Raw genomic sequence first — 54,012 nt, forward strand, 5'->3', positions numbered from 1 at the left:
ATCGGGGAAAGTCCGGCCCGTAATGATAGAGCGCCGCGGCAAGCACGCCGCTGGCAAGGAGAAACGCCGCGAAGACCGGCGCGGCATAGGCGTCCATGCGCCGGACATCCACCTTGTGAATGGCAATCGCCATGCCGATGGCGAAGCTGAAGAGGATCGACTGGCGCAGCACGATGAAAACAGGAACATGCGCCGCCGTCACCGCCAAGAGGACGGCCAGCGTCAGGGCCGGATAACGCTTCACCAGAACGGCAAGCAGCGGCGACAGGAGAATGCAGACGAAGAGATCGCGCAGGAAATAGAGCGGCAGATTGATCGGCTCGCCATTGAGCGCAAAGATCAGGTTGAGGAGATCGGGCAGCCGCGCTTGGGTGACGTCAGGCAGATAGCCCTGCCCCATCCCCCGGCTCTGCATGAGATAGACCGTAAGGAAAAACGCGCCGTTCCAGATGAACAAAGGCAGGAGAATGCTCCGCGCCTTACGCTCTAGGGTTTTCCCGTAATCGAGTGCCCCCTTGCGCATCAGGAGATAGCCGGAGATGGCGCTGAGACAAGGCACGCCGACGCGAAAAACGCTCTCCGCCAGGAAGACGCGCAAATAATCGAGAATGCCATTATCGCCGTTGAACGGCGCCGTATCAGGTCCATAGGGCACATGCACCAGCACGATGCCGCAGATGAGCGTGATCCGGATCAGATCGATCCTCGCGGATATGTTCGCGTCCATCGTCATGGCGGCCTTCTGTTTTGGCTGCGCCCCCCAAAACAGCGCGTCTGACGAAATGAATGTGAGTCGTTATCCCGGTCTTATTGCACTGCACCAATTTCGCGGCACATGGCGCCGCTGTCAACCGCCAAAAAATCGTGAGGCGGAAATGTCGGGCTGAGACGGGGTATCACCCTCGCCAAAACCATTGTCGGCGGCGAAATCCGCCACCGTTCCATCGATCTCTTTGAGGAACTGGAGCTGCTTTTCGAGTAAGGCGATGCGCTGCGTGAAGCGCTCCAGCGCGTCGCTGAAATCGTCTATTTTCGCCGAAACCCGCTCGGTTTCGCCCTCATTTTCCATGTTTTCGAGCGAAAAGGCCGCATTCATCGCCACCTCGTCATAGCGGCGCCGGAAGCCGTCGCGCTCCTGCTCGATAGCAGCGCAAACCGTGCCGAGCGCCCGCCTGACCTCCGAAAAACGGGCGATATCGGTCTGAAGGTCCCTGCCGGGGCTTCTGGTGCGGAAGCGAAACAACGCCATGTCCTTGCCCTCGCTGATCATGCCCCGCCCGATAGCCTTAAGCTTGGTTGCCATAGGCGGCACTGTCAAGGACTTGCCAACGCGCCGGAATGACCCAATACTAGGTGCACTGCACAATTTCCGGAAGGGGTGATGCATGCGTCTGTTTCACTGGGAATCCAGCCACGGGAACTTTGGCGACGATCTCAATCTCTGGCTTTGGGATTTCCTGCTTCCGGGCGTGCGCGAGGTGCATGACGAGGTGCTGCTGGTCGGCGTCGGCACCGTCCTCAACACAACATTGCTGCCGCGCAACGTCAAGAAACTGGTGATCGGCAGCGGCTACGGCTACGACATCCCTCCGGACACGTCCAATCCCGATGAATGGGACGTCCATGCCGTGCGCGGCCCCAAAACCGCCGCCAAGCTGGGGCTCGACCCGAAGCTCGGCATTGTCGACCCGGCGGTGATGGTCACCGAAATGCAGGAATTCCAAAACCTGCCGAAGAAGAACAAGGCCATCTTCATTCCTCACTGGGAATCGGCGCTCGGCGGCATCTGGGACAGCGTGTGCGAGAATGTCGGCCTCACCTATGTCGACCCGTGCGGCGAGGCGAAATCGGTCATCCGCGAGATCGCGCAGTCCGAGCTGGTCGTCGCCGAATCCATGCACGCCGCCATCCTCGCCGACGCCTTCCGCGTGCCCTGGATCGCCGTCAGCACCTCCGGCAACATCAACAGTTTCAAGTGGAACGATTGGGCGCAGTCCGTCGGCGCGCCCTATAAGCCGCGTCATATTCCCGTCTCCACCCGCGCGGAAGCGATTTTCAAGGGCGAGCGCTTCTGGGGCGTGAGCTATGAAAACCGCAGCCATGCGCAAGCCGAAGGAACGGTCCGCACACACCACGCGCCCGATGGAACCGTCCTCACCGCAGGCCGCAAACCCCTAGATTTTTCGGCGAAGAACGTCGCCAAACGCCTCCTCGCCGCCCCGTCCATGCTGGCCCTATGGCAGGCAAGCAAAGCCGAGCCGACCCTCAGCCCCGATGGCCGGCTGAACGAATGCAAGGAACGCTTCGCAGAGGCGCTGGAGGGCGTGAGGCGAACGTATTTCTAGGGCAGAGACGTCCTTCAGACTCAGCCTCTATTTCACGGTCTGCCCCGAAAACAGATACCGCAGCGCCGTCGCCCCATCCGCTTGCGCCTTCCCGCCACCCCGGCGCATGAAGCCGTCCAGCTTGTCCGCCGCCACGCCTCGCGCAATCGGCGGAATGGCGGAAGGATTGCGCGCGCAATAGCCCAGCGCCCCGAGAATCCCCCGCTGCGCCTTCACATCCAGAAACTGCCGGTGATGATATTTCCCACGCATATGGCACTCATGCCGGGCGACGGCCTGCCTCGCCTGGCCCGCAAGCAGGCCGCTTGCCAGAAGGGCCTTGTCCGCATCGGCGAGCGCCTTCAAATCCTCCGTCCGGTGCCGTCCGCTTAAGGAATCGGAGCGAACCACCGCGCCATAGCCGCAATTGTTGATGATCTGGAACCGCGCACCCAAGGCCAGCGCGCGCGTATAGAGGTCGTAATCCTCGCCGAGCCGCAGCTTTTCGTCATAGTGCAATCGATGGCGGTCGAGGAAATCCCGCCGGATGATCGGCTTGAGGAAACCCAATTCCCCGCGCTGCCGGTTGCGCTTCGAGATGTTGCGCTCGACGAATGTCGGCAGATCGAGAAAGCGCGGCTCGGGAGAAAGCCGCTCCACCGCCGAAACATGGAAGCCGCTGAGCCGCTGCTGGTCGATGAAGACGATATTGTCGGCGGCAAGGTCCCAGTCCCTCCTTGCCAGGAGATTGGAAAAGCGGCCCGGAAGAAAGAAATCATCCGCATCGAGAATGGCGATCAGCGCCGCCGATGATGACGCGATGGCCTGGTTGCGCGCGTGGGAAGGCCCCTTGTTGACGTCGAAGCGGATGATGGTGAGCCGTCCGCTGCCGTCATCGCCCGCGCGCGCCGCATCGGCGGTGCCATCCGTCGAGCCGTCGTCCACCACGACCACCTCAGTCACTTCAGGCTCGCTCAGTGCCGACGCTATCGCCGCCCCGATCGTATCGGCGGCGTTCTTCGCGGCAATGATGACGCAAACGCTGTCATCCGCTCCGTTGACTGTCGTTTTCTGCTCCGCTGTCGCAGCCATGGCAGCCTCGTCCGCAAGGTATGCCCCCGCATTCAGGATACAGGGGTTTCGATTCCTCGCAAGAGGCTTGGCTAGAGCATGATCCCGAAAAGTTGCAGACTTTTCGGATAAAGATCATGCTAATATAAACCAAAACCAGCGACCCGCTACGGCGCCTTGGGCGCGGAGGTCTTGAACGGGCGGGACGGCTCGTTCGAACTCGCCCCGTCACTCGGACGCGAATTGCGCTCCTTCGCGCTGTGCGCCTTCTCCCGCGCCACCAGGAACAGGATCGCGCCGAAATAGCCGATCTGGATGATCACGGCGCAAATCAGCGTGTCGATCACGGCCGTCCAGAGCGAATTCGACATGAAATAGGTCGTGATGCCGAAGGCGATCAACGCGCCCAGCATGCCGGCCAGAAACTTTGGAAACCTCATCTCGTTTTGCCCCCATTCTCTACCCGAGCCGGGGCCTTTCGACGCACTGCATTGTTCGCCTCCCCCCATGCGCACGCAAAGCCTGCACATGGAAACCCGCCTTCGCTCTCATTGGCCCCAGGCCGCATTTTGATGAGAAGGCTTTGAAATTGTATTAAACCGCGAAGGTTGACGCAACATATAGTTTTAAACCGGCTCTGGCACTTCAAATCCGCCGCGGAAAATAAATGTGAACGGAAGGCAAGAAAACGCCGCACCTCAAGCGGCGTCTTTCTGCGGTTTTACATTAGAAGATCGAAATTTATACCGCAAGGCAGCATAAATATAGATTCCAAAAACTTGCGATTTCAGGAGTAATTATCGATAAATATTTATGACTAATCCTTTAGTATCAGAGAATTAAATAGAATAATTCCAAATGCACATAATATTATCCTCAATTACAATATGTGACCATTAACCTCGAATATGCCCAAGCTATTGAAAGGTCTGGCTTATGCCGGTTTCACGCCAGAATTGTTATTGCTCGAATTCACAAAAATGCCCGATTACGCCGTCTCCATTCATGCTTCTCCATGTGAGCTGATGCGAACACAGTATGTTGCATCGCACAAATTCCGTGTTATCGTTTTGCGTGACCATTCGTATCCCTAAGACGGAGCAGCCCTGATGAAGCCTGCAACGAAGTTGGCCAGTTTCCCTTTTCTTCAACCGTCGAAAAAAGCGGAAAAACTCCCTGTGGGAGGCATTCTGAAACGCTCCTTCGACCTCATCGGCGCGACTGCCGGCCTGCTTTTGTTGAGCCCGCTTTTCCTCCTGCTGGCGATCCTGGTCAAATGTTCCTCCGGCGGTTCGGTCTTTTATGGCCATCGCCGGATCGGGCGAGACGGAAATCCGTTCTACTGCCTGAAATTCCGCACCATGGTGCCTGATGGAGATGCGGTCCTCGCCGCCCATTTTGCCGCCAACCCGGACGCCCTGGCCGAATGGCAGGCGACGCGCAAGCTCAGAAACGACCCGCGCGTCACCCGTGTCGGCGCCGTCCTGCGCAAGCTGAGCCTCGATGAATTGCCCCAATTGGTGAACGTCCTGCGCGGAGAAATGAGCCTTGTCGGCCCGCGTCCCGTCGTCAAGGAGGAGATCGACCGTTACGGACCGTCCGCGATCTATTATTTCAAGTCCCGGCCCGGCCTCACCGGCGTCTGGCAGATCAGCGGCCGCAACGATGTTTCCTATGACGACCGCATCGCCTTCGATAGGCAATATGTCGAAAACTGGTCGTTCCAGAAGGACATCGTCATCCTCCTCAAGACCATTCCGGCTGTGTGTGCATCGCGCGGATCCTATTGATGGCGGTGGCTTTCACGCAGGTGACGGGCATGTCCCGTGCTCTTTTCGCCCTCATGGCCTTGCTTCCCATGGCGTTTTCCGCAAATGCGGCGGAGTATAGGCTCGGCCCTATGGACAAGCTCTCCATCCGCGTCGTGGAGTGGCAGACGGCGGAGGGAACCTTTCGGGAGTGGCCGACAATCACGGGCAATTTCACGGTCGGCCCATCTGGCGGCCTCTCCCTGCCCTTCACTGGAGAATTGCAGGCTGCGGGCAAGACCACGTCCGAGATCGCCGGCGAAATCGCCAAGAGCCTCCAGCAGAAATTCGGCCTGCGCGACCGCCCCGAAGCGTCCGTTGAGATCGCCGAATTCCGCCCGGTCTTCGTCGCGGGCGAGGTGCAGACGCCCGGCAAATACCCTTACGATCCCGAACTGACGGTCCTGAAGGCGGTGAGCCTTGCGGGCGGAATGCGCCGCGCCGAGACCGGCCAGCGCTTCGAGCGCGATTTCCTCAACGCCCGCGGCAATTACGATGTGCTCGTCGCCGAGCGCCACCGGCTTCTGGCCAGGCGCGCCCGGCTGGAGGCCGAACTTGCCGACGCGAAGGAAATCAAGATTCCGAAGGAGCTGGCCGATAGTCCGGAAGCGAAGAAGCTGATCGCGGACGAGACGGCGATCATGCGTTCGCGGAAGGACGCCCTGCAACGCCAGCTCGCCGCCCTAGACGAGCTCAAGACCCTTTACCAGAACGAGATCGCCTCGCTGGAAAAGAAAATGGTGGTTCAGAACAGGCAAAAGGATCTCTTGAGCAAGGAACTGGCGTCCATCGGCAATCTCCATGACCGCGGCCTGGTCGTCAATTCGCGCGTCATGTCGCTCGAAACCTCGCTTGCCGACATGCAGAGCAAGCTTCTGGACATGGAGACCAATTCCCTGCGCGCCAAGCAGGAAATCAACAAGGCGACCCGCGACGCAGCCGATCTGGAAAACAGCCGCAGCGCCGAACTGACCACCGACATGCAGGCCACCGAGGCCGCGCTCGATGAGGCGGAATTGAAGCTCGGCATGTACCGCAATCTGATGACGGAAGCGCTGGTAAACGCCCCCGCCGCAGGTGCGCTTGCCGCCGGTAACGGCGACGCCCCGGCGCTGAAATACAGCATCGTCAGGAGCAGCGGCAGCGGCGAAACGAAGGAGCTTCCGGCGGAGGAGAGCACCCCGCTCCTGCCGGGGGATGTGATCAAGGTCGCGGTGTCGAATGAGCGGTCGTAGAGGGAGATTCCCAAGCACTGAGACACACGAGCATGATCCCGAAAAGGTGCCAACTTTTCGGATAAGATCACGCGGCAAAAACAAAAGATTAAAGCGCCGTTCTGATTCTATCAGAACGAACAGCGCTCTAGAGCATTTTGTTTTTAAATGGAAGCGTTGGTGGGACAGTAACCCCCCTCTGCCCTGCCGGGCATCTCCCCCACAAGGGGGGAGATTACGCCTTTATCGGTGCTTGGCGCCAGTCGCAAATGTTGCAGAACGCGCTCGGAGCGTCGCGTCAGCCAATCTCCCCCCTTGTAGGGGAGATGCCCGGCAGGGCAGAGGGGGGTTGCCTCGCGATTCCGTCAAAACACAATTTACTCTAGAGCGGCTTGATCGCCGGGCACAAGCAATGGGCACTGTTTCCAACATAGCGGCGAGGAGTAGTGTTGAGGCATGGATTCCTGTGACAAGCACAGGAATGACGGATTGCTTTGATGCCGCTGATAATCTTCAACCTCACAGCACGCACAACGGCTTTCATTGGAGCGCTTCCATCCCCACTTCCGTCATTCCTGTGCTTGTCACAGGAATCCATGCCTCGACTGATCCATCACTACAACGGCGCAAACGGTTCCAAGAACTTCCGTTAAAACAGGAACCGCTCTGGCCGATAAAAGAGCGGAATGGTCGATGAAAATCCCCAGATCCACCCTCATCCGCCCAGGTGAAAACGCTCTCTACGGCACCTTCGCCATTGCCGTTTCGGTGTTCATCTTCGCCTATTCGGCGCGGCTGGGGCAGATCTCCATCCTCCTCTTCTATGCCCTGTGGCTGCCGCTCGTCCTCGTCGATTACCGCCATGTAATCGGCAATTATGCGCGGTTCTGGTGGATATTGGCCTTCGCGCTCTTCGCCTGCATCTCCTTCATGTGGTCGGCGGCCCCAGCGGTGACGCTGCGCGCCGGCATTCAGTACACGACAACAGTTATCTGCGCGCTCATCGCATCGCGCATCATCGATGCCGCCACATTGACGCGCGGCGTCAGCCTCGGTGTCGGTATCGTGCTTCTTTATTCGCTGGCCTTCGGCCAATATCATTATGACCCGCTCGACGGCTCCTACAGCTTCATCGGCGCATTTTCCTCCAAGAATCAGCTCGGTTTCTTCGCCTCCCTCGGCCTTTATTTCGTCTTCGCCAGCTTTTTCGTGCTCAACACCAGCCGCCGGTGGCGGGTGGCCGCGATTCCGCTCGGCGCGCTGTCCGCCTATTCGCTGCTGGCGTCGAGTTCCGCCACGTCGGTCATCGCCACATCGGCCACCCTTCTCACCGTCATCGCCGTCAGCCTCGTCCTCAAATTCTCGCCGCGCAACCGGCGCACGTTTTTCGTCGTCGGGCTCATCATCGCCGTCGCCGTCGCGATCGTCGGGCTGAATGCGGGCGCGATGGAGGCGATCCTCGGCGCATTCGGCAAGGATACGACCCTGACCGGGCGAACCTATCTTTGGGATCAGGGCATACGCGCCGCCCACGAGGCGCCGCTTATCGGCGTCGGCTATTATGCCTATTGGGTGCAGGGCTTTTCCGAGGCGGAGCGCCTGTGGGACGAGTTCTATATCGCCAGCCGCAGCGGCTTTCATTTCCACAACACCTATATCGAAGTGATGGTGGAGCTGGGCCTCGCCGGCCTGCTGCTGATCGCCTTCGTGCTGGCCCGTCTTCTCATCGGCTCGCTCCGGCGGATTCTCACCGAAAACCATGCGCCGCAGGCGCAGCTGATGTTCGGCATCGCTGTATTGCTGCTGATCCGTTCCTTCTTCGAGATCGACTTCCTGACGCCCTATCACATCGGCGCATTCCTGTTCTACTATTCAGCCGGTCTTCTGGCGATACCGCAGCGCGAGCCGGCCATGGCAGCCAGGCGGCGCGGTGCCCAGCTGCCGAGCGCGGAGGGGACCGCATGACCAGGCAATTGCAATCGATACAGGTGCTGCGCGCCATTGCGGCCCTTGCCGTGGTATTCTTCCATCTATCCCCGGCATCATGGACGCTCGGCGCGGCGGGCGTCGATCTCTTCTTCGTCATCTCCGGCTTCATCATGGGCACGGTCGGCCTCTCCGACAGTCCGGGCAGCTTCATGCGCAAGCGCATCATCCGCATCGTGCCGCTCTATTGGGCCGTCACCTTGGCCATGTGCGCGGCCTCGCTGGTGCCGGGACTGTTCGCCAATTTCACCTTCGACCTGCCCCGGCTCGTCACCTCCCTGTTCTTCATCCCGTTCGAGGACCTACAAGGGAAAATCTGGCCTCTCGTGGTCGTCGGCTGGACGCTGAACTATGAGATGTTTTTCTACGTTCTCTTCGCCCTCGGCCTCTGGCTGCGTTTGCCCATCCTCGTGCCGGTGCTGGCCATTGCCGCGCTCGCAGCTGCCGGATTGCTCTTGCGGCCCGACGCGACCATACCGCGCTTCTATACCGACCAGCTTCTGCTGGAATTCGCCATCGGCCTTCTCCTGTCGCGCGCAATGGTCTTCAAGAACGCGCTCCTCGGCGCGGCACTGGCTATCGCCGGGGTGGTCAGCCTTTTGTCATGGGGGCTTGCCAGCGACACGCCGGAATGGCGCGTCATCTATTGGGGGCTGCCCGCCGCCGCCATCGTCGCGGGCTTTCTGGCCGTGGAGCGTGCCGGTGCATTTCCGGCGAGGGCGCTGCGCCCTCTGGAGAAGCTCGGCGATGCCTCCTACTCGCTCTACCTGACCCACGGCATCGTGCTCAGCATCGTGCGCAAATTCGTCGGACATGAGGGCGCGTCCGGCGTCCTCATCGCGCTTGCCGCATCGATCGCCGTGGCGATGCTGTCCTATTATCTGTTCGAGCGCCCGGTCGGCCAGATCCTGCGCGGCCTCACCGCCCGCCCGGCACGGACGAAGGTCGCGTAACCTCTCGACAGAACCTTACCAGTCCCAATTGCCGCTGCGTTTGTCCTTGAGCATCAGGACCAGCGCAACCGGCAGGCCCAGCACCCGCGCCGGATCGAGCTTCAGCAATTGCGACAGCAGCGCACCATTCGGCGTCCTGCCCTTCGCAAGACCGCGGGCGAGAAGATAGGCATAGACCTTGCTAAACTTGCCAAGGCGCGTGTCGATCATCCGACGGTCAGGCTCTTCCATCTGGAAATTGCGCCTGAGCTTGGTGAGAAACACGACGAGGTAGCCATAGCGGTCCGTCGTCTGCGGCAGGTTCCAGTCGAAGGCGGAGAAATAGATATTGACCCCCTCCCCGCATATGACGTTGCGCTCGGTCGAAAACACCACCGTCTCCGCCTTCGACGCGAGCGTGATCCATAGCATGTGATCCTCGCCCGCGCTCCGCAGATCCGTGTCGAAGCGCGCTTCCGGGAACTTGGCAAAGCGATAAACGACCGTCGAGGTCTGGCTCAGATATTCGGCGAGGAAGGCGCTGAAGGCGAGGCGCTGCGGCATCCGGTAAATGTTCTCGAGTCCCGGTACGGGCGCCGGCGCGGGGCTGATCTCCCCTCGCGCCCATTTGCCGAAAATCTCGCTTTCTTCGAACCAGCTTCTCGGCGTGTTGAAGCGCGTGTGGTCGCAGAAGTAAAAGTCATGATCCGGCGAGGCGGAAAGCGTCGCGAGCGCCTTGCGCAGATGGTTCGGCTTCCATTCATCGTCCGAATCGAGAAAGGCGACGAACGGCGTCTCCTCAGGATCGAGCGTTGAAAGCCCCCGGTTGCGCGCCGCGCCCGGACCGCCATTGGGCTGGCTGATGAGTTCGATCTTATGCCTGGGATCGAAGGTGACGCTCGCGATGTCCTCGGCGGGCGAAACCGGCGAGGCATCGTCCACGATCACCACCTTCAGGCTGACATCCTCGGGAATATCCTGCGCAAAGACGGAGCGCAGCGCCCGCGCCAGAATCCCCTTTTCACGCTGGTAAAACGGAATGACGACGGCAATTGCTGTCCCGGACTTCATCGGCACCTCTTTCGCTGTGCTCCCCGTTTCATGAGTATGCTCTATTCGATGTCAGCGTCCAAGCATGGAATTGCTGCATCGCACAAATTCCTGCTTTACGATTTCCCGCCTGGCTCATAAGATTCCCATCGGCGGGCGACAAACGGGAGACCTGGATGGACGCGAGCAGGACCGGCGGCAGGATCGTGAGGAATGTCGGCTGGAGCATCCTGTCGAAAGTGGTCGTCTTCTCGCTGAAATTCATCAGCGTGCCGATCCTCGCCCATCTCCTGACACCTGCGGAATTCGGCATCGTCGCGTCAGGCATGGTCGTCATCTCCTTCCTTCTCCTCATCGGCGGCGCGGGCCTCGCCTCCGGCCTCGTTCAGGCGGAAAAGGAGGATGCGGAAGCGCACGACACCGTGTTCTGGACCAATCTGGCCGTTGCCAGCACGCTCGGCCTCCTTCTTTATTTCAACGCCGCCTTCGTCGCCGGGCTTCTCGGCGCGCCGGAAGCCGCATGGCTGCTGCAGATATTCGCCTTCCTTTTCCCCATATATCTCGGCGCGGATGTCGCCTCCGCCCTCCTCTCCCGCCGCATGGCCTTCGCCAGGGACGCCTTCTGGAACGTGACGTCGGAAACGCTGGGCGCAATCGCCGCCATTGCCACCGCCATCGCCGGTTTCGGCGTCTGGGCGCTCATCCTCCAGCAATTCGTCAGCGCCGTCGTGCGCTTGATCGGGCTGATGGTCGCCAGCCGCTACCGCCCGCGCCTCCGCTTCTCTCTCCTCAAGCTCCGCGCGCTCTTTGGCTATGGCAGCCGCATTGCGGGGGCGGATTTCGCCAATTTCATCTCATTCCAGTCGCCGCTTGTCGTCATCACCAGGGCGCTCGGCCTTTCCGATGCCGGGGCCTACAGCGTCGCCAACCGCCTCTCTGATCTTCCCAACCAGATCGTGCTGTCGGGGCTGATGGGCGTGCTCTTCCCCGCCTTCTCGACCATGGCGCATGAGCCGGAGCGCCGAAGCCACGCGCTTCAGCGCAGCACGCAGATGACGAGCGTGCTCCTCGCGCCCATGCTGTTCGGCTTCTGGGCGGTGGCAGAGCCCGCCATGAGCATCGTCTTCGGCCCGCAGTGGATTTTCGCCTGGCCGGTGCTGGGCCTGCTTGCCGTCGCCAAGGGCATCATGACGCCTTGCGGCAGCTTCATTCCCTTTCTGAAAGCCACCGGTCACGCCGGCGTCCTCTGGTGGTTCGCCCTTGCCCGCGCCACCATCATCGTCGTCGGATCATGGATCGGCGCGATGCTGGCAGGGCTCACCGGCGTCTGTCTGGCGCTGTGCATCGCCAATGTCTTCATCATGATCGGCTATGCCGGCGTGGTATTCAATGTCGCAAAAATTCCGGCCCGCGCGGCCATCCACTGCGTCGTCCTGCCCCTGGGAAGCGCCATCCTCATGGCCGCGCTCGTCCGCATCCTCCTCAGCTATATGAGACCGCACATCGCCAGCGATCTCCTCCTGCTTCTTGCCGGGGCGGCGGCGGGCGGAGCGATCTATCTCGCCCTCCTCCTCGCCACCCAGCGCTCGGCAATTTCCTCGCTTCTGGCCCTGCGGCGGCGTCAAGCCTGATCAACCGTCTCACGTCGCGTAGATCCCGTTGACATAGTCCTTGCGCACCGTATCGGCCACGACATCAGGCATCGGCAGCAGGCGAAGGATTTCGGCCTTCAATATCTCACGGTCGATCGTCAGCCTCTGCCGCGCCAGCTCGAAATTGTGTTCCGCCTCCTCGCGCGACCATTGCAGCGAGTCGAGCGGCGCGCTCATCAGCCGGTAATGATAGCCCTCATAGGCCGCACAGGGCTCTTCGATGACGGGAATGGCGCCGCAAATCGCCGCTTCGAAGAACCGGTAGGTCCAGACGACACCGTTGCTCTTGAAATCGCCGCTCGGGCAAAGCACGAATTTGGAATCGAGGAGCAGATCGTAATAGGCCTCGTTCCAGGATTTGCGCGGGAAGACCCGGCCCTGGTCGGACATATAAATCTTGACGTTTTCGGTGCCGACATAGTCCGCAATCGAAATGCCCGCCTTTCGAGCGATCTTGCGCGCCAGCTGGCCGATGAATGCCGGCTTCTTCGGAACGACGGCGAGCTGTTCGAGATGCGACAGGCGAAGCCAGTCATTGATCGCGGCGCGGCGGCTTTCCGTCAGAAGCCCGGCGAAGGATACATCCGTGCCCCGCGCTTGCCGCCACCGCGCCCGGCAATGGTCGAAAATGGCGTGGGGCATGATCAATGGCCGCTCTATCGCGCCGATCCGGCTGACCGGCGTCATATGATCGAGATAAAGGCCGGAGACTTTGCCCGCGCCCGCCGTTCCGACCTTGTAGTCGAGGCCGAAAATCCGTTTCAAAAGCACAAGCTTCTTCTCGTCCTGCGGCTCGATGCATATCCGGAAGCCAGCCTCGCCGATCGCATGCGCCAGCCGCAACGTCTGTAAGAGATCGAACGGAAGATCGATCCATATATCCATTAAATTGTCATTGCCTGCATCCATCTTAGCCCCCTTCATTATTTAAGCCGCTTCCGTCCAAAGCTTCCACGGCGCCCGGCCGCTGGCCCATTCCTTCTCGAGCACCATCTTGTCACGCAGCGAGTCCATGCTCTGCCAATAGCCCCGGTGCCAATAGGCGCCGAGCTTGCGGCGCTCGATCACCCGTTCCATCGGCTCCTCCTCCCAGACGGTCTGGTCGCCGTCGATGAGGTCGAAGACTTCAGGCTCCACGACGAAGAACCCGCCATTGATGAGACCGCCATCGCCCGCCGCCTTCTCGCGGAAGGCGCGCACCTTCGAGGCATCTTCCGATAAGCCGAGCGCGCCATAGCGGCCCGGCTGGGTGACGGCCGTCAGCGTGATCCAGTTGCCGCCCTCCTCATGCGCCCTGATCGCTTCGGGTATGTCGATATCGGACACGCCGTCGCCATAGGTCAGGAGGAAGCGTTGGTTGCCGATGATCTGCCGCGCCCGCTTGAGCCGCCCGCCCGTCATCGTATCGAGGCCGGTATCGAGAACGGTGATCTTCCAGTTCTCCGAATAGCGGCGCGTCCAGACGATTTCCCCCGTGGCGAGGTCGGCGGTGAAGTCGCTGTTGATCATGGCGTAGTTCAGGAAATACGACTTGATGAAATCCGCCTTGTATCCGGCAAGCACAATGAACTCGGTGAACCCGAAATGGGAATAGATCTTCATGATATGCCAGATGATGGGGCGTCCGCCGATCTCCACCATGGGCTTTGGCCGAAGGGTGGTTTCCTCCGTAAGCCTGCTGCCATAGCCCCCTGCGAAAATGACAACTTTCATAGGGCTCCCGTCCTTTCATATTCCAATGCTTCGTCACGGGCTTCGATGGGAAACAGCGCGTCCTGCTCGCGCCGCAACGCATGGGCGCGGCTGGCGGAAGGCGTCTCCACATCGTCATAGGTGAGCGCCTGGTCGATGGGCACGTCGCGCTTCAGCCGGCAGCCTTCGGCAAGGCCCATCGGCAGCAGCTTTTCCGCCCGCGACACCTCGTAATTCTCGGCCACGCCATAGGTCATGTAGCCGCCGATGCCGTCGATGGTTTCGCCCGCTTTCAGCGGTCTTTTCGCGGCTGCCACCACATCCACCGAGGGCGCATTGCTGTTGCCGATCACCACGTCGCGGCAGAGCGCCACGCGGGCGACCGATATGCCGAACTCGAGCACCGTCAGGTGCCAGGCGGTGTAAAAACTGTAGAGCGGTCCCTTGCCGAGCTTGCCCAGATTGAGGAAGAAGGCCTGGTTGTCGTCGCACGCTTCGGCGAGCACATAAATGCCCGGGCTTGGCCGCGCGCCGACGACATAGTCGACGATGCCGCCGAGCGACCGTAGCTCATCGATATCGTAGAAATCGATGAGATCGTCGACATGGCCGTCATAGTCTCGCCCGATCATGCCGCGCCGCGATACCTTCAGTCCCAGCGCATTGGCGACGATGGCCTGCTCGGCAGTCATCTTGGTGCCATCGGCGAAGCTTGCGACCATGCTGGGCGTCTGGTTCCACTGCCGGGCATAGGCCTCCTGCGTGGTGGGGTTGCGGTAGCGGTCCTGCAAGCCCTTGATATTGCCGCAGACGAGGGGCCTGAGCCCCATCGCCTCGACATGGCGCACGAGGTTCATCGTCACGCCCGGCTGATCGCCATCGGCGCCGGAGAAGATCACCCCCGCAGCCTCCGCCTTCCGGCGTAAGAGCGGCCCGACGGTGGCATCGAGCTCGACATTGAGCGAGACGATATCCTTGCCGTTCTCGATACAGTCCATCGTGACGCGCGCGCCATATTCCACATGGCCGGTCGTCTCCACCACGATATCGATCGCCGAAGAGCGCGCGATGAGCGACGGATCGCTCGTCACCGCCCGCTTTCCGGCGGCAAGCGCATGGGCCATCGCCGTCTCGCTCGTCACCTCGACGATCTCGCCGCGCGCCACGCCCGCATCCATGAAGGCCCGGATCGCCCGCTCCACATTGCGGTTGCAGATGGCAGCCACATGCAGCACCTTCATGTGCCGCTCGACATTGATGAGCATGCCCCGGCCCATGAAGCCGGCGCCATACATGCCGACGATGACGGGACGCCCGGTCCTGAGCCGGGCCTTGATGGCAGTGTCTACAATGATCATGCGTCAACTCCCTGAACTGGCGAATCGTTCGAAGCGGACAGGCCAGGCGCGAGGAAACGGAAGCCCTCGACCCCGTGATAGGCCGGATCGAAAAAGGGCCATTCCCGGTCCTTGACCGATATCTCGATGGGTTCACGCGGCCATTCGATCGCAATGAATGGATCGTCCCACCTGAGGCCTCGCTCCTGTTCGGGCGCGTAGAAGGCGCTGACGAGATAGAAGGCCTCGGTGTCGTCGGTCAGCGTGATGAAACCGTGGGCAAAACCGCGCGGCACATACATCATCGTCCGGTTTTCGGCGGAGAGTGTCGCGCCGAACCATTTGCCTAATGTGGGAGAATGCGGGCGAAGATCGACGATGCAATCCCACAGCGCGCCGCGGATGCAGCGCACTATTTTCACCTCCGCCGAAGGCATCAGCTGGTAGTGCATGCCGCGCAGCGTGCCTGCCCTGGCGCTCAGCGATGTATTGACCTGCACGAAGCCGGTTTCCAGCCCCTCGGCGCCGAATTCCTTCTGGCAAAAAAGCCGCGCGAAGAAGCCGCGTTCATCGCCCTTCCGGTCGAGATCGATGAGCTTTGCGCCCGGCAGTTCCGTTTCACGAAATATCATTCCTGCAGTCCCCGCGATGTGTCCGGCTGATGGCTCCGAGGAAGTCTCACGGCCAATGCCGAACGCTCACATATGCCGCCACCCAAGCTGGCGGGCATACCGATTTCCGCGCGCCCAACCGCGGAACTGCTAAAGCATGATTCCGAACCGAAGGTCAGCGAAGCAAAAGTTGCAGACTTTTCGGGTAGATCATGCGCAAAAACAAAGAGTTAGAGCGTGATGCCCGCACAGGCTTAATCGCATCGCGCTCTAAGATGAATTACGCGGCGCTTGCCGTCTGCGCCGGCTCGGAAACCGGCACACGAACGGACCTGGCCGCAGGGAGATTGGCCCAACGCAAATCGGGCCGGAGCCGTCCCTGTTCCAGTGCCGCCCCCAGCACATTGAACCGGACGAAATGTGATTGACGATATCTGGGGTCGTTGAACCCGATCGATTGGAGGCCGTCCCTGATGTCCTCGATCGCTTCAGTGAGCTGGATCAGAGGCTGATGGTCAGGCGCAAGCGCCCGGAACGCCGCGAAGCTCACGCGATAGGACCGCTTGTCCGGCTGCGCATTTTCGTTGATGTCGATCTCGGTGCCCGGAATGGCCGCGCGCACCGCTTCCGCCAGCTCCCGCACCTGGTAATTCCATTCATCGCACCCGGCATTGACGGCAAGGAATCTATCTTCGCCGTCCGCCGTCCGCGAAATCGCCCATTCGATGGCGCGCGCCATGTCCTTCACATGGATGAGCGGGCGCCAGGGCGTTCCGTCGCTTAGGACGGAGATACGGCCCGTCGCCAGCGCCGACGCGACGAAATCATTGAGAACGAGGTCGAGCCGGAGACGTCCGGAAAAGCCGCAGGCGGTGGCAAAGCGCAGCGCGGTCACGGTCATCCCGCTTTTCGCGGCGATCTCCTTCAGACCGATTTCCGCCCCGACCTTCGACCGGGCATAGGCGGTCAGCGGGTTGAGCGGATCGCCTTCGCAGCGCGCGCCGCCCTCGGCATAGCCATACATGGAGCAGCTGGAAGCGAAAACGAAACTCCTGACACCGGCCTCGGCGGCCAGCTCCGCAACGCGGAGGGTCGCCTTCCGGTTGATTTCCTCCGTCACCGCCTCGAAGCGCAAGCCCATCGGGTCGTTGGAGATCGCGGCAAGATGCACGACCGCATCCACACCCCGAAACAAGGCAAGATCGAGATCGCGCACATCGCGGAATATCTGGATGTCGACCGCATGTTCCGGAAGGTTTTCCTGCGTGATGCAATGAGCAAACAGGCCGCTATCGACACCGATAACAGTCGAATGCCCAAGAACTTGACGGATATGGGAAATGAGAACAGGGCCGACATATCCCATATTTCCCGTCACCATAATATTCATTGATGCATGCCCCCATATGGCAACGGCAACCCACCCCTTCAGGACGAAAGGTTTGCTGCGGTTAAGCTTCGTGAACGGCAGAATGTGCTATTATGTTGCAGTGCAACGTAGCATATGATTTTTTAACCATCTATGGAAACGACGAATTAATAGGGACAAATTTCTTGGGTAAAAGAAATATTAAGTGAACCCAATATTGGCGGCTTCGCTGTGCTGCGAGCGCATATCAGGCGGTCTCCGTACATTGCCCACAATGACCGGTGAAAATGGTTTCTCCATAAACGGCATATAGAAGCGCGCGGCGCTTCTATATGCCGTGACATTTGTGAGAGTAAAAATGACCTATAAATCCGGACGGTTGATGGACATCGCACGCGGCGCCTATGCGCACAGCCCGCATGTCGTGCGCGCTACGCTGGGATATGCCATCGCCTTCGTGCCGACGCGGCTGAAATATGGCCGAACCTATTGGCAATGGCGCCAGATCGTCGCGCGCGCCGCGACCGACCCGGATTTCGCCGCCGCACGGCATCTGGATGCGCTTCGCAATCTGCTGGCCAAAGCGCATGACGGCAGCCCCTTCTACCGCGACCTCATCGACCGGGCCTTCGACAATAAATTCGACGCGGCTCGCATCATGCCTGAAGATATCCGCCGCCTGCCGATCCTCACCAAAGAAGACCTCGGCGCGGCCGGCGATGCCGCCCTGGCGGCGCCCAAACAGACGCTGGATCGCGCGGAAACCAGCGGCTCCAATGGCGAAAAGCCCTTTGCCTTCTATCTCGACAAGGACCGCAGCACCCGCGAGATGGCCTTCGTCTATGATGTCTGGTCCCGGACAGGCTATTCTGAGGACGAACGCAGGGCGACGATGCGCGGGGTGGATGTCGGCGTCAGGGCGGGCGATATCCATGGATGGGACCCGGCGCTTCGCGAATTGCGCCTCGCGACCTTTCCGTTGACGCACGAAAATACGGAGCTCTATCTCGATCTCATCGACAAGCGCCGCATCCGCTATCTCTACGGCTACCCCTCGGCCATCGAAATCCTCTGCCGCAATCTTCGGCACCTAGGGCGCAGACCGAAACTTCCGCTGAAGGGTATCCTGCTCATCTCCGAGCCGGTCTACGCACACCAGCGGCAAATCTATCGGGAAATTTTCGGGGATGTGCCGGTCTCCTGCTTCTACGGCATGAGCGAAAAGGTGCTGTTTGCCAATGAAGTGGCCGGGCAGCCGGACGTCTACGAATTCAATCCGCTCTACGGACTGGCCGAGCTCATCGATGCCGAGGGCAACCCGGTCACCGAGCCCGGACGCGAAGGCCGCATCATCGGCACGGGCTTCCTTTCCACCGGCATGCCCTTCATCCGCTACGATACCAAGGATTTCGCCCGGCTGGTGGAACTTCCCAGCCCCGCCAACGGCCAGCGATTGAAGGTGGAAGCCATCGCGCCGCGCCGCAAGCCCGGCATCCTGATCGCGCGGGACGGCGGCCGGATCGTCATCATGGCCCTGACATCGGAAGATCCGGAGCACTACGGCGATGTCAGGGAGTTCCAGTTCTATCAGGACACACCGGGCGAAGTGCGTTTCCGCTATGTGTTGACGCCTGACGGGGACGAAGCATGCGCCCGCAGGGTGGTGGACCGTCTCGCCAATCTCTGCGAAGGCCAGGTCAGTTTCCGGCTGGAACGGGTCGAACGGCTCGCCAGCGGCCGGGGCGGCAAACGGGCTTTCGTCGACCAGCGGCTCGATCTCTCATTTGATTGAGAATCTGCCGTCCCGGCGGGGCCGCAATTTCCCGTTAAGTATGTTTGGAATTTTCCTCCCGCCCCCAAAAAATGAAGTGTAGGCGGGACGAACGTTCAACTTTCCTAAAGTGACCCATTATAGGTTGCCGCTCATGAAAATCCTGTCCAGGCCGCAATGAACGCTTCATCCAATAGAAATTCTCCCCGTCGGCTTCTCATCGTGTTCGGCACCCGGCCGGAAGCGCTCAAATGCTTCCCCATCGCAAAGGCCGCGCTGGCGAGGGGCGACTGCGCCGTCGAAATCTGCGTCACCGCCCAGCATCGCGAGATGGTGGACCAGGTGATCGAGCTGACCGGCCTGCCTGTCAGCTACGACCTCGACATCATGCAGCCGAACCAGACCCTCTTCGACGTCACCGTGCGTGTGCTCCAGGGCATGGCCGACGTGCTTGAGCGCGCGCGGCCCGATGTGGTGATCGTTCAAGGCGACACGACGACGGCCATGGCCGCCGCGCTCGCGGCCTTTTACAAGCGCATCCCGGTCGCCCATGTCGAGGCGGGCCTGCGCAGCCATGACATCAACTCGCCCTTCCCGGAGGAGCTCAACCGGAAGATTGCCGGCAATGTCGCCGCCTGGCATTTCGCGCCGACCGAGCAGGCGCGCGCCAATCTTCTGAAGGAGAATGTCCCGGCGGAGAAAATCTTCGTCACCGGCAATACGGTGATCGATACGCTCCTGCACTTCTCCGCCGAGATCGACGCGAACGCCGCTTTGCGCGCCGATCTGGCCGGCCGCTTCCCCTTCCTCGATCCCGCAAAGAAAATGATCCTGACGACCGCCCACCGGCGCGAGAATTTCGACGGCGGCATTCATCGCATCTGCGCCGCGCTGAAGGCGCTGGCGGCGCGCCCGGATGTGCAGATCGTCTACCCCGTGCATCCCAATCCCAATGTGCGCTCGGTGGTCCGCGCCGAGCTGGGCGACACCGCGAACATCCATTTGATCGACCCGCAGGAATATCTGCCTTTTCTCTTTCTGCTGAAACAGAGCTATCTTGTGCTGACCGACAGTGGCGGCGTACAGGAAGAGGCGCCTTCGCTGGGCAAGCCGGTTCTGGTCATGCGTGAGAACACGGAACGGCCTGAAGGTGTCGAGGCGGGCACCACGCGTCTGGTCGGTACCGACACCGCAAAAATCACCGCCGCCGCCAGCCATCTGCTCGATGATCGCGCAGCGTATCTCAGCACGGCGACGCGGGTTAACCCCTATGGAGACGGCCAGGCGAGCCGCCGCATCATCGAGGAATTGTTACATGGCTGAAATCAGCAAAGTATGTGTCGTCGGCATGGGATATATCGGCCTGCCGACCTGCGCCATCCTTGCCGGTCACGGGCTCGATGTCGCCGGCGTCGACATCAACGAAACGGTTGTCGAGAAGGTCAACCGCGGCGAGATTCACATCGTCGAGCCCGATCTGGACGGCCTGATCCAAAAGGTCGTCGCCAATGGCAAGCTCAAGGCCTTCACCACGCCGCAGACCGCCGATGCCTTCATCATCGCCGTGCCGACGCCGATGACCGAAGACCACAGGCCCGACGTCACCTATGTCCACGCGGCGGCAAGAAGCGTCGCCCCGGTGCTGAAGCCGGGCGATCTCGTGGTGCTGGAATCCACCTCTCCCGTGGGCACGACGCGCACCATCACCGAACTGATGGCCGAGCTGCGCCCCGACCTCAAATTCCCGATCACCCATGGCGAGGACGCCGACATCCTCGTCGCCTATTCGCCCGAGCGGGTTTTGCCCGGCAAGGTGCTGACCGAGCTCGTCAACAATGACCGCTCCATCGGCGGCCTGTCGCGCAAATCATCGCAGCGAACCGCAGCCCTTTACTCCACCTTCGTTCAGGGCGATCTGTTCCTCACCAGCCCGGAGAGCGCCGAACTGGTGAAGCTCACCGAAAACGCCTTCCGCGACGTGAACATCGCCTTCGCCAATGAGATCGCCGCCGTCTGCCAGCATCTGTCGCTCAATGTCTGGGAGGTGATCGACCTCGCCAACAAGCATCCGCGCGTCAACATCCTGCAGCCGAGCCCTGGCGTCGGCGGCCATTGCATCGCGATCGACCCCTATTTCATCATCGATTCCGCGCCCGACGACACGCCGCTGATCGCCTCCGCCCGGCGCATCAATTCGGGCCGTCCGCACACCGTCGTGCGCGACATCAAGATGCTGCTGGATCCATCCCGTAAACAGACAATTGCCTGCCTCGGCCTCAGCTTCAAGCCCAATATCGACGACATGCGCGAGAGCCCTGCTGTCGAGGTGGTCGAGCTTCTGTCGGAGATTCCAAACCTGAAGCTCATCGCCGCCGAGCCGAACGCGCGCGCCCTGCCGCGCCAGCTCGAGGGCAAGGGCATCGAGTTCACCGACGCGCTATCGGCCATCGATCAGGCCGACATCGTCGTGCTGCTCGTCGATCACCGGCAGTTCAGCCTGATCGATCCGGAAGCGCTGAAGGACAAGAAACTGATCGACACGCGCGGCCTGTGGACATGGCGCAAGGCGCGCAAGCCCGACGCCCGCATCGAGGGCCGCAAGCATGCGGATCGAACCATGGATAAGGTTGCATGAGCACGCCTGATACCGCCTGGGATCAACATCCTATGCTGGCGGCGCGCCGGCGCGATTTCCTGTCCACACCGATCCATGCCCTCAGCATGGAGGAGACGATGGCGCTCGCCGACGAGGCAATGGCCTCGAAGCGCCCGCTGCATCACGTCGTCGTCAACGTCGCCAAGCTCGTCAACATGCGCAAGAATGCCGAGCTTTATGAGGATGTCTCCTCGGCGGATATCGTGAATGTCGACGGCAAGGGCGTGCTGTGGGGCGCGCGCCTGTGCGGCGTGGACCTGCCGGAGCGCGTGACCGGCGTCGACATCATGTTCCACCTGTTCGAATTGTGCGAGCGGCGCGGCTACAAGCCCTATCTGCTCGGCGCGGAGCAGAGCGTTCTCGACCTGGTCATCGCCCGTCTTGGCCGGGATCATCCCAGGCTCGTGGTGGCGGGCGCGCGCAACGGCTATTTCAAGCCGGAAGACGAAGCGGCCATCGTCGCCGACATCAACGCCGCGGGCGCCGATTGCATGCTGGTGGCAATGCCGACGCCGCGCAAGGAGCGGTTCATCAAGCGCTACCGCGCCGAACTCAAGGCGAATTTCATCATGGGCGTCGGCGGCGCCTTCGACGTCTATGGCGGCAAGGTCGCCCGCGCGCCCAAAATCGTCCAGGCGGCAGGGATGGAGTGGCTGTTCCGGGTCGCCCAGGAGCCGAGGCGGCTGTGGCGGCGATACTACGACACCAACACCGCCTATGTCGGGCTGCTGGCGAAAGAATTCTGGAGCCGGCGCATAACCAGAACCTCACGCAGTTCGGCACGGCGGGACGGCGAAGTTTCCTCGTGACCCGGATTTGCGTGTTATTGCCGGTTGCGGGTTGCCGCCTGTGGCAGAACGAGCTCGTGGCGCGGCTCGTTGCGGCAGGGCATGCCGTGTCTGTCCGGCACGGGGCCGCAGCTACACCGGAGCCGGTCGGGCTGCGCACCGTGCTGGCGCTGGAAGCCCGGCGCTTCGGCGCTTCGCTCGCAAGCCTATGCGCGCCTTTGCCTGTTGACGGCGACGGCCAGGCCGATCTCGTCATCGACCTCACATCCGGCTCCGCAAGCCAGGACAAGCCGGTGATGACCCTCAGATTCTGCGGCCAGAAGACCTTCCCGGCGGGCCTCGCCGCCATGGTCGCCAACGGCGGCAGGGCTGAGCTTGCCGTCGCCATCAGCGGCACGGTGGTGGCGCGCGGCCGCCCGATGATCCAGGATCGGCTGTGGCTGACACGCGCAGCCGATAATCTTCTGGCGGGGGCCGTTTCCCTCATCATGCAGGCCGTCGCAATACACCGCACGTCATCCGAAGTGCTCGGGTTGATCCCGGCAACTTCTGACGGCGGCGGCGGTTCTGGCATCAGCAAGCATGCGTTCGCATTGAGCTACCCGCGTTTTCTGGCAAGAGGCATTGCGGAACGCGCCGCCGAAAAACTCAAACGCCGCCCCTTTTATTGGCAGGTGGCCTATCGCCGGATCGACGGGCCCGGCATCGCCGAAACCGGAAAACTGGACGGACCGGAATTCACGGTCCTGCCGGATGACGGCCAGCGGTTCTATGCCGATCCCTTCCTTTTCGAAAAGGATGGCCGCGTCTATCTCCTCGTGGAGGAGTTTCCCTACGCGAGAGGCCGCGGGATCATCTCAGCCTCAGAACTGCGCGACGACGGCACATTCGAAACGCCGCAGCCGGTGCTGGAGGAGCCGCACCATCTGTCCTATCCGCAAGTCTTCGCGAAGGACGGCGAAATCTACATGATTCCCGAAAGCGCGGCGGCACGGGAGCTCGTTCTCTATCGCGCCGCGCAATTTCCCCACCGCTGGGTGCGTGACACCGTTCTTATCAGCGATATCGAAATCAACGACGCGACCCTCTTCGAGATGGACGGCACATTCTGGCTCATCGGCACACAGCGCTTCGGCTATGGCAGCGCTTCGGATACGATGGTGGCCTATTCCGCGCCCGCCCTGCGCGGACCGTGGGCCCCCCATGCGCTGAATCCCCTCGCCATCGATCATTCCGCCGCCAGGCCCGGCGGCGCCTTCATCCGGCAGGGTGACGAGGTGTTGCTGCCCGTGCAGGATGGCTCGCAGACCTATGGCGGCGGGCTCGGCCTGATGCAGTTGGAGCGGCTCGACCATGGCGCTGTCAGCTTCTCCCCGCCCCGCCCAATCCTGCCCGGCCCGGCCTGGAACCGCAAAGGCATCCACACGCTCAATCGGGCTGGCGGAATAGAGGTGATCGATAGCTGCGGCTGAGTGTTATTGCGTAGACTGCGAGCGCAGCACCGGCTTCCGATAGGCCATAATCAAAACGAACAGCAGCATCAAATCCGGCCCTTTCGAAGAAAGAGCGTTGTTGGACAATGCCGCCAGGATCGACACCGTCGAGGCGGCCCAGGCGGCCAGAGGCGCTCGATAGAGAAGCTGCAGAACATAACGGAAGAACGCCGCGGCGAAGATCAGGGCAATCGGCAGGCCGAACAGCAGCGTGAGCACAACAGGCGTGCTCTCGATAAAGGGCAGGTTCAGCTGCTCGTTGACGATCTTCAGGAGGTCGTTGACATTCATGCCGAACAGAATGTCCTTCCACTCCACCAGTTGGAACACCTCGTAGATCTTGACGCGCGCGTAATAATTCTCGTCGAAAAGCGTATTGCTGAAACGGTCGAGGAACCCTGCCGAAAAGAGCACCGCGACCAGCAGCGCGCCGGCAATCAGCGTCAGCACAAGCACGACGAGCTTGGCCTGGCGCCGGTGCGCGGGCGACAGGCGCGGCCAGGGCAGGAAAATCAGCAGAAACAGGATTTCAGCGGTCGCAAGCAGCAGCGCCGCGCGCGCGCCCGCCGCCGCCGTGCCGACATAAAGGATGAAGATGCAGAGCACACGCACCCAGAGCCGCCAGCGCGTCAGCGCCACGAAGCCGATGGCGGTCGCGCATTGCGCGCCCAGCGCCAGCGGATGAGGCGCGAGACCCGTCGGACGGAACTGCAATTCCGTGTTGCTATAGGGCAGAAGCCGGAAATGCGTCATCGCCTCGAATGTGCCGATTATAGCGCTGAGGATAAACATGCCGAGAAGGACATTTCCCAGCGCCCGGCCGATTTCCTCGCCAAGGCACAGCATGATGAGGACCGCGGCACAGGCAACCAGATAGGAATCGATGATGAAGCCGGCGGAACCGGCCCTGCCGACAAGGAAAAGATAGGGCACCAGCAGCGAAAGGAAGAGCGCATAGGACAGCGTCGCGCGGAACAGCCTGATATCGTTGCCCGCGATTCGGATGGGCCGGCTGATGCAGATCAGCACGAGCACCAGAAAGATGAGATAGGTTCCGACATGAAGCTTTTCCGGAAAGGAACCGCCTTCGCTCGTATAGGACATCACCATGTTCAGCATCTGCGGCGAGATCACCGCGCGCAGAAGGAAAGCAAAGGCCGCAGAGAAGAAAAATATCAGCGAAAGCGCATTCTGACGGCGCGCTTCCATCATTGTGAGTTGCTCTTCTCCCAAAGGTATGCTCACAGCCTTGCCTGCTCACTTTGCGGTTTCATCGACGGCGTCCGACGCCCCAGTCGTAAAGAAACTTGGATAACCGTATATTAACGAAGCTGACCTAACGATAGTCCCGACACCAAGCGTTCACGAGTAAATGTCCATGTCCGAGGAGCGTCCTCACCGTTTGTCGCCAGGGAGTCGGCGATTGCATTCGTCGCTTTTCGGCACCTTGGCGGCCAAAGGCGCGGCGCAGCGCACGGCTGCCACCGCTCCTGTCGAGGCCCCAGTAAAGGAATCCCCTCCCTCGGTGACGGTGGAAAAGGTCGGCGATTTCCTCGAATTGGATTTCCGGCGCATCTTCGTCTGGCTGCGGGCCGGGCTGATGCTGGCGCTCCTCTTGGCGCTCCTGGGCGCGCTGGCGGGCGGCCTTTATGGCCTGATGGCTCCGAAGCGCTATACCGTCGCAACCGACATTCTCATCAATCCGGCCAATCTGCAGATCGTCGACAACGATCTCTATCCCCAGTCCGGCCAGGTCGACGGCCAGATTTTCGTGGCGCGCAGCCGGCAGCGCGTGCTGACCTCCCGCAACGTGCTTTCGCGCGTGGTGGACGAATTGCACCTCGCCGACGATCCCGAATTTGCGCCGCGCACCAGCGACCCCGCTTCCGACCGCAAACTCGCGGCTCTCTCCACGCTGCAGCAGGACGTCAACGTCAGGGCGGACGAGCAATCCTTCGTTACCACCCTCCTCGTCACGGCGCCCACATCGGGAGAGGCCATCGAGCTTTCGCAGGCCATTGTGAAAGCCTTCCGGGAAGAGCTTGCGGAAACCGAATCCGAAGGCGCGAACCGTGCAGCGGCAGCGCTCGACAGCCGCCTCAGCCAGATGAAGCAGGACGTTCTGATGGCGGAAAAGAAGGTCGAGGACTATAAGCGTACCCACAAGCTCGTCTCCAGCAATGGCCAGCTCGTTAGCTCGCAATCGATGACCCAGCTCAACACACAGATCCTCGACGCCCGCGCCCGCCTGGCCGCGGCGCAGGCGAATTACGACACGCTGGTGGCCGGCGGCGTTAATGGCACCAATGCCAATCCAGCCGTCTCTCCGACGCTGGCCGATTTGCGCAACAAGGCCAATGCCGCGCGCGAGCAGCTCAATTCGCAATCCGTGCTGCTTGGCCCCCGCCACCCGTCGATCCTCAAGCTGAAGGTCACGCTGGACACGATCAACGCGCAGCTCAAGGCCGAATATCAGCGCACGGTCGAAGGGGCGAAAGCCAATCGCGATGCCGCGCAGATCGCGCTGAACTCCCTCACAGCGGAGATGAACAAGCTGCAGAGCACCGTCTTCAACGCCGGGGATTCCGAAATCGCCCTGCGCGAGCTTGAGCGCGAAGCCACATCGAAGGGCGCGATCTACCAGCGCTATCTCGAGCGCACCCGCCAGCTCACCGAGCGCGAGCAGCTCGATACCACGAATGTTCAGGTGATTTCCGCCCCGACGCCCCCGAAGGGACGTTCCTGGCCCCCGAGCACCAAGCTTCTGGTGGCTCTCGGCGCTGTCGGCGGCTTCGGCCTTGGGCTGTTCCTTTCGATCGTCTGGGGCATCCGGCAGGATATGCGCCTGCCGCCCGAAGCCCCGCAACTCAAGACGGCCTGAACGTGCCGAAGCGCATCGTCTTTCTTCTGGCGAGCCTCAGAGGCGGCGGGGCCGAGCGCGTTTTCGTGCTTGTCGCCAACGAAATGGCCGCGCGCGGCCATGACGTGACGCTGCTTACATGGAATGGCGAGGGGCCCAATGCGGCGCTTGTTGCCAGCTCCGTCAGGCTCATTGATTTCGATTTGCCGCTGAAAGGCGAAGGATATGGCAAGCCGACGACGCTGAAAGGCCTTTTCCAGACGGCGCGCTTGCTGCGAAGCCTCGCACCTGATGCCGTCTTCAGCGCGCCGGAATTCGTCAACCTCCTCGCAGCGGCGGCGCTCATTCTTGGGGGGAGCCGCGCGCGGTTTTTCCCGACATTCCATGCCGCAAGCGCACTGACGGCGGACCGGCTCGGCTCGCGGATCGCGCATGCGATGTCGTCGCTCGTCGCCGCGCGGGCGACAAAGGCCATCGCTGTTTCCACCGGGGTCGGGCGCGAATTGGTGGCGCGCGGCTATCCGGCCGCCAAGGTCACCGTCATTCACAATCCCCTGCCGCAGGCCGTGGCGGCGTCGGATCAATCCCATGGCTGGCGGCAGGATCTCGCGGCGATGGGCGCGGGTCCCATCATCGTCACCGCCGGGCGGCTGGTTCCGGTCAAGGATCACCGCACCCTGCTTGACGCTTTCGCGCTATTGAGGGCGAAGCAGCCCGCAAGGCTGGTCATCTTCGGCGAAGGCCCGCTCGACGGCGAATTGCGCGTTCAAGCCCGGCAGGCCGGGATCGGCGATGCCGTGCTGTTTGCGGGCTATGTCAACGATCCCCAGGCCTGCTACGCCGTCGCCGACCTGTTCGTCCTTTCCTCCACCAGCGAAGGCTTCGGCAATGTGCTGGTGGAGGCGATGGCGGCGGGCGTCCCGGTGGTCTCCACCGACGCGCCCCATGGGCCGCGTGAGATTCTCGACAATGGCCGTTACGGCATGCTCGTCCCCGTCGGTGACGCCCCGGCCCTGGCCGAGGCGATGGCGCATATGCTTGATAACCCGACGCCTGAGGCGGAGCTGAAACGCCGTGCCGCCGATTTCGGCATCACGCCCATCGGCGACCGCTACGAAGCATTGCTCCATGACTGAAACCGGCAACCCCCTGAACGTTCTCATCGCGACACCCGCCGGAGGCACCGGGCAAGGCGGGATCGACCGCATCATGGCCTCCCTCAAGGCCGAGCTGAATGAACATCCGCGCAATGTCGCCGCCAGTTTCCTGCCGACGCGCGGCCATGGGTCCGTGGCGCTTTCATGGCTCCCTCTCCTGCAATTCTGCGCCCGGATGGCGCGCGCGCGGATGGGTGGGAAGATCGACCTCGTCCATATCAACCTCGCCAGCCGCGGCAGCACCTATCGCAAGATCGCCATCGCCGCAGTCGCGCGCCTGCTGCGCATTCCCTATGTCATCCACCTGCACGGCGCGGAGTTCCGCAGCTTCTGGAATGGCAGCGGTACGCTCGTAAGCCGGTCGATCCACACCCTCTTCGACAAGGCGAGCGGTATCATCGTGCTCGGCACCCCATGGCAGGCCTACATTGCCGGCAAGGTTCCATCCGCCCAGGAGCGCATCACCATCGTCCCCAATGCCGTGGAGCAGCCGCGTTTACCCCATGCGGGAGGGGGCGAAAGCGTCCATATCCTCTTTCTCGGGCGGATCGAGGAGCGCAAGGGCGTGCCGGAGCTGGTCAAAGCCCTCGCACGGATGAAGACCGTTCCGGGCTGGCGCGCAACCCTGGCCGGAGACGGGGCGGTCGAGGCCCTGCGGTCCGAGATAGCGGCCCTCGGCCTTGCGGACCGGGTGACGGTGCCCGGATGGCTCAAGGCCGACGACACGGCGCGGCTTCTTGCCACGGGCGATATCCTCACCCTCCCCTCCCACGCGGAAAACCTTCCCATATCGGTCATCGAAGCCATGGCATCGGGACTGGGAATCGTCACCACCCCGGTCGGCGCGATCGAAGATATTGTGCAGGACGGCGAGACCGGCCTGCTCGTCCCCCCCGGCGACGCTGAAGCCCTTGCCGGTGCACTCATCCGGCTGGTTGAGGATGAAGCGCTGCGCCGCCGCCTCGGCGCCCATGCGCAAGCCTTCCAGCGGCAGCATCTCGATATCGGTCCCTATGCGGACAGGATATGCGTCATATGGCGCGAAGCCGCCGCGCGACACAACTTCGCTTGACTTCGGCCCGATTTCCGACAATCAATCGTCAGGATTCAAGGCCTTTAACGAGCGCAATATGCTATGAACGGGCCGGAAAGGTCCGTGATGGGGGCTACCGCATATCTGAAGAATTCGATCGCGGAGAATCTGGTTCGCCGCACGCCCGGCATCTACGCGCGGCTCGGCAAGCTCATCCTTCGCGCCGAGAAGATGTCGCTCGACGAACGCAAGGCCTTGCGCGACGCGCTGACCGCCCAAGCGCTCGCCATCGCCGCCAAGACGCCCTATGGGCGGACCATAGCGGCCAAAGGCAACTACGATGAGTGGCCCCTGCTCGAAAAGGAGACGCTCAGCCAGAACCCGCGCATCTGCCTGGCGCGGACGCTCATCCCGCCCGCAACCGCCTCGACCGGCGGCACGACGGGCGTTCCCGTCGCCCTCAAACGCTCGCTGGAAGCGGTCGTGTTCGAGCAGGCGGCGGTCGACCATCTGGTGCGGCGGCATTCGGGCCTTGAGATGCGGACAGCGCGCATGGCGGTCCTGCGCGGCGACATGGTCAAAAGCCCCGATGACATGAGCGAGCCACACTGGCGGATGCGGCAGGGCGGCCGCCAGCTCATCTGCTCGAGCTTTCACCTCAACGCTGCGACGGCAGGCAGCTACATCGAAGCCATCCGGTCGTTCCAGCCGCAAATGCTGTGGGTCTATCCCTCCTCGCTGGAGGCCTTCGCCAGGCTGGGCGCGAGCATGCTGAGAGACGGCGGGCTTCCGGGGCTGAAACTCATCCTTGCGTCGTCCGAAGTGCTCGATGCAGGCGTATTCAGCGAGATTTCCGGTATTTTCCGGGTGCCGGTCATCGATTTCTACGGCCAGGCGGAGCGTGTCTGCGCCTCCCATGCTGTCAGGCCCGGCGAGCATTATTTCCTCCCCGCCTATGGGCGGGTGGAACTCATCCCCGCCTATGAGGAGGGCGAGTCGAGCTTCTACGAAATCGTCGGGACCTCCTATTGGAACGCCGCGCAACCCCTCGTGCGTTTCCGCACCGGAGATCTCGCCAGGCTCCCCCGCGGGCTGAGCGCCGGCGATGTGGAGGCGGTGACGCTCGGTCTTCTACCGTTCCAGGGCATCGAAGGCCGGCGCACAGACTATGTGCTGTCCCCCGAAGGCGCGCGCCTCATCGGCATGAACCACATCCCGCGCGGCGTTCCCGGCATCGCGCGGATGCAGATCGTCCAGAAAAGCCTCGCCAGCATCGAAATTCAGGTCGTTCCGCTCGAGGATTTCGGCGAGGCGAGCACCAATGCCATCCTCGCCAACGCCCGGCAGAAAATCCCCTCCGGCATCGATATCCAGATCAGGACGGTGGACAGCGTGACGCGCACCAAGAGCGGCAAGGCACCGCTGGTGGTGCGGCTGGTGGAGTGACGAGGCCGGGTTGACGTCGCCAAGCGTACCCCCTACTCCCCCTCCTCCTCAGGCACAGCCTCTTCCTTCTTCCGCCTCAATCTCTGCCGCACCCCGTCGGCGAGCAGGGCGAGCGCGCCCTTTGCGGTGCGCGCGCCGATGAATGTCTGCAAGGTAACCGAGTGGGACGCAAGGCGGTCCTTGAACGCCTCGCCGCCGCAAAGCAGGTCGACCGTGCCGATGCCATGGTCGAACGCCCATTGCACATATTCGAAGATCAGCACCATGCCGGGAGAGGCGCGCGCGAAGTCGGGGTCGTAAGTCGTCACCCAGGCCATCATCGTATCGTGCTGGATGAAATTGATCGAAATGGCGGCGATAACGCCGTCGCGCTCGATCACGAAGATATGCAGCATCCCGGCGCGCGCCAGCACCTCGACCAGCGCCTTGAGCGCCGGCGCGCCCTCTTCGAAAAGTTCGGAGGAGCGTCCGTTATTCTCCAGCCATTTGCGCTTGAGCAGGGCTAGACGGTCGAGAATGGGCTCGAGCGGCTCGCCGGCTTCGATGAGACGCACCCGCACGGCCCCGCCTTCCTCGAGCAGCTTGAGGCAGCGGCGATGGTTCTTGCGGGCTTTCTTGGAGCGGCTCGCCAGCCATGCCGCCCCGCTCTGTCCGTCGCCGGCAATACGTGAGCTGATCTCCTGCCGATGGTCGAGGCGAAGCCGCACGCCGGTCCGCTTGCCCGGAGCAAAGACCCGCCGCGCCGCCGCATCGGGCAAAAGCCGGTTGATGAAGGCGAGATCGAAGCCGCCAGCCCTGCATAGGCGGACCCATAGCGCGTCGAGCGTCGCCTCCGAACAGCCCGGCGCACAGAGAATATCGCCATAGTCGGAATGGGCCGCAGCGGCCCATTCGAGAAAGGAAAGCCCCTTGCGCCGAGTGATCGCCAGCGGGATGACGGCGACGAGCCTCTCCCCGCTCCAGGCAAGGCCGATGCGCAAGGCGATCTGCTCCGGATTCTTCACAGTCTTCCACCAAGCCGAAATCCAGCCATGGCTTTGGAAGATCAGGGCGTCGCATTCGCGCCATAGCTGCGTCCACGGCGCCTCGACCTCAGCCAGCCGGCTGGCGGACTCGACGATCTCCAGGCGGTCCACGCCCTTGACCGCTTCGATTGCGTGCGAGTTCATGAGGAGGAGACATCCTGTGTTTGCGTCCCGCGCAGGCGGCGAAGCTGATTCATGATGCGCCGCCCCATTTTCTTCAGCGGCAGGATGTAGAGCCCGGCAAGCGATTGATAATCTCTGGCATCCCGGTCGATCAGCCCGAATTTCAGCGGCTCTTTCGGATTGGGAACGAAATGCGTGCCGAACAACCGGTCCCAGAAGGAAAACAGCAGGCCGAAATTCTTGTCGTAATGGCGCGGATCGATACTGTGGTGGATTTGATGCCAATGCGGGGACAAGAGAATGTTGTCCAGCCGCCCGAACGAAATCGGCAAATGGGTATGCCGCACGAAATCCATCATCAGGATGTTGCGCAGCACATAGACGTTGAGGCCGAAGACGGCGATCTCCACCGGATCGAGGGCAATCACGCTCCATATGCCGAAACAGATGCCCGGAATGACCCCGTCCCACATGCGGTTCATCAGATCATCGAGCGGATGCACGCGATCCTTGGTGATGCCGACCATCACTTCCGCCGAGTGATGCACCTTGTGCAATTCCCACAGGAACGGGAAGCGATGCTGGGCGTAGTGGTAGAGATAATAGGAAATGTCATAGGCCAGAAGCATGGTCGCCGTGAAGATCACCAGGACGACCGGCCCCGCCGGCCCGCCGAGGAGAGGGCCTTCGAGACCGAATGTCCAGCTTATGAGACGGTTCGTTCCATAGCCCACCGCAGTGACGAAAGTGGCGCCCGCCGGGATTAGCAGGAAGGGCATCATCAGCTTCTTCGTGATCCAGAACATCGCATCGGCGCGCGCCGAAGGATGCATGATCACTTCCGCCGGGAACATGAAGTCGAAGAAATCCCGGACCGATTTATTCTCGACCGTCCGCCAGTAGACGATGAGCGCGCTGACGAGCGCCGTCCCCAAGATAAGGCCCAGGGTAATATAGTCGATATTGTAGAGCTTCTGGACGATTTTGGCAGAGATTTCGGCAAACATGGCAACCTGTGCATGTGATTGGAGCGCACATCTGCGGCCAAGGTCAAATGCGCTCCGCGCATATCGTGATTTTTGGAGTTCATCCCAGAGGCCCGCAACCCAGATGTTACGAAGTTCCGCATCGCGACACAAGTAAATCGGCGGTATGGGACCGGCAAAAGCCGGACTATGATTAATCCTCTATCCATCCCGCGATCCCGGCGCGATCAGGCCGATCTCGAAATTGCTTCCCTCCTCGGCGACCATGCCGCGCCAGGCAATCCGCGCCGCCGGATGCCGCACACCGAAACGCGGGGAAACCCAGCCGCCCTCCCCCGGCTCGTCGCCGCCCGCGCGGATTTCGATGGCTTGGTCGGGAAAACGGATGGTGAGCAGCTTCTCGTCATTGCGCATCAATGTGACGGCATTGCCATCGACCCGCGCCGCGATGTCGGCAGCAAGCTGGAACACCACTTCCGCCTCTTGCGCTTTGCCAAGAAGCCGGTCGGTCACGCGGATGCCATCAGGACAAGGGGACATGGTGCGCTGATGTATCGCCCCGAACCGTCCTTCATAGCCGTCATGGCGGGCGCAGAGGCTCCAGTCCGGCTCAGGCGTGGAGCGCACAAGGGCGGCAGCGGCCTTATGCGACCAGTTGAACTTGCCCGAAATGATGCTCTGGCTCTTGCCCGATATGTTGAGCGTATTGTGCGCCGGGGTGGAGCGGAACCAGTCGCGCCACACGCCGCCCGCGCCATAAGCCCAGGTGCCGGGGTCGACCAGCACGGGCTCGCCATCGATGAACAGCGTGAGCGAGAGGGCATCCGCATGGCCATGCGCGGCGATGGAGAGATAGCCGAGCGGGCCATGATCGAACATCATCTCGACATGGCGGCCATTGATGATCCCGCGCCAGACAGAAAGGCCGCCATCTGGGAAGATCTTGAGCCCCATGGGCTTCGGCACGGATTGCGCGGGCACGCCGAAGAAGATCGAGCGGAAATCGCCCGCTTCCGGCATGGGGCCCGGCTGGCCGAGAAAGCCAGATATGGCTGCGGCAATCGAGCCGGTATAGTCGCCCTCGTCCCCCAGCGTCAGGGCGCGGCCCTCGTCGTCATCGCCATAAGAGGCATTCTTGGGCAGCCAGTTCACGGCATCGGCAAAAGCGGCGAGCCGCGCCGTCACATCGGGCGGAAAGGGCGCGTCCTTCGCCTTTGCCGCAGCCGCGCAGAGAAGGATCATTTCGGCGGTAAACGCGCCATAGGTCGGGCTCTGTTCCGCGCCGAGCCCGTCAGGGAGAATCTGCTTGCAGGTCTCCTCCAGCAATGCCTTGCGCGGCCCTTCCGCTTTTTCGCCGAAGGCAAGGCCAATGACATATTCACCGGCAAGCTCGGCCACCAGATGGTTATTGGCGGATGAATAGGCGGAAGGGAACCGCGCCAGCCAATAAGCGCTCGCCGCGAGGATTTGCGCCACCTGTCTCCGGCTCTCGCCGCCGATATTTCCCCCCGCCAGATCAAGCGTGACGATGAGGCTGATGGCTCGAAGCGCCACTTCGATTCCCGAAGCCCACGATACCCCGCGAAAGGGCGGATTGGCCGCATGCCAGCTATCGATCGCCGCTTCGATGGCCCGTTTTGCCCGCGCGTCGCCGGTCAAGATGAGATAAGCGGCGAGCACGGGCAGATATTGCAGCCGGCCCGCTTCCCAGACATATTTGATGTCGCCGCGCTCTGCGAAATGCCGGAAATCGATATCGAACGTATAGGCATCCGCGCCCGGCCAGAGCGTGCCGGTCACCGGATCGAGGCGCCAGAAATCGGCGTGAAAGAGGTTATCGGGATCGCGCGCGGGCCAGTCCCGCCCCAGCGCGGAAAACCTGCCCTCCAGCGTTGCTTGCGCGGCGCGCACGATGGCCTCTTTCTGTGCCGGGGTCGCCCCGAGCAAAGCGTCGCGCCATTGCGGGAAAACCGGATTGAGCGCGGTTGCGCCATAGCGCTGCCAACCGCCACCGCTATATCTGGAAACGGTCTTGCGCTGCTGCTCGACAAGCCGATGCATGATCTCGGCCGGCTCCATGTTGCGCAATCGGTTGATATACCAGCCGAGTTTCATCGAAACGCTCCAACTCCCATCCCGGCAATAAACGCATTGCGGGATATCTTTTTTACGCTCCACTCCTAAAGCCCTTTTTGTTCTAATAAAATCAGAACAACGCCCCAGATTTTTGTATCCGCAGCCTAAACTTATCCCCTCCTGCTTTCCGGGATCATACTCTACACATTATTGTCCTGAACCGAGGAGATTGGGCGTGAAAGCATTAATGGTCATTGCAGCGGCGCTGTGCCTGGCAGTCACGAGCGCGGCAGCTGCACCTCTTCCCCTGGAGCGCGGCGTCGGCGTCCACGGATGGCTCAACTGGTCGCCACTCGATCCCGATGGCTCCTATCATTGGCCGCCATACCGCACTAGAGAGCAATGGCTGTCCGATGGAAGGCCGCTTTCGGACTGGCCTGAGGAAGACGAGTTCAAGCGGATCAAATCCATGGGCTTCGACTTCATCCGCCTCACCGTCGACCCCGGCCCGCTGCTCGCAAGCCAGGGAACGAAACGGCAGGAGGCGCTTGAAGTCCTGTCTGATGCGGTCGGGCAGGCCACGGCCTCGGGCCTCAAGGTCGTGTTCAATCTGCACAGCAATTCGCAGGTTCCAGCCTATTCCATGGACCTCATCAATGGCCCGGCGGACAGCGAGGGCATTGCCCGCTACCGGGACATGGTGAAGGACGTCGCTCGCATGCTCGTCAAGGCCGGCACGGGCCGCGTCGCGTTCGAGCCCTTCAATGAGCCGGCGCACTATCCTTGCGATGCCGGGGGCACCGATGACTGGCAGCGCATCATGACCGATACCGTGCGCGATATCCGCTCGGTAAGCCGCAACCTCACCATCGTCGCCACCGGCGCCTGCGGCGGAAACGTAACCGGGCTCACCGATCTCCTGCCCGATTTCGACGATCCGAACATCTATTACAGCTTCCATATGTATGAGCCCCACGCCTTCACCCATCAGCGCTCGGACCGCTCGAACGGCTTCATGTCCGGCCTCCCCTGGCCGGCCTCCTGCGGCACGCCCGAGGGGGTAAGCGCGATCCTCCTGAAAAAGATGGACAATGCAGGCTTAAGCGCCAGCGAAAAGCAGGCAAACATGGCCGAGGCGCAACCGATCATCTCGGACTATTTTCAGGATCAATGGGGGCCGAACCAGTTGAGCGCCCGTTTCGGCGAAGCGATGGCTTGGGCAAGCAAGCACGGCATTCCCGCCAGCAGGCTGTTCATGGGCGAGTTCGGCGTGATCCTCATGTCGGCGGACGGCCGCAGCGGCGCCCCCGAGCCCGACCGCTCGCGCTACATCACCGCCGCAAGGACGCTTGCCGAGCAATTCCATATTCCCTGGTCGGTCTGGGAATATTCCAATCCATATGGCATGACGCTCATTCAGCCGACGGGACCGGCGGTGCCTGAGGAAGCGCTGCTCAAGGCCCTGGGGCTGAAGCAGTAGGGATCGCCATTGCCACACCGTCATCCTCGGGCTTGTCCCGAGGATCTAGGAAATTTCATCTTGGGATAGAAACGGCTGCGTTCTTTTATCGTTGCGGCCGCGTCACCGTAGAGGCATGGATCCCAGTGACAAGCACTGGGATGACGCAGCGGAGATGTCTTTCCCCTGCCGGATATGCTCTGCCAAGTGGAGAGGCCGGAGGTTGCATGCCAACAGCAAGGCAACCCGTCATCCCAGTGCTTGTCACTGGGATCCATGCCTCTACGTCTCCGTGATAACCATGGTCCCCAAAACGAAAATTCAGGTCATTCCATCGAAACATGAACTGCTCTAGACAGAGTGCCCGCAGCCTCCACTTTTCCTCAGGATCGACATTCCTTGCTTCTTCGCTCCACCCTCATCTACGGCCCGGCCATCCTTCTGACGCGGATTTCCGCGTTGCTGGTGCTGGTCATCGTCACGCGCCTTCTCAATCAGGAGGAATACGGCCTCTTGACCCTGGTCGTGACCGTGGGCGAGATGACGGATACGGCGCTGACCAACTGGCTGCGGACTGCGCTCTTGCGGCTCGGCGGCAAGGGCGAGATTTCACGCGGCAGCCTGGCGCTCGCCGGGAAGGTGCTCATCGGCACGACGGCGCTGGCGCTGGTGATCTCGGCGGTCGCCTCGGCCTTCGTCGTGCCGTCGCGCTGGATGGAATTCGCCGCCGCCGTCTGCGTTTACCTTGTCGTCGGCGCCATCGCGCGTTTTGCTCTGACCGTCTTGCAGATGCAGCAGCGGCATTCGGCCTATTCGCTGCTGGAATCCTTGCGCGCCCTGCTGCAACTCATTCTGCCCATCGCGGCAATAACAGTGTTTCCGGATAATTTCCTTGTCGTGTCGCTGGGTTCGAGCGCGGGCATGCTGATGGCCGGCATCGCCGCCTCGGTCGTCGCTTCGCGGCGCGTCGTCGCCGGGCCGCCACGTTTCACCGGGCGCGAGCTTTTCATGCTCGGCATGCCGCTTATCGTCATGGCGCTGGTAGGGTTCGGCCTCAACAGCGCCGAACGCCTGTTCCTCAACGCCTATCACAACGCCGCCGCCGTCGCGGTTTTCGCCGCCGCCTATGTGCTCGCCCGCCAGCCCATCGACATGGTCGGCAATGCCATCAATATGGGCGCATTTCCTGAGGTGATGAGCCGCTTTGACGAACAGGGCTCGGCGGCATCGGGCGAATTGCTTTCACAGATCATGGCGCTCCTGATGCAGCTCTGCCTGCCCGTTGCCGCCATGCTCGTGGCGCTCAACGGGCCGATCACCGGACTTCTGCTGCCGCAAAGCTACCATGGCGAGGTGGGCTTCCTCTTCCCCGTCATCGCCTTCGCCGTCATCTGCGCGAACCTGACGAGTTTCGTCTATGGCACCGTCATCTATGCCCATAAGCGGCCATGGCTCTTGATCGGCGCGACCTCCCTCGGGTCGGTCGCGACCATCGCCCTGTCGGTGCTGCTCATCCCGCGCATGGCCGAGCTCGGCGCGGCGCTGGCACTGTCAGGAGGATCGCTGATGGCGCTCATCGTCTGCGCCTTCATAGCCGAGCGGCTGACGCCGGTTCCCGTTCCCTGGCGGGATATCGCCCTCTCGCTCATCATCTCCGCCGCTAGCGGCATCGCCGCCGGCCTCGCCATCCTGCCGCTGCGCGCCATGCCGCCTCTCTTGACGCTGATTGCGGGCGGCGCGGCGGGCGGGATGATGTTTCTGCTCGCGACATGGCTGTTTCGCCCCGCCGCCGTCAGGCACATCCTGATGACGGCACGCCGCCGGATTGCAAAGGGCGTGTGAGGAGCAGCCGGTTCCCTAGGGCTGCCACTCCGTCATCTCGAGAATATTGCCGCCGAGCTTCTGGAAGGCGCGCTGGCGGCAGGAGAAGACGATGATCTGCTGGTCCCGTGATTGCCGGTGGAGCGCATCGAACATCTTTTCGATCCGATCGTCATCGGAATAGACGAGCGCATCGTCGAGGATAACAGGCGCCGGCCGGCCATCGCGGGCGAGCAGCCTGGCGAAGGCGAGCCGTGTCAGCACCGACAATTGCTCGCGCATGCCGCCGCTCAGCCGGTCGACATCTTCCTCCTGGCCATTGCGCGCGATCTTTTGCGGCAGAAGCGTCTTCTCGTCGAAAGTCAGCGAAACATCGTCGAACAGGAGACCGAGAAGCGGCCTCAGCTCCGCCATGACAGGCTTGAGATAGAGTTCGCGCGCTTCCGCTCTGGCGCTTTCCAGCACAGCCGACAGCCGCCGCAGGACGGCAACTTCCCTTTCGAACATCCCCACACGGGATTTGGCGGCGGAAAGCGCCTCGCTGGTTTCGCGCCATTTCTCTTCCACCGCCTCGTCCGACCGCGTCGCGATCTCGCCGTTCAGGCTGGCGATCGTCTCGCGCAACCCGTTGATTTCCTTCTCCGCCGCCGCATCGACCGAGAGCGCGCGCTTCAACGCTGCTTCGACGGAGTGAAGATCGACCGCCGCAGCCCGCAATTTGCCTGCATGCGCCTCCGCTGCCGCCAGCGCCCCATCCGCAGCGTCGAACGTCTCTGATAGGCTCCGCTCGCGTGGGCCGCGCTCTGCTTCCGGGCCCAGGATCGCCCCGACCCGCTCCATCTCGAGCTTCACCGACGTCAGGGCGGCCTCGGCGGCGATGAAGGCGCTGTTGAGGCTTTCGCGAACAGGTTCGAGTTCGCGCAGCGCCAGCCGCGCCGCCTTGCGCCGCTCCTCGGCTTGGCTATGAGCAGCGTGGATTTGCGCCGGATCCCATTTCAGCTCCAGCATCTCCGCCCCTGCGGCCTCGCGCGCCGCAACCTCCTCGCGCAATGCGGCGAGGCCGTCAGGCGCCAGAAGGGACAATTGACCGCGTAACGCACTGAGGTCAGCTTCTATCCGCTGCGCGCGCGCCTGCCGCTCCCTGCCCTCGGCGAGCGTTTTGATGCCCACCGCGCCAAGCAGCTTCAGGCGCGCGGCTTCCGCCTTCTCCAGGCGCGTGTCTGATCTGGCCGGCCGGTTCGAGTGCAGGCTGATCGTGCCAATGCCGGGAATGGCGATGAGGGCATGTCCATCGAACCCGCGTTGCTCGCCATCGCCGAGCGGCGTGCCATCCATCATCACGGCGGCGGCACCGGCTTCATAGCTGACGGCAACCGTGGGGCGTGCGGCCTCCTCGGCGGCACGCAATTTCGCAATTTCGATTTCAAGCGCCTGAAGCTCGTCGAGCGCCTTCAGCGGAATTTTCTCCAATGCAAGCTGCGCTTCGTTTTCCTCCATCGTGTGACGTATCGCCTCGGCCTGGCCGAGCCTGTCCTTCAATTCGGCGAGCCGTTCCCATGCCTCGCGCGCCTTCGATGCCGCGTTCATCCGCGCAACCAGTTCGCCTATTTCCTGCGCATGGGCTTCGGCGGCTTCGTCCTCCGCGCGCGCCTTGTCGTAAGCAGCGGTCGTCTCCCTTTGCCGGCTTTCGATCTCGTTTCGCCGCGCGGCGGCCTCCCGCCATTGATCATGCAACGCCCTGGCCTTCTCCAGCGCCCCCTGAAAGGCCTTGAGCTCCTTTTCGGCAGCCGCCCGGCGTTCCCGCGCCAGCGCCAGCTCGGCTTCTGCCGTCTTCAGCATCTCGCTATGCGCCCGAGCAGCATCGAAGGCCGCCTGCGCGGCCTCAATCGCCTTTCGCCGTTCGTCCCTGTCCTCGGAACGGCTAAGCTCGGTGAGCCGTGCCTTCGCGGCCGCACGTTTCTGCAGTGCCTCGCGCAGTGCGGCGACTTCCGCCGAAAGCCGCCGCTCCTCCGCTTCCAGCCTGTCGCGCTCGCTGATCGCCGACGCGTAACGGCCCGTCGGTTTACCGCTTTTAAGTGTGACCATTTCGGCGAGCGCGCCGCGCGCGGCATCCATGATCTCGGCCATGCGACGGCCTCCGGTGACAGCCTCGACCTCGCCCTGCACGGATTCGAGCAGGTTTCGACGAACCTCGCTCTCAGCGTCGTCCCCCTTGCGCGGCTCAATGTCCGTCACGCCCTGGCGCACCCACAAGAGACCGGCGGGCCCGGCAGTACCACCCCTGATCAAGCCGGCGATGAAGTTCTCTGCCTCGCCCGCCTGGGCCAGCAGCCGCCCTGTCGCCAGATCCGTTACCCTCGCCGATTTGCCGCCCAAATATTGCTTAGTAATCCGAAACCAACCTTGGGTGGTTACGACATCAGCCTCAACCAGCGGATTACCGCCGCTATAAGGCTTCAAGTTCTTGACGGGGTTGGAACTGCTCGAGTGCGGCTGGAAGAACAGCGCGTGCAACGCCTCGAAGCACGTCGACTTCCCGAATTCGTTTGCGGCGCAAAGCACATTGACCCCGTCGCCAATCCCCTCGATGGCAACGCCGCGCCCGGCAAAGCGCCTGACATTGTGGAGCCGCAGCGCCGAGATTTTCATGGCGTCACTTTCTGCGCATAGGAATAAAGCCGGGCCAGCGCGGCGCGCGCGATTTCGCGGGTGGCGATGGACTGGCCCTCATCGCCCGCCTCGGCCAGCAGCGCGTTGGCAGCCTCTCGCAAAGCGCCGCCGCGGTCGATAAGGTCGAGATCCTCCACCTCACACTCCGTCACAAGGCCCGTGTCGTCGAGTTCCAGATATGCAAAGTCCGGCGCGGTACTCTCGGCGATTTCCATCAGGGCAGTGCGGTGCGGCAACCGGCAACGCCCTGTCGCGACGACGCGCGCGAGCGTCTGCCTGCGCTGCCTCGCTTCCGGCAGCAGCGCCTCCAGCGCCGCGCGGGGCTCGCTGCCGTCAAGCAGATGCAAATCCAATGTCTGCCAGGCAAAGCTTGCGGTCGGCAGCGGCGCGACTACAGGCACCGCGGACGGTCCGTGAATCGTCACCAGGAGGGCGCTGCCCGGCTGGTCATGCTTGAACCGGTCCGGTTCCGGCGTCCCGCAATAATGCGTGCGCGGATTGACCTCCACCGCGCCGTGCCAGTCGCCAAGCGCGAGATAATCGAGCCCCGCCCGCATGGCCCGATCGGGCGCGATGACTTCGGCGGCAACGCCATCTTCCGAAAAACTCCGGATCGCGCCATGGGCAAGCCCGATGCGGATGGTCCCCTCCGGCGTCGCCTCGCCATCCATCCATTCGGTCAGATCACGGCCGGGGCGCCGCGTCGTGCAGGGCGCGGGCAGCAGCACCACATCCCCCGTCAAAGGGATCGGCCGGGGATCGGTGGCGAGGACGACATTCTCAGGCGCTTCCGCCCGCAACGCATCCCAAAGCTGCGCCGCCTGGAGGGAATCATGATTGCCCGGCAGGATCACCCAGCGCACCGTCGCATGGTGCGCCATCTCGGCCAGCGCCTGCCGGCGGATAGCGGGCGACGGCGTCTCGGTATCGAACGTATCGCCCGCCAACAGGATAGCCGCCGCGCCCTCCTCCCGAGCGTGCTCAGCGAGCCGTGCGATGACCATGTGCCGCGCCTCGCGGAGCCGGCTTGGCAGGTCGCCCGAGAAATTCCCGAACCGCTTGCCCAGATGCAGATCGCTCGTATGAATAAAACGGAACATGTCTATCCAATTCAAATGAGGGCGCAATCACCTCGTCTAGACGGCTCTGGACGCAGCGGCAAGCCGCCACATTCAAATTGTGTTTTGACGGAAGCGCGAGAAGGCTCCTCAACCGGATATGAAACCTGAGGCGGTCTCCGGTTCGATCAATGCCACCCCGCTCGTCGCTTGTTTCCGCATCGCGCTGACCAGCATGGCGATCCGCGACGCGGCCTCGGCTATCGGCAAGCCGCCGTCGCGGATGTTGGAAATGCAGTTGCGGCGGGAATCCGGCAGATTGGTTTGCGGTGCGTAGGTGAGATAGGCCCCGAGACTATCGACCGCCGATAGGCCGGGCCGCTCGCCGATCAGCACCACGGATATCAGCGCCTTCAACGCGACGCCGATATCATCGCCCAGCGCCACACGCGCCTGGGTGGCGAGGACGACCGGCGCGATGGTCAGCCCCTGCGATTGCAAAAGCGGCAGAAGGGCGCCGACCAGCGGGGCGGCGTTCATTTCGACCGCAGTCGCCGACAAGCCATCGGCGACCATCAGCGCCACATCCACCGCCCTCCCCGGTTCGCCCAGCGCCAGGCTGCGATCTGGAGAAAGGCGGCGGCCGAGATCGGGCCGCCGGAGATACTCTGCCCGGTCCTTTGCCCGGCTGGCAACGTGGACGACGGGGACGCCGAGGGATAGGAGCTCGCGCTCCACCGCCTCCACGTCCAGCGGTCGCCACACCGCCTCGCGAGCGCGGGCATGATCGAGCAGAAAAGCCTGAACGGCAGCCGTCGGCAGGCCTGTACCGCTGCGGCCGAGGGCGATACGGGCGTCAGTGGCCGAACGTAGCGCTTCGAGTTCTTCCGGCGCGCGGGTGGTGAGCGAGGGGCGCGTGTCCGGCATCACGACGCCTCCGCCGTCAGTTGCCCGAGCTTGCCCGATATGCGTGCCATCAGGCCCGGCCTATCCATAAGATGCCCTTCTCTATCGGTGAGCCCGACATTCTGCATCCATGCCTCGAATTCCGGTGCGGGCCGGCGGTTCAGCGTCTCGCGGGCATAGAGGCAGTCGTGGTGGGAAAGCGTCTGGTAATTCAGCATGACGTCGTCGGAACCCGGCACGGTGATGACGAAATTGACACCCGCCGCGCACAACACGGTCAAGAGAACGTCCATATCCTCCTGGTCGGCATCGGCATGATTGGTATAGCAGACATCGACGCCCATCGGCAGACCGAGCAGCTTGCCGCAGAAATGATCTTCCAGCCCGGCGCGGATGATTTGCTTGCCATTGTAGAGATATTCCGGCCCGATGAACCCGACCACGGTGTTGACGAGGAGCGGCGAGAACGCGCGCGCCACGGCATAGGCGCGCGCTTCCATGGTTTGCTGATCGACGCCGAAATGGGCATCGGCGGAAAGCGCCGCTCCCTGCCCCGTCTCGAAATACATCAGATTGCTGCCGAGCGTGCCGCGTTTCAACGCGAGCCCAGCCTCATAGGCTTCGCGCAGCACCGCGAGGTCGACGCCGAAACCGGCATTGGCCTTCTGGGACCCGGCAATCGATTGGAACACCAGATCGACAGGCGCGCCTTTTTCCATCGCCCGGATCGCCGTCGTGACATGGCCGAGGCAACAGGTCTGGGTGGGAATATCGAGCAATTGCCTGAGATCGTCGAGCAACTGCACGATGCGGATATAATCCGTCAGGGTACTGGTGGCCGGGTTGACGCCGATCACCGCATCGCCGCTCCCCAAAAGCAGCCCATCGATAGCCGAAAGGAGGAGACCGCGGGAGTCATCGGTGGGATGGTTCGGCTGGTTGCGGGTGGAAAGCCGCCCCGGAAGGCCGATACTGTTGCGGAAGCGGGTGACCACCTGCCGCTTGGCGGCGACCGCCACCAGATCCTGCAAGCGCATGATCTTCGAGACCGCAGCCACCATTTCGGGCGTCAGGCCGAAGGTGACCGCCTCGAGTTCAGCCTGCCCGACAGCGGGATTGAGCAGCCATTCGCGAAATTCGCCGACCGTGAGCGATGCGACCGGTGCGAAGGCGGCGGCATCGTGCTGCTCGGCAATCAGCGCCGAGACTTCATCGTCTTCCGAGGGGATCAGTTCGTCCGAGAGAAAGGCCGCAAGCGGCAGATCGGCCAGCGCCATTTGCGCCGCAAGCCGTTCCACCGGCCCCTCCGCCGCTATGCCGGCGAGCTGGTCACCGGAGCGTTCGGGCGTGGCCTTGGCCATCAGGGTCTTCAAATCGCCGAAACGATAGGTGGTTCCCGCTGCGGTCTGCCGATAGGCCATGAGACGCTGTTTCCGTTATTTGACGCAAGCCGCAGCCCGCCGTCTCATCACGATACGGCAATTTCTGCCGGGCTGACAACCCGTCCGCAGCGCAATCAGCCTCATATTTAAGCAAAGAATGTGATTGACTATAAATCGATCATATTCTAGCCTTCCTGAAAATGGCAAAAGCTGCCGACGGCAAATGAGCCCCGATACCGCCACACGCGCGGTGCGGGGCTTTTTTGTTCTTAAGGCCCAAAAATGGGGAACCCGGACAATGACGTCATGGGAAGTGCCAACGAAGACAGGGGAACGTGCCCAGCCGCGCTTGGGAGCGCATTCACGATGAGGCGCGAGACGGTTCCTGTTTCCATCCTCTATTCAACGACCGGCGCTTACGCGGCGCTTGGCCAGGAGGCGGTCACCGGGGCCATGGCGGCGATCTCTGAAGTCAACGCCGACAACAGCCTTCCCTTCCGCTTCGAACCCAGGATCGACGACCCGGCGGGCCGGTCGGAGCGCTATGCGCTTCTGTCCGAGGCGGCCATCCGTCAGCATGGATGCCGCCATGTCATCGGCACCATCACGTCATGGAGCCGCAAGGACGTGCTGCCGGCAATAGAGCGCCACGGTGCGCTGCTCTGGTACGCCTTTCCCTACGAGGGATACGAGGCAAGCGACAGCGCCATCTATCTGGGCGCCTGCCCCAACCAGCATCTTTTGCCATTGTTCGATCACGTGCTGCCCCGTTACGGGCTGCGTCCTTTCATCGTCAGTTCCAATTATATCTGGGGATGGGAAATCAGCCGCATCGCCCGCGAGATCACCGAAACGGCCGGCGGCCAGGTCGTTTCCGAACGGTTCGTGCCGCTTGGCGCGGTGGAAACCGAGCACCTGATCGCCGAAATCAGGCAGAAAAAGCCGGATTTCATTCTGAGCAATCTGGTCGGCGGATCGGCGACGGCCTTTCTCGCGGCCTATGATGTCTTGCGCGCCGAAATGCGCTCCGCTCCGCCCGTCGTCGCCTGCAATTTGTCGGAAGTCGACCTGAACGGGTTGGCGCCCTCCGCCCGCGCCGGACATATGTCCGCGTCCATTTACTTCAACCGTCTGGCGACATCGGAAAACCGGGATTTCAAGGCGCGCATGGCGTCGCGCCATGGCAGTGAGCGGCAACTGACGGCTTCCTTCGTCGCGGCCTATATGAGCGTCTCAATCCTAGCGCGCGCCATTGAAGATGCGGCAACGGACGCGCCGGAAGCGATCCGCAGCGTCGTCACCTCCAGGCTTTTCGATACGCCCCTCGGTCCGATAGCGATCGATCCGCGCACCCATCACGCGGCGCTGCGGCCCCATCTGGCGGTTTCCGATACGAATGGCGAATTCGATATCTTTTACAGCGCTTCGGCGCCCGTGGAGGCCGATCCCTATCTGCTCCACTCGCTTGGGCGCTCCGGTGAGAGCGCGGGAGGGAGGCATCCCTTTCCCGGCGGTCAGTTGAAGGTGATCAAATGAGCGGTGTGGTTCGTCCGTCCCTTTCCACCTGGCGCGCCGTGATCCTGCATCGCGAGCACCCTTCCATCGATGCGCTCAGGCGCCAGCTCGAATTGCTGCATATCAGCGTCCGTGTCGTGTGGCCGCAGATCGGTGAGGCGGATGCCGTCGCCGATGTCGTGTTCTTCGATGCCGACATGGGGCATGACGGCCAGTTCCCCTGGCCGCTTGGCTTTGCGCCCATGCCGCTGATTGCCCTGATCGGTTCCGAGGCGCCCGGGCGTGTCGAATGGGCCCTTGCCCAAGGCTCGAATGCCCATCTCCTAAAACCCGTCGGTTCCACCGGAGCCTACAGCGCGCTCCTGATCGCCGCCCATAGCTATCAGCTCTCCCGCGGCCAAGCCGAAGACATTCGCGCCCTGGAGGAACGCCTGCGACAGAGGCCGGTCATCGTCCGCGCGGTCCTGCGGCTGCTGCAACAAGAGGGGCTCGATGAGGCGGGCGCATGGAAGCGTCTGCGCAAGATCGCCATGGACTGGGGCGCAACCATCGAGGAAACGGCCGAGGCCATCTGCCGCGACGAGCGGCGCACAAAAAACAGCGCATGACACAAAGTCGAAACAAGGAGCTCAACGTGCCCACCACTGAAGGCTACGCCCCCTATGGGGAGTATAAGACATGGTACCGCATTACCGGAGATCTTGCCTCCGGCAAGCCGCCCCTCATCGTCGCCCATGGCGGCCCCGGCTGCACGCATGACTATGTCGACAGTTTCAAGGACATCGCCGCGACCGGACGAGCCGTCATTCACTACGATCAGGTCGGCAATGGCAAGTCGACACACTTGCCCGAAAAGGGCGGTGATTTCTGGACGGTCGGGTTCTTCCGGACCGAATTGCATAATCTGATCGATCATCTGGGCGTCCGGGATGCCTATTGCCTGCTCGGGCAATCCTGGGGCGGCATGCTCGCCGCTGAATTCGCCGTCGAGCGTCCGGCTGGTCTCAAGGCGCTGATCATCGCGAACTCACCGGCGGCGATGGAAACCTGGATTTCCGAGGCCAACAGGTTGCGCGAGGCCCTGCCTGCCGACGTGCAGGCGACCTTGCTCCGGCATGAGGCGGCAGGCACCACGGATAGTGTCGAATATATGGAAGCGACCGAAGTCTTCAACCAGCGCCATGTCTGCCGCATCGTGCCCATGCCGCCGGAAGTCAAGCGCACCTTCGACGCGATTGCCGCCGACCCGACCGTCTATCACACCATGAACGGACCCAACGAATTCCACGTCATCGGCACGATGAAGGATTGGTCCATCGTCGGACGTCTGCACGCCATCGCCGTTCCGACGCTTCTCATCTCCGGCCGTTTCGACGAGGCGACGGAGGCTTGCGTCCAGCCCTATGCGGACGAAATCCCTGATGTTCGCTGGCGTATCTTCGAGCAGTCCAGCCACATGCCGCATGTTGAGGAGCGCGAGGCCTGCATGGCCGAAGTCGTCGGCTTCCTCGATGACAAGGCATGATCCCGAAAAGTTGCAGACTTTTCGGACAAGATCATGCGCCTCAAAAAGCGCCCTGACCACTCAAAACAAAAAGCCCGGTTCACGGGTGTGTCGCTGACAAAACAAAGAACCAGAGGGAAACCGCATCATGACGATTTATCTTAAGCCTTCCGCCTGCCGCGCCGGTCTGCTTGCCGCCGGCGTCCTGTTGGCGCAAACGGCGCTTTCCGGTGGCGCATTCGCCGAGGACCGCGCCGAACTGATGGCCAAGCACCGGGGCGGCACGATGACGCTCGCCGCCGTCGCATCCGCCGGCACCATCGATCCCATGATCAACTATACCGCCCAGTTCTGGCAGATCTACCAGATGACCTATGACGGCCTCGTCAAATTCAAGCAGGCCGGTGGTACGGAAGGCTTCGAGATCGTTCCCTCCATCGCGGAGGCGATTCCCCAGCCGGTCAATGACGGCAAAACCTATGTGTTCAAAATCCGCAAGGGCATCAAATTCTCCAATGGAAAGGAGGTGACGCCGTCCGACGTGGTCGCCTCGTTCCAGCGCATATTCAAGGTAAAGGGTCCGACCACCGGCAGCTTCTACAACGGCATTATCGGCGCCGACAAATGTATCGCGGACGCTGCAACCTGCACACTCGAAGGCGGGGTCGTCGGCGACGATGCCGCCGGCACGGTGACGATCAACCTCGCGCAGCCGGATTCGGAAATCTTCTCAAAGCTCGCCGTTCCGCACGCTTCCATCCTGCCGGCGGATGCGCCGCTGGCTGACGCCGGAACCACCCCCATACCGGGCACCGGCGCTTATTATATTGCCAGCTACAATCCCACCGAACAGCTCGTCATGAAGCGCAATCCGCACTTCAAGGAGTGGAGCATCGACGCCCAGCCGGATGGTTATGCCGACGAGATCGTCTATAAATTCGGGCTGACGGAGGAAGCGACGATCAACGCCATCATCAACGGGCAGATCGATTGGATGTACGACACGCCGCCCGCCGACCGCCTGCCGGAAATCGGCGCGAAATATGCCAGCCAGATCCATATCGATCCGCTGGCCGCCTTCTGGTACGCGCCGATGAACACCAACCTCGCCCCGTTCGACAATGTCAAGGTGCGCCAGGCAGTGAACTATGCCCTCGACCGCGACGCGCTTGTCGGCTTGTTCGGCGGCGAGGTCCTGGCCCAGCCGGCCTGCCAGATCCTGCCGCCCGATTTCCCCGGACATGTGAGCAATTGCCTCTATTCGGCGGAGCCGGGCGCGGAATGGGCCGGTCCCGATATGGAAAAAGCCAAGCAGCTCGTCGAGGAATCCGGCACCAAGGGCCAGAAGGTCACCGTCATCGCCGAGGACACCGCCACGGCGCGGGGCATCGGCACCTATATCCAGAGCGTGCTTTCGGAACTGGGCTACGATGCGTCCATGAAGGCCGTGTCGCCCAATATCCAGTTCACCTACATCCAGAACACTAACAACAAAGTCCAGATCAGCGTATCGCAGTGGTACATGGACTATCCGGCGGCCTCGAACTTTCTGAATGTGCTGCTCTCCTGCGCCTCGTTCAACCCGGGCAGCGACGCCTCGATCAATATCGCCGGCTATTGCAACAAGGATCTCGACGCCAAGATGAAGGAGGCGATGACCCTTGCGCTCACCGATCAGGACGCCGCCAACGCCAAATGGGCCGAGGTGGACAAGGCTTTCATGGAACAGTCGCCGCTCGCTCCCCTCTTCACGCCCAAAAGCGTGAACTTCACGTCTGCGCGGCTCGGCAACTACCTGTTCAACAAGCAGAACCGGTGGATCGTTTCCCAGTCGTGGGTCAAGTGAGATTTCTCTCGAAGCCTGCCCGCCCGCGGGGTGGGCAGGCTTCCTGATAAACCCGAGAGATCGAAAAGCAGATGACCGACGTGATAGAGACCACCGGGATCGGGACAGCCGTTTCGATCCGCTCAAGGCCCGGATCCGGCCCCTGGGCGCGCGCCTGGCGCATTCTGAAACGTGACCGCGCGACGCTGGCCGCCGCGCTGGTTCTGGTGCTGATCGTAGCGTCCTGTCTCGCCGCGCCGCTTTATGCGCGGCACATTGCCGGGACCGATCCTTTCCGCTCCAATCTCAGCGCCCGGATCATGATCGACGGCAAGCGCGTGAAGGTGATGCAGCCCTCGACAGAGGGCCTCGGTCTCGGGGTGACGCCGATCGGGCCGACCTGGAGCCCGCAATATATGCTTGGCGCCGACACGCAAGGGCGTGACGTCGCAGCGCGCCTGCTCTATGGCGGGCGAAACTCCCTGCTGATCGCCGCTTCGGCAACGTTCATCTGTCTTTTTTTCGCAGCCATCGTCGGCATCTCCGCCGGCTTCTTCGGCGGCTGGGTGGATCAGGTGCTCTCCCGCATCCTCGACATCCTCTGGGCGTTTCCCGTCTACCTGCTGGCGATTTCACTCTCCATCGTCCTGATCTCCAACGGCATCGTCATCGGGCCGCTGGAAATCGGCGCTGACAGTCTGCTGCTGCCGATCTCTATCATCGGCATCATCTATGTGCCCTATGTCGCGCGGCCGTTGCGCGGGCGGGTGCTCGCGCTGAAGGAAAGCGAATTCGTGCTGGCCGCGCGCGGGCTCGGCATTCCCTCCTGGCGCATCCTCATCCACGATATCCTACCCAATGTCTCGACCATGCTGATCGTCTTCGTGCCGCTGATGATGGGCCTCAACATCATCACCGAATCCTCCCTGTCCTTTCTGTCCATCGGGGTGCAGGCGCCGGATGCGAGCTGGGGCACGATCATTCAGGACGGCCAGACGCTGCTCTATACGCGCCCTGCCGTGGCCCTCGCGCCGGGCATCGCCATCGTGCTCACCGTGCTTGCCCTCAACGTTCTCGGCGACAGCCTTCGTGACGCCCTCGATCCGCGCACGAAACTGGCTTGAGGAGAAACCCATGATCTTCGCCATCCTCCAGCGCCTCGGCCAGATGCTCTTCGTGATGTTCGGCATCTCCGCGCTCGTCTTTCTGATCTTTTTTGCAACGCCGGGCGCAGATCCCGCCGCCCGCCTTGCCGGCCGCAATGCCTCGCCGGAAACCGTCGAGACCATCCGCAAGGAATTCGGGTTCGACCGGCCGCTGCCCGTGCAGTATGGGGTGATGATGAAGCGGCTTTTCGTGACGCAGGATCTCACCTCCTTCGTCAATCGCGGCTATCGCGTCGTGCCGGCCGTTGTCGCAGCCGCCCCTGTGACGCTTTCTCTGGTCGCCGGGGCTGCGGTGCTGTGGGTCGTCGGCGGCATCCTCGTCGGCGTCATGGCAGCCCTGACGCGAGATACGCTGGTGGACAGGGGCCTGATGGCCCTCGCGCTTATCGGGGTTTCGATGCCGGTCTATTGGCTGGGCGAGGTCATGAACCTCATCAGCCAGAGCCGCTTCCACGATACATGGCTCTTTTCCTGGGTGCCTGCGCTCGGCTACAAGCCTTTGACACAAGACCCGGTGGGCTGGTTCAAGACCTTAGTCATTCCCTGGTTCACACTGGCGGCGCTTTATATCGGCATCTATGGCCGCGTGCTGCGGGCCGGTCTGGTGGAGGCCTACCAGGAAGATTTCATCCGCACCGCCCGCGCCAAGGGCCTTTCGCCGGCGCGCGTCATGCTGCGCCATGCGCTGCGCACGTCGCTCATTCCCTTCGTAACGATGTTCGGGCTGGATTTCGGCGTGCTCGTCGGCGGCTCGGCGCTATTGACCGAGGTGGTCTTCGGCCTCAACGGCGTTGGCAGGCTCACCTATCAGGCACTGCTCAACCTCGACCTGCCGATGATATTAGGCACGGTCATGTACGCCTCGTTCTTCGTGGTCGTGGCCAATGCTCTGGTCGATGTGGTCTATGTGCTGATCGACCCTCGGGTCAGGGGGAACTGAGCCATGGAAGCCAATGAAAAACCCATCCTTCTCGACGTGAACGGCCTTTCGGTATCCTTCGCGACCGACCGGGGTCCGGTTCGGGCCGTGCGCGATGTCTCCTTCCGCGTCCATGAGGGCGAAATCCTGTCGATTGTCGGCGAATCCGGCTCGGGAAAGTCCGTGACGCTCCTCTCGCTGCTCGGCTTGCACGATCCGAAGACTACGCGCGTCGATGGCGCCGTCGCCTTCCGCGGCAAGGCGATCCTCGACTTGCCGGCCAGCCGCATGCGAGCGATCCGCGGCAAGGAGATCGGCCTCATCTCGCAGGACCCGATGACGGCGCTTACACCCGTATATACCATCGGCTGGCAAATCGCCGAACAGATCCGCACCCATGAAAACATATCCGCCCGCGCGGCCCGCCGCCGCGCCATCGATCTCTTGGGCGAGGTCGGCCTTTCCAATCCGGGCGAAGCCGTCGATCGTTATCCGCATCAATTGTCCGGCGGCATGCGCCAGCGCGCCGTCATTGCCATGGCACTGTCCTGCAATCCGGCGCTGCTCGTCGCCGACGAGCCGACGACCGCGCTCGACGTCACGGTTCAGGCCCAGGTGCTCGATCTGCTTCGGCGGCTGCGCAAGGATTTCGGCTCGGCCATCATTCTCATTACCCACGACATGGGCGTCGTGGCGGAGGTCGCTGACGAGGTGGCGGTGATGTATGCCGGGCGGATCGTCGAAAGAGGACGCACCGAGGACGTCTTCTCCGCCCCGCTCCACCCCTATACCTGGGGATTGATGGCATCCATACCGCCCCTTGAGGGCAAGCGGCTCGCCAAACTGCGGTCGATCCCAGGCATGCCGCCAACGCCTGAAACCATACCGGAGGGTTGTGGTTTCGCGCCGCGCTGCGCCTTCGCGCGGGCCGCTTGCACGGAACGTCCGCCCATGCGCCGCATCGGCAGTCAAGCAGCGCTTTGCGTGATCGATGATGACGAGCGTCCGGCGCTGCGGCGCGCGGCCCTTCCGATGGAGGAAACGCATGAACGTTGAAACCATGATCGCTCCTCCGCTCCTGACCGCACGCAAGCTCACCAAGATCTTTACCGTGGGCAAGACCATGCGTCCGGGCTCAGGCCGTATCCTGCACGCAGTCGACGGCATCGATCTGGAGGTGCGATCAGGCGAAACGCTTGGCCTCGTCGGCGAGTCCGGCAGCGGCAAATCAACGCTTGGACGCTGTCTGACCCGGCTTTACGAAATCACATCCGGAGAGCTTGCCTTCGACGGACAGGAAATCGCTTCGGCGGATGCCGCTGCGCTGAAACCCGTCCGGCGAAAGATGCAGATGATCTTTCAGGACCCGTCCGCCTCGCTCAATCCGCGCCGGCGCATCCGCGACATGCTCGCCGAAGTGCTCAAGGTCCATCGCATCCGCGAAGGCGGCGCCATCGACAACAGGCTGGAAGAGCTGATGGAACTGGTGGGCTTGAGAAGGGAGTATCTCGACCGCTATCCGCACGAATTTTCCGGCGGCCAGCGGCAGCGTATCGGCATTGCCCGCGCGCTCGCCGTCGAACCGAAGCTGATCGTCGCCGACGAGCCGGTCTCGGCCCTCGACGTTTCCGTGCAGGCGCAGGTGGTCAATCTGTTCGACGAATTGCGGGAAAGGCTGAACCTCACCTATGTCTTCATCGCGCACGACCTCGCCGTCGTGCGCCATGTCTCGACGCGGGTGGCGGTCATGTATCTGGGCTCCATCATCGAGATGGGTGAGACCGAAGCCCTCTATGCCAGACCGCATCATCCCTATACTGAGGCTCTGCTTTCAGCCATCCCCCAGCCGCACAACCGCAAAAAGCGCGAGCGTATCCTGCTTTCGGGAGAAATCCCGAGCCCGCTTTCGCCGCCGGCAGGCTGCAAGTTCAATCCTCGTTGTCCTTATGCGCGAGACCTATGCCGCGAGAAGCGGCCGGCGCTTGCTCCTGTTTCGGCCGGGCGTCAGGTCGCCTGCCACTTTCCGTTGGACTGAACCCATTTGAGAACGAAAGGGAATGTTTCATGTGCGTCAACTGCGCTCACACCATCCATCGGACCAAGCACCATTTCGGCTGGAACAAAGATTTCAGCCCGGCAATCATCGCAAAGCCCGGTGAAACGCTGCTGTTCGAATGCCTCGACTCCTCGGGCGGTCAGATCGACGCTGATGCGACGCTCGCGACGCTGGCCGCCCTCGATTTCGGACGCATCAATCCCGTTTCCGGCCCGGTTTTCGTGGAAGGCGCCGAGCCAGGCGACGCGCTGAAGATTACGCTTCGCGCCTTCCACCCCTCCGGAACGGGCTGGACCGCCAATATTCCGGGCTTCGGCCTGCTCGCGGACCAATTCAAGGAGCCTGCGCTCCATATCTGGTCCTATGACACCAAATCCATGGCGCCCGCCGCATTCGGGCCGAAGGGTCGCGTGCCGCTGAAGCCCTTTGCCGGCACCATCGGCGTCCCCCCGGCGGAACCTGGGCTACATTCGATCGTGCCGCCGCGCCGCGTCGGCGGCAACATGGATATTCGCGATCTCTCCGCCGGCGTAACGCTTTACTTGCCGGTGGAGGTCGAGGGAGCACTGCTGTCCATCGGCGACACCCATGCCGCGCAAGGAGATGGCGAAGTGTGCGGTACCGCCATCGAAAGCCGGATGGACGTGGAGGCAACCATCGAACTTGTCAAGAACGCGCGCCTGGCCACGCCTCGCTTCACCACGCCCGGCCCCGTAACCCGCCACCTCGACGGTGCCGGCTATGAGGTGACGACCGGTATCGGCCCGGACCTGATGACGGCCGCCCGCGAGGCGGTGGCGCGCATGGTCGATCTTTTGTCCGCTGAGCATGGCCTCAACCCCGTCGACGCCTATATGCTCTGCTCGGTCTGCGCCGATCTGCGCATCAGCGAGATCGTCGACATGCCCAATTGGGTGGTCAGTTTCTATTTCCCCCGCATTGTCCTGGAATAGCCGGCCTTACCGGCAATCTAACTTGTTGCCGTCCGTGGCGATATAGGGTCTATCATGGCTGGCTCAGCACAACGCTGGAGACAAGTGGAGATTGAGGGAATTATACTTAGCGCGCAAAAACTAACACGCTATCGCTTCGTCATGTTTGTAGGAATTATGTCTGGGAGGTTGGTTGCGGGGGCAGGATTTGAACCTGCGGCCTTCAGGTTATGAGCCTGACGAGCTACCGGGCTGCTCCACCCCGCGATAAGGCGTGTTTGGCATGGACTTTTGGGGATTGCCTTGAATGTTTATGGTCCATGCGAGAATTTCATTTGC

General features: G+C 62.2%; 44 protein-coding genes and 1 tRNA gene (1 of these 45 running past the window's edge). 26 read left to right on the forward strand and 19 right to left on the reverse strand.

The window, feature by feature from the left end; translation table 11 throughout:
• Nucleotides 1-733, reverse strand: the 5' portion of a protein-coding gene (locus ACOWVG_RS09120) for an acyltransferase family protein (RefSeq protein WP_420961584.1). The gene continues 314 nt to the left of window position 1, outside the view; the window shows 733 of its 1,047 coding nt (coding positions 1-733); it begins with the start codon at nt 731-733; the stop codon falls past the left edge of the window.
• A gap of 114 nt (nt 734-847) precedes the next feature.
• The gene (locus ACOWVG_RS09125; RefSeq protein WP_420961585.1) at nt 848-1,303 is read right to left on the reverse strand and encodes a hypothetical protein; all 456 of its coding nucleotides are present in this window, start codon (nt 1,301-1,303) and stop codon (nt 848-850) included.
• A gap of 82 nt (nt 1,304-1,385) precedes the next feature.
• Here ACOWVG_RS09125 and ACOWVG_RS09130 point away from each other — a divergent pair, with 82 nt between their 5' ends.
• Nucleotides 1,386-2,345 (forward strand): polysaccharide pyruvyl transferase family protein, encoded by a 960-nt coding sequence (locus ACOWVG_RS09130; protein ID WP_420961587.1) that lies wholly within the window; start codon nt 1,386-1,388, stop codon nt 2,343-2,345.
• Nucleotides 2,346-2,372: 27 nt separating this feature from the next.
• On the opposite strand, the gene ACOWVG_RS09135 is transcribed toward ACOWVG_RS09130, so the two are convergent.
• Together ACOWVG_RS09135 and ACOWVG_RS09140 are read right to left on the reverse strand one after the other, a co-directional pair.
• Nucleotides 2,373-3,416, reverse strand: coding sequence for a glycosyltransferase family 2 protein (locus tag ACOWVG_RS09135; RefSeq protein ID WP_420961589.1), 1,044 nt, complete (start codon nt 3,414-3,416; stop codon nt 2,373-2,375).
• A 146-nt stretch (nt 3,417-3,562) separates the two neighbouring features.
• A complete protein-coding gene (locus ACOWVG_RS09140; protein WP_420961591.1) occupies nt 3,563-3,835 on the reverse strand; it encodes an exopolysaccharide production repressor protein in 273 nt (90 codons plus the stop codon).
• 669 nt (nt 3,836-4,504) lie between these two features.
• On the opposite strand from ACOWVG_RS09140, the gene ACOWVG_RS09145 reads away from it, so the two are divergent.
• From ACOWVG_RS09145 to ACOWVG_RS09160, 4 genes are all read left to right on the forward strand, one after another.
• Complete coding sequence (locus tag ACOWVG_RS09145) at nt 4,505-5,185, forward strand: sugar transferase (protein ID WP_420961593.1); 681 nt, start codon at nt 4,505-4,507, stop codon at nt 5,183-5,185.
• Nucleotides 5,185-6,438 (forward strand): polysaccharide biosynthesis/export family protein, encoded by a 1,254-nt coding sequence (locus ACOWVG_RS09150; RefSeq protein WP_420961595.1) that lies wholly within the window; start codon nt 5,185-5,187, stop codon nt 6,436-6,438. The genes ACOWVG_RS09145 and ACOWVG_RS09150 overlap by 1 nt, the downstream gene beginning before the upstream one ends.
• Before the next feature lie 672 nt (nt 6,439-7,110).
• On the forward strand, nt 7,111-8,382 hold the full coding sequence (locus ACOWVG_RS09155; protein ID WP_420961596.1) for an O-antigen ligase family protein: 1,272 nt from the start codon (nt 7,111-7,113) through the stop codon (nt 8,380-8,382).
• The gene (locus ACOWVG_RS09160; protein WP_420961598.1) at nt 8,379-9,356 is read left to right on the forward strand and encodes an acyltransferase family protein; all 978 of its coding nucleotides are present in this window, start codon (nt 8,379-8,381) and stop codon (nt 9,354-9,356) included. Before ACOWVG_RS09155 ends, ACOWVG_RS09160 begins: the two co-directional genes overlap by 4 nt.
• Before the next feature lie 15 nt (nt 9,357-9,371).
• Here the strand turns inward: ACOWVG_RS09160 and ACOWVG_RS09165 are convergent, their stop codons facing one another.
• Nucleotides 9,372-10,406 carry a glycosyltransferase family A protein gene (locus ACOWVG_RS09165; protein WP_420961599.1) on the reverse strand — a complete coding sequence of 345 codons (1,035 nt, stop codon included), beginning with the start codon at nt 10,404-10,406 and terminating at the stop codon, nt 9,372-9,374.
• 155 nt (nt 10,407-10,561) lie between these two features.
• On the opposite strand from ACOWVG_RS09165, the gene ACOWVG_RS09170 reads away from it, so the two are divergent.
• Nucleotides 10,562-12,016: a lipopolysaccharide biosynthesis protein gene (locus ACOWVG_RS09170; protein WP_420961601.1), complete on the forward strand. Its 1,455-nt coding sequence runs from the start codon at nt 10,562-10,564 to the stop codon at nt 12,014-12,016.
• Between the two features lie 9 nt (nt 12,017-12,025).
• Here the strand turns inward: ACOWVG_RS09170 and ACOWVG_RS09175 are convergent, their stop codons facing one another.
• The 5 genes from ACOWVG_RS09175 to ACOWVG_RS09195 all read right to left on the reverse strand — a co-directional run bounded on the left by ACOWVG_RS09175 (nt 12,026) and on the right by ACOWVG_RS09195 (nt 17,067).
• A complete protein-coding gene (locus ACOWVG_RS09175; protein WP_420961603.1) occupies nt 12,026-12,922 on the reverse strand; it encodes a hypothetical protein in 897 nt (298 codons plus the stop codon).
• Between the two features lie 42 nt (nt 12,923-12,964).
• Complete coding sequence (gene rfbF / locus ACOWVG_RS09180) at nt 12,965-13,750, reverse strand: glucose-1-phosphate cytidylyltransferase (protein WP_420961604.1); 786 nt, start codon at nt 13,748-13,750, stop codon at nt 12,965-12,967.
• Nucleotides 13,747-15,087, reverse strand: coding sequence for an NAD(P)H-dependent oxidoreductase (locus ACOWVG_RS09185; protein ID WP_420961606.1), 1,341 nt, complete (start codon nt 15,085-15,087; stop codon nt 13,747-13,749). The genes rfbF and ACOWVG_RS09185 overlap by 4 nt, the downstream gene beginning before the upstream one ends.
• A complete protein-coding gene (gene rfbC / locus ACOWVG_RS09190) occupies nt 15,084-15,698 on the reverse strand; it encodes a dTDP-4-dehydrorhamnose 3,5-epimerase (RefSeq protein ID WP_420961607.1) in 615 nt (204 codons plus the stop codon). The genes ACOWVG_RS09185 and rfbC overlap by 4 nt, the downstream gene beginning before the upstream one ends.
• A 259-nt stretch (nt 15,699-15,957) precedes the next feature.
• Nucleotides 15,958-17,067 carry an NAD-dependent epimerase/dehydratase family protein gene (locus tag ACOWVG_RS09195; RefSeq protein WP_420961609.1) on the reverse strand — a complete coding sequence of 370 codons (1,110 nt, stop codon included), beginning with the start codon at nt 17,065-17,067 and terminating at the stop codon, nt 15,958-15,960.
• A gap of 337 nt (nt 17,068-17,404) precedes the next feature.
• Here ACOWVG_RS09195 and ACOWVG_RS09200 point away from each other — a divergent pair, with 337 nt between their 5' ends.
• From ACOWVG_RS09200 to ACOWVG_RS09220, 5 genes are all read left to right on the forward strand, one after another.
• Nucleotides 17,405-18,838, forward strand: coding sequence for a hypothetical protein (locus ACOWVG_RS09200; protein WP_420961610.1), 1,434 nt, complete (start codon nt 17,405-17,407; stop codon nt 18,836-18,838).
• Nucleotides 18,839-18,994: 156 nt separating this feature from the next.
• On the forward strand, nt 18,995-20,140 hold the full coding sequence (gene wecB / locus ACOWVG_RS09205) for a non-hydrolyzing UDP-N-acetylglucosamine 2-epimerase (protein ID WP_420961612.1): 1,146 nt from the start codon (nt 18,995-18,997) through the stop codon (nt 20,138-20,140).
• The gene (gene wecC, locus ACOWVG_RS09210) at nt 20,133-21,452 is read left to right on the forward strand and encodes a UDP-N-acetyl-D-mannosamine dehydrogenase (RefSeq protein ID WP_420961614.1); all 1,320 of its coding nucleotides are present in this window, start codon (nt 20,133-20,135) and stop codon (nt 21,450-21,452) included. Before wecB ends, wecC begins: the two co-directional genes overlap by 8 nt.
• Nucleotides 21,449-22,282 carry a WecB/TagA/CpsF family glycosyltransferase gene (locus tag ACOWVG_RS09215; RefSeq protein ID WP_420961615.1) on the forward strand — a complete coding sequence of 278 codons (834 nt, stop codon included), beginning with the start codon at nt 21,449-21,451 and terminating at the stop codon, nt 22,280-22,282. The genes wecC and ACOWVG_RS09215 overlap by 4 nt, the downstream gene beginning before the upstream one ends.
• An 11-nt stretch (nt 22,283-22,293) precedes the next feature.
• The gene (locus ACOWVG_RS09220; RefSeq protein ID WP_420961617.1) at nt 22,294-23,733 is read left to right on the forward strand and encodes a glucosamine inositolphosphorylceramide transferase family protein; all 1,440 of its coding nucleotides are present in this window, start codon (nt 22,294-22,296) and stop codon (nt 23,731-23,733) included.
• 3 nt (nt 23,734-23,736) lie between these two features.
• Here ACOWVG_RS09220 and ACOWVG_RS09225 read toward each other — a convergent pair whose 3' ends face one another.
• Complete coding sequence (locus ACOWVG_RS09225; protein WP_420961619.1) at nt 23,737-24,966, reverse strand: VpsF family polysaccharide biosynthesis protein; 1,230 nt, start codon at nt 24,964-24,966, stop codon at nt 23,737-23,739.
• Nucleotides 24,967-25,177: 211 nt separating this feature from the next.
• Here ACOWVG_RS09225 and ACOWVG_RS09230 point away from each other — a divergent pair, with 211 nt between their 5' ends.
• The 4 genes from ACOWVG_RS09230 (at nt 25,178) to ACOWVG_RS09245 (ending at nt 30,250) form a co-directional block, all read left to right on the forward strand.
• A complete protein-coding gene (locus tag ACOWVG_RS09230) occupies nt 25,178-26,635 on the forward strand; it encodes a GumC family protein (protein WP_420961621.1) in 1,458 nt (485 codons plus the stop codon).
• 2 nt (nt 26,636-26,637) lie between these two features.
• Complete coding sequence (locus ACOWVG_RS09235; protein ID WP_420961622.1) at nt 26,638-27,750, forward strand: glycosyltransferase; 1,113 nt, start codon at nt 26,638-26,640, stop codon at nt 27,748-27,750.
• Entirely contained in the window at nt 27,743-28,843 is a 1,101-nt protein-coding gene (locus ACOWVG_RS09240; protein ID WP_420961623.1) for a glycosyltransferase family 4 protein, read from the forward strand. Before ACOWVG_RS09235 ends, ACOWVG_RS09240 begins: the two co-directional genes overlap by 8 nt.
• An 87-nt stretch (nt 28,844-28,930) precedes the next feature.
• Nucleotides 28,931-30,250: a hypothetical protein gene (locus ACOWVG_RS09245; RefSeq protein ID WP_420961624.1), complete on the forward strand. Its 1,320-nt coding sequence runs from the start codon at nt 28,931-28,933 to the stop codon at nt 30,248-30,250.
• Between the two features lie 32 nt (nt 30,251-30,282).
• Here ACOWVG_RS09245 and ACOWVG_RS09250 read toward each other — a convergent pair whose 3' ends face one another.
• The 3 genes from ACOWVG_RS09250 to ACOWVG_RS09260 all read right to left on the reverse strand — a co-directional run bounded on the left by ACOWVG_RS09250 (nt 30,283) and on the right by ACOWVG_RS09260 (nt 34,499).
• Nucleotides 30,283-31,419 carry a GNAT family N-acetyltransferase gene (locus tag ACOWVG_RS09250; RefSeq protein WP_420961625.1) on the reverse strand — a complete coding sequence of 379 codons (1,137 nt, stop codon included), beginning with the start codon at nt 31,417-31,419 and terminating at the stop codon, nt 30,283-30,285.
• Nucleotides 31,416-32,405 (reverse strand): sterol desaturase family protein, encoded by a 990-nt coding sequence (locus ACOWVG_RS09255; RefSeq protein ID WP_420961627.1) that lies wholly within the window; start codon nt 32,403-32,405, stop codon nt 31,416-31,418. Before ACOWVG_RS09255 ends, ACOWVG_RS09250 begins: the two co-directional genes overlap by 4 nt.
• A 180-nt stretch (nt 32,406-32,585) precedes the next feature.
• Nucleotides 32,586-34,499: a heparinase II/III family protein gene (locus tag ACOWVG_RS09260; RefSeq protein WP_420961628.1), complete on the reverse strand. Its 1,914-nt coding sequence runs from the start codon at nt 34,497-34,499 to the stop codon at nt 32,586-32,588.
• A gap of 196 nt (nt 34,500-34,695) precedes the next feature.
• Between ACOWVG_RS09260 and ACOWVG_RS09265 the strand changes: the two genes are divergently transcribed.
• Together ACOWVG_RS09265 and ACOWVG_RS09270 are read left to right on the forward strand one after the other, a co-directional pair.
• Entirely contained in the window at nt 34,696-35,940 is a 1,245-nt protein-coding gene (locus tag ACOWVG_RS09265; protein ID WP_420961630.1) for a glycoside hydrolase family 5 protein, read from the forward strand.
• Nucleotides 35,941-36,318: 378 nt separating this feature from the next.
• On the forward strand, nt 36,319-37,761 hold the full coding sequence (locus ACOWVG_RS09270; protein WP_420961632.1) for a lipopolysaccharide biosynthesis protein: 1,443 nt from the start codon (nt 36,319-36,321) through the stop codon (nt 37,759-37,761).
• Nucleotides 37,762-37,776: 15 nt separating this feature from the next.
• Here ACOWVG_RS09270 and ACOWVG_RS09275 read toward each other — a convergent pair whose 3' ends face one another.
• From ACOWVG_RS09275 to ACOWVG_RS09290, 4 genes are all read right to left on the reverse strand, one after another.
• Entirely contained in the window at nt 37,777-40,389 is a 2,613-nt protein-coding gene (locus ACOWVG_RS09275) for an AAA family ATPase (protein WP_420961634.1), read from the reverse strand.
• Entirely contained in the window at nt 40,386-41,510 is a 1,125-nt protein-coding gene (locus ACOWVG_RS09280; protein ID WP_420961636.1) for a metallophosphoesterase family protein, read from the reverse strand. Before ACOWVG_RS09280 ends, ACOWVG_RS09275 begins: the two co-directional genes overlap by 4 nt.
• Before the next feature lie 108 nt (nt 41,511-41,618).
• Nucleotides 41,619-42,395 (reverse strand): ethanolamine ammonia-lyase subunit EutC, encoded by a 777-nt coding sequence (gene eutC / locus ACOWVG_RS09285; RefSeq protein WP_420961637.1) that lies wholly within the window; start codon nt 42,393-42,395, stop codon nt 41,619-41,621.
• On the reverse strand, nt 42,395-43,795 hold the full coding sequence (locus ACOWVG_RS09290) for an ethanolamine ammonia-lyase subunit EutB (RefSeq protein WP_420961638.1): 1,401 nt from the start codon (nt 43,793-43,795) through the stop codon (nt 42,395-42,397). The genes eutC and ACOWVG_RS09290 overlap by 1 nt, the downstream gene beginning before the upstream one ends.
• 327 nt (nt 43,796-44,122) lie before the next feature.
• Between ACOWVG_RS09290 and ACOWVG_RS09295 the strand changes: the two genes are divergently transcribed.
• From ACOWVG_RS09295 to ACOWVG_RS09335, 9 genes are all read left to right on the forward strand, one after another.
• Entirely contained in the window at nt 44,123-45,292 is a 1,170-nt protein-coding gene (locus ACOWVG_RS09295) for a transporter substrate-binding protein (RefSeq protein ID WP_420961639.1), read from the forward strand.
• The gene (locus ACOWVG_RS09300; protein ID WP_420961640.1) at nt 45,289-45,879 is read left to right on the forward strand and encodes an ANTAR domain-containing response regulator; all 591 of its coding nucleotides are present in this window, start codon (nt 45,289-45,291) and stop codon (nt 45,877-45,879) included. The genes ACOWVG_RS09295 and ACOWVG_RS09300 overlap by 4 nt, the downstream gene beginning before the upstream one ends.
• Nucleotides 45,876-46,796, forward strand: a complete 921-nt coding sequence (locus ACOWVG_RS09305) for a proline iminopeptidase-family hydrolase (protein WP_420961641.1) — start codon at nt 45,876-45,878, stop codon at nt 46,794-46,796. The genes ACOWVG_RS09300 and ACOWVG_RS09305 overlap by 4 nt, the downstream gene beginning before the upstream one ends.
• A 127-nt stretch (nt 46,797-46,923) precedes the next feature.
• Entirely contained in the window at nt 46,924-48,621 is a 1,698-nt protein-coding gene (locus tag ACOWVG_RS09310) for an ABC transporter substrate-binding protein (RefSeq protein WP_420961643.1), read from the forward strand.
• Nucleotides 48,622-48,692: 71 nt separating this feature from the next.
• Nucleotides 48,693-49,724, forward strand: coding sequence for an ABC transporter permease (locus ACOWVG_RS09315; RefSeq protein ID WP_420961644.1), 1,032 nt, complete (start codon nt 48,693-48,695; stop codon nt 49,722-49,724).
• 10 nt (nt 49,725-49,734) lie between these two features.
• Nucleotides 49,735-50,706, forward strand: coding sequence for an ABC transporter permease (locus ACOWVG_RS09320; protein ID WP_420961646.1), 972 nt, complete (start codon nt 49,735-49,737; stop codon nt 50,704-50,706).
• Between the two features lie 3 nt (nt 50,707-50,709).
• A complete protein-coding gene (locus tag ACOWVG_RS09325; protein WP_420961647.1) occupies nt 50,710-51,741 on the forward strand; it encodes an ABC transporter ATP-binding protein in 1,032 nt (343 codons plus the stop codon).
• The gene (locus tag ACOWVG_RS09330) at nt 51,731-52,720 is read left to right on the forward strand and encodes an ABC transporter ATP-binding protein (RefSeq protein WP_420961649.1); all 990 of its coding nucleotides are present in this window, start codon (nt 51,731-51,733) and stop codon (nt 52,718-52,720) included. The genes ACOWVG_RS09325 and ACOWVG_RS09330 overlap by 11 nt, the downstream gene beginning before the upstream one ends.
• 29 nt (nt 52,721-52,749) lie before the next feature.
• The gene (locus tag ACOWVG_RS09335; RefSeq protein WP_420961651.1) at nt 52,750-53,694 is read left to right on the forward strand and encodes an acetamidase/formamidase family protein; all 945 of its coding nucleotides are present in this window, start codon (nt 52,750-52,752) and stop codon (nt 53,692-53,694) included.
• Between the two features lie 169 nt (nt 53,695-53,863).
• Here ACOWVG_RS09335 and ACOWVG_RS09340 read toward each other — a convergent pair.
• A tRNA-Met gene (locus ACOWVG_RS09340) sits at nt 53,864-53,940 on the reverse strand.
• Nucleotides 53,941-54,012 lie beyond the last annotated feature (72 nt).

Origin of the sequence: Brucella sp. IR073, from assembly GCF_049065735.1 — a bacterium.
Classification (GTDB): Bacteria; Pseudomonadota; Alphaproteobacteria; order Rhizobiales; family Rhizobiaceae; genus Paramesorhizobium.

What these genes read in the sequence shown, in the direction of transcription:
- ACOWVG_RS09215 (WP_420961615.1), top strand. Translation starts at nt 21,449, where the DNA reads ATGAGCACGCCTGATACCGCCTGGGATCAACATCCTATGCTGGCGGCG.
- rfbF (WP_420961604.1), bottom strand. Translation starts at nt 13,750, where the DNA reads ATGAAAGTTGTCATTTTCGCAGGGGGCTATGGCAGCAGGCTTACGGAG.
- ACOWVG_RS09275 (WP_420961634.1), bottom strand. Translation starts at nt 40,389, where the DNA reads ATGAAAATCTCGGCGCTGCGGCTCCACAATGTCAGGCGCTTTGCCGGG.
- ACOWVG_RS09145 (WP_420961593.1), top strand. Translation starts at nt 4,505, where the DNA reads ATGAAGCCTGCAACGAAGTTGGCCAGTTTCCCTTTTCTTCAACCGTCG.
- wecB (WP_420961612.1), top strand. Translation starts at nt 18,995, where the DNA reads ATGAACGCTTCATCCAATAGAAATTCTCCCCGTCGGCTTCTCATCGTG.
- ACOWVG_RS09185 (WP_420961606.1), bottom strand. Translation starts at nt 15,087, where the DNA reads ATGATCATTGTAGACACTGCCATCAAGGCCCGGCTCAGGACCGGGCGT.
- ACOWVG_RS09250 (WP_420961625.1), bottom strand. Translation starts at nt 31,419, where the DNA reads ATGAACTCGCACGCAATCGAAGCGGTCAAGGGCGTGGACCGCCTGGAG.
- ACOWVG_RS09170 (WP_420961601.1), top strand. Translation starts at nt 10,562, where the DNA reads ATGGACGCGAGCAGGACCGGCGGCAGGATCGTGAGGAATGTCGGCTGG.
- ACOWVG_RS09155 (WP_420961596.1), top strand. Translation starts at nt 7,111, where the DNA reads ATGAAAATCCCCAGATCCACCCTCATCCGCCCAGGTGAAAACGCTCTC.
- ACOWVG_RS09335 (WP_420961651.1), top strand. Translation starts at nt 52,750, where the DNA reads ATGTGCGTCAACTGCGCTCACACCATCCATCGGACCAAGCACCATTTC.
- ACOWVG_RS09310 (WP_420961643.1), top strand. Translation starts at nt 46,924, where the DNA reads ATGACGATTTATCTTAAGCCTTCCGCCTGCCGCGCCGGTCTGCTTGCC.
- ACOWVG_RS09255 (WP_420961627.1), bottom strand. Translation starts at nt 32,405, where the DNA reads ATGTTTGCCGAAATCTCTGCCAAAATCGTCCAGAAGCTCTACAATATC.
- ACOWVG_RS09160 (WP_420961598.1), top strand. Translation starts at nt 8,379, where the DNA reads ATGACCAGGCAATTGCAATCGATACAGGTGCTGCGCGCCATTGCGGCC.
- ACOWVG_RS09200 (WP_420961610.1), top strand. Translation starts at nt 17,405, where the DNA reads ATGACCTATAAATCCGGACGGTTGATGGACATCGCACGCGGCGCCTAT.
- ACOWVG_RS09305 (WP_420961641.1), top strand. Translation starts at nt 45,876, where the DNA reads ATGACACAAAGTCGAAACAAGGAGCTCAACGTGCCCACCACTGAAGGC.
- ACOWVG_RS09315 (WP_420961644.1), top strand. Translation starts at nt 48,693, where the DNA reads ATGACCGACGTGATAGAGACCACCGGGATCGGGACAGCCGTTTCGATC.
- ACOWVG_RS09320 (WP_420961646.1), top strand. Translation starts at nt 49,735, where the DNA reads ATGATCTTCGCCATCCTCCAGCGCCTCGGCCAGATGCTCTTCGTGATG.
- ACOWVG_RS09260 (WP_420961628.1), bottom strand. Translation starts at nt 34,499, where the DNA reads ATGAAACTCGGCTGGTATATCAACCGATTGCGCAACATGGAGCCGGCC.
- ACOWVG_RS09135 (WP_420961589.1), bottom strand. Translation starts at nt 3,416, where the DNA reads ATGGCTGCGACAGCGGAGCAGAAAACGACAGTCAACGGAGCGGATGAC.
- ACOWVG_RS09125 (WP_420961585.1), bottom strand. Translation starts at nt 1,303, where the DNA reads ATGGCAACCAAGCTTAAGGCTATCGGGCGGGGCATGATCAGCGAGGGC.
- ACOWVG_RS09195 (WP_420961609.1), bottom strand. Translation starts at nt 17,067, where the DNA reads ATGAATATTATGGTGACGGGAAATATGGGATATGTCGGCCCTGTTCTC.
- ACOWVG_RS09140 (WP_420961591.1), bottom strand. Translation starts at nt 3,835, where the DNA reads ATGAGGTTTCCAAAGTTTCTGGCCGGCATGCTGGGCGCGTTGATCGCC.
- eutC (WP_420961637.1), bottom strand. Translation starts at nt 42,395, where the DNA reads ATGCCGGACACGCGCCCCTCGCTCACCACCCGCGCGCCGGAAGAACTC.
- rfbC (WP_420961607.1), bottom strand. Translation starts at nt 15,698, where the DNA reads ATGATATTTCGTGAAACGGAACTGCCGGGCGCAAAGCTCATCGATCTC.
- ACOWVG_RS09245 (WP_420961624.1), top strand. Translation starts at nt 28,931, where the DNA reads ATGGGGGCTACCGCATATCTGAAGAATTCGATCGCGGAGAATCTGGTT.
- ACOWVG_RS09280 (WP_420961636.1), bottom strand. Translation starts at nt 41,510, where the DNA reads ATGTTCCGTTTTATTCATACGAGCGATCTGCATCTGGGCAAGCGGTTC.
- ACOWVG_RS09240 (WP_420961623.1), top strand. Translation starts at nt 27,743, where the DNA reads ATGACTGAAACCGGCAACCCCCTGAACGTTCTCATCGCGACACCCGCC.
- ACOWVG_RS09325 (WP_420961647.1), top strand. Translation starts at nt 50,710, where the DNA reads ATGGAAGCCAATGAAAAACCCATCCTTCTCGACGTGAACGGCCTTTCG.
- ACOWVG_RS09225 (WP_420961619.1), bottom strand. Translation starts at nt 24,966, where the DNA reads ATGATGGAAGCGCGCCGTCAGAATGCGCTTTCGCTGATATTTTTCTTC.
- ACOWVG_RS09150 (WP_420961595.1), top strand. Translation starts at nt 5,185, where the DNA reads ATGGCGGTGGCTTTCACGCAGGTGACGGGCATGTCCCGTGCTCTTTTC.
- ACOWVG_RS09165 (WP_420961599.1), bottom strand. Translation starts at nt 10,406, where the DNA reads ATGAAGTCCGGGACAGCAATTGCCGTCGTCATTCCGTTTTACCAGCGT.
- ACOWVG_RS09130 (WP_420961587.1), top strand. Translation starts at nt 1,386, where the DNA reads ATGCGTCTGTTTCACTGGGAATCCAGCCACGGGAACTTTGGCGACGAT.
- ACOWVG_RS09295 (WP_420961639.1), top strand. Translation starts at nt 44,123, where the DNA reads ATGAGGCGCGAGACGGTTCCTGTTTCCATCCTCTATTCAACGACCGGC.
- ACOWVG_RS09300 (WP_420961640.1), top strand. Translation starts at nt 45,289, where the DNA reads ATGAGCGGTGTGGTTCGTCCGTCCCTTTCCACCTGGCGCGCCGTGATC.
- ACOWVG_RS09175 (WP_420961603.1), bottom strand. Translation starts at nt 12,922, where the DNA reads ATGGATATATGGATCGATCTTCCGTTCGATCTCTTACAGACGTTGCGG.
- wecC (WP_420961614.1), top strand. Translation starts at nt 20,133, where the DNA reads ATGGCTGAAATCAGCAAAGTATGTGTCGTCGGCATGGGATATATCGGC.
- ACOWVG_RS09330 (WP_420961649.1), top strand. Translation starts at nt 51,731, where the DNA reads ATGAACGTTGAAACCATGATCGCTCCTCCGCTCCTGACCGCACGCAAG.
- ACOWVG_RS09290 (WP_420961638.1), bottom strand. Translation starts at nt 43,795, where the DNA reads ATGGCCTATCGGCAGACCGCAGCGGGAACCACCTATCGTTTCGGCGAT.